Genomic DNA, 55748 nt, shown 5'->3' with positions numbered 1-55748 from the left:
TTGGCCTGTTGATCACGGTGTACGGCCTGGCCGTGTGGTTCAACGACCTCAAGGCGGCGCGCCCGGAATCCCACGGGCCGTGGATCTTTTTCGTCGGGGGCCTGTTGCTGGCCTACATGTTGTTCGGCTGGTTCGGTGCGGTGATCAAGGAAAGCCGCGCCGGTTTGTACAGCCCGCAGATGGACCGCTCGTTCCGCTGGGGCATGACCTGGTTCATCTTTTCCGAAGTGATGTTCTTTATCGCATTCTTTGGTGCGCTTTTTTATGTCCGCCACATGTCAGGTCCGTGGCTGGGCGGCGAAGGGCACAAGGGCATCGCGCACATGCTGTGGCCGAACTTCGAGTTCACCTGGCCGTTGCTCAATAACCCGGACCCCAAGCTGTACCCGGCGCCGGAAGGCACTATCAGCCCGTGGGGCTTGCCGCTGATCAACACGATTCTGCTGGTCAGCTCCAGCGTGACCATCACCATTGCCCACCATGCGTTGCGCAAAGGCCATCGCGGCGCGCTGAAAATCTGGTTGGCGCTGACGGTCTTGCTGGGTTGGGCGTTCCTGGGTTTCCAGGCTGAGGAATATATCCACGCCTACAAAGAGCTGGGCCTCACCTTGGGCTCGGGCGTATACGGCGCGACGTTCTTCATGCTCACCGGCTTCCACGGCGCCCACGTGACCATTGGCACGATCATTTTGTTCGTGATGCTGATGCGCATCCAGCGCGGGCATTTCAATGCCGAGCACCAGTTCGGTTTTGAGGCGGCCAGCTGGTATTGGCACTTTGTGGATGTGGTGTGGATCGGGCTGTTTTTCTTCGTTTACGTGCTGTGAGGCGGGTTACCACGGCGCATGGGATACCAGTTGGCCGCTGAAAAAGCCCCAGGCGATCAGCGCCAGGGTGATCACGGCCAGAACCACACGCACGGTCAGGGCGTTGACGAGGCGATTGGAGTTGCCCTCGTCCTTGACCAGAAAGAACAAGCCACTGAATAGGCTCACCACGGTCGCGATCAGCATCAGGGCAATGGCGGCTTTGAGCATGGTCTGGCTCCACGGGGCTTTTATGGGAAAGGCGAGGCAATGAAAACAAGTATAGCCAGCGCCGCACAACGCTTTCGCCCAGGGCTCGCACCGACACTGGTGGTGTTGCTGCTGTTGCCGTTGATGGTTGGGTTGGGCTTTTGGCAGCTGTCACGCGGCCATGAAAAACAGCTGCTGGTGGACAGCTATGCCGAGCGGCGCCTGGCTGAGCCGGTCAGCAGTGTGCAGCTCGCTGAGATGGCTGATCCGGCCTTTCGCCGCGTGCGGCTACGCGGGCAATTCGATGTCGAGCACAGCGTGTTGCTCGACAACCGCATGCGCAACGGCAAGGCCGGCGTTGAGCTGCTGCAACCCTTTCACGACCAGGCCAGCGGCCAATGGCTGTTACTCAATCGCGGTTGGCTGCCTTGGCCGGACCGCCGCACCCCGCCGGTCTTCACCACGCCTGAACAGCCCTTGAATCTCGACGCCTGGGTCTACGTCGCCCCCGGCGAAACCTTCCAGCTGCATGCCGACCCGGCCACCGCGCAATGGCCGCGCCTGCTCACGGCCCTGCATCCCGCGGCTCTGTGGGCCGAACTGGGCCGCAGCGGCTTTACCTACGAGCTGCGCGCCGAGCCCGGCCTTGGCACGTACGACACCGACTGGGCCGTGGTCGCCATGGGCCCGGAAAAACACTTGGGGTATGCCGTGCAGTGGTTCGCCATGGCGTCGGCGTTGCTCGCGCTTTACCTCTACCTCGGATGGCACACCACAAAAAAGGAGAAGCCCCATGGGAGCGGCCATGAATCCACTCAACGTGTCTGAGCTGCCGAGCCGGCGCAAAGGTCGTTGGCAACTGATCCTGATCCTGATGATGGTGATCGGCCCGATGGCGCTGGCCACCTTTATGTACAAGCTGCAATTCTGGGTGCCGGACAGCCGCAGTTATCACGGCGAGATGATCGGCAATGGCCAGACCCGCGCCGATATCGGCGTGCAGTCCGACGAGGATCGCTGGCAACTGCTGGTGACCGCCCCCACCGCCTGCGCCGCCGATTGCCAGCAGTTGGTGTACCTGGCGCGCCAGCTGCAAATCAGCCTGGGCCGCGATGCTTCTCGCGCCCGTCATGCCCTGGCCAGCGCCCAGCCTGTGAGTGCCGAGTACGAAGCCAAACTCAAGGTCGAGTACCCGCAACTGCAACGCTACCCGCTGGACCTGACGACCTTCACCAAAGACGCCGCCGCGCCGGGTGATGCACAGCTGTGGATCGTCGACCCCCACGGCAACCTGGTGCTGCGCTACGACGCCAAGGTCAAGGGTAAGGACTTGCTCAACGACCTGCGCCTGCTGCTGAAACTGTCGAACATCGGATAAGGGCATCGTCATGGCCAAACCTGGATTTCGCCTCGCGTTGTTTGCCACCTTGCTGGCGCTGATCGTCGTGCTGCTGGGCGCCTACACCCGCCTGACCCACGCCGGCCTGGGCTGCCCCGACTGGCCGGGATGCTACGGCTTTATCAGCGTGCCCCAGAGCGAAGCCCAGTTGGCCCATGCCGAGCTGCATTTTCCCGATACCCCCGTGGAGGCGGACAAGGGTTGGGCAGAGATGACGCACCGCTACTTCGCCGGCACCTTGGGTCTGTTGATCGTGATGCTCGCCGCGCGTTCGTGGAGCCATCGGCGTGATCCGGGCCAGCCGGTGAAACTGCCGCTGTTTGTGTTGGTGGTGGTGTTTGCCCAGGCAGCATTTGGCATGTGGACGGTGACATTGAAGCTGTGGCCTCAGGTTGTAACGGGCCATCTACTCGGCGGCTTTGCCACCTTGAGCCTGCTGTTTCTGCTGACGCTACGCTTGTCCGGCGTGTTGCCCGCGTTGATTGTGCCCAAGCGCCTGCAATATTGGGCGACGGCAGGGTTGGTGTTGGTGATCGGGCAGATTGCGCTGGGGGGCTGGGTGAGTTCCAACTATGCGGCAGTGGCCTGTATCGATTTGCCGACCTGCCATGGCGAGTGGTGGCCGGCGGCGGATTTTGCCAATGGGTTTCACCTCACCCAGCATATCGGTCCGAATTACCTCGGCGGGCAGTTGGACAGCGAGGCGCGCACGGCGATTCATCTGACCCATCGTGTGGGCGCCGTGGTGGTCTCGCTGGTGCTGCTGGGCCTTGCCTGGCAACTCAAGGTGGTGGGCATGACGCGCCTGGCGGGCTTGCTGCTGATCGCCCTGGCGGCACAAATCTGCCTGGGCCTGAGCAATGTCTATTTCCATCTGCCACTGCCGGTGGCCGTGGCCCATAACGCGGGCGGCGCGGCGTTGCTATTGACCTTGGTGCTGGTCAACTACCACGCCCGCACCAGCCTGGTCCGCGTGCGTAACCAACTGCCGTTCGGCTGGCGCTTTATCCCGCGTAAACATGTATCGGGCCTGATCACCCTTAAAGGAGAAATGCCATGGCGACCTTGATCGGCGCCCGCCACGGCCGAGCACTGTGGCGCGACTACCTGGAGCTGACCAAGCCGAAAGTGGTGGTGCTGATGCTCATCACCTCCCTGGTGGGAATGTTCCTGGCGACCCGCGCCGGAGTGCCCTGGACGGTGTTGGTGTTCGGCAACCTGGGGATTGCCCTGTGTGCCGGTGGCGCGGCGGCCGTGAACCATGTGGTGGACCGGCGCATCGATGCGGTGATGGCGCGTACGCACAAGCGGCCATTGGCTGAGGGGCGTGTGTCGCCCCTGGCAGCGTTGGCGTTTGCTGTGTTTCTGGCGGTGGCGGGGCTGGCCCTGCTGCTGGCGTTCACCAACCCCTTGGCGGCATGGCTCACGTTGGCTTCATTGCTGGGTTACGCGGTGATCTACACCGGTTTTCTAAAGCGTGCGACGCCGCAGAATATCGTCATCGGCGGCCTGGCCGGTGCGGCCCCGCCGTTGCTGGGCTGGGTCGCGGTCACCGGGCATGCCAGCGCTGAACCGCTGTTGCTGGTGTTGATCATCTTCGCTTGGACCCCGCCGCACTTTTGGGCGCTGGCGATTCATCGCAAGGAGGAATACGCCAAGGCCGATATCCCCATGCTGCCGGTCACCCACGGCGAGCACTACACCAAGGTGCATATCCTGCTCTACACCTTCGCCCTGCTGGCGGTGAGCCTGATGCCCTATGTCATCCATATGAGCGGCCTGCTCTACCTGGCGTGCGCGCTGGTATTGGGCGCGCGCTTTCTGCAATGGGCCTGGGTGTTGTACCGTGGCGCTCAGCCGCACGCGGCGATCAACACCTTCAAGTACTCTATCTGGTACTTGCTGCTGCTGTTTATTGCCCTGCTCGTAGACCATTACCTATTGTTGAACCTATGACCCGAACCCAAAAAACCGTCTTTATCCTGGTGGCCATCGTCGCGTTGATCATGGGCCTGACCGTCAACAAAGTGCTCAATGGCAAAGGCCAGGGCGACCCGACCGCGCTGATCGACGCCGGTATCATCCTGCTGCCGCAGAGCCGTCAACTGCCGCCGGTGAGCATGACCAACCAGGACGGCCAGCCCGTGCTGGTCAACGAGCTGAAAGGCAAGTGGAGCCTGCTGTTCTTTGGCTACACCTTCTGCCCGGACATCTGCCCGACCACCCTCGCCCAGCTGCGCCAGATCAAGAGCGAGCTGCCCAAGGATGTTGTGGATAAGTTGCAGGTGGTCCTGGTCAGCGTCGACCCGCATCGCGATACGCCGACCCAGCTCAAGCAGTATTTGGGCTACTTCGATCCGCAGTTTGTCGGCCTGACCGGGGCGAATGTGGAGGAGGTGCAGAAGGTGTCGAATGCGGTGAGCATTCCGTTTATTCCGGCGGACACCAGCAAGCCGAACTACACCGTGGACCACAGCGGCAACCTGGCGGTGATCGGGCCGGATGGGACGCAGCGAGGGTTTATTCGGGCGCCGTTGAATAATCAGAAGTTGGTGGCGCAGTTGCCAGGGTTGCTGAACCGCAATTAACAGACAACACAAAACAAATGTGGGAGGGGGCTTGCCCCCGATTGCTGAGTGTCAGTCACTGCATCTAGTGGCTGACCCACTGCTATCGGGGGCAAGCCCCCTCTCACATGTTGATCTCCGGTGTTTGGGAGATCGAGTCAGATCAGAACGCCGGCTTGATCGCGCCTTTGTACTTCTCTTCGATGAACTTCTTCACTTCCGGGGTGTGCAGGGCTGCAACCAGCTTCTTCACCGCATCCGAATCCTTGTTGTCTTCGCGGGTCACCAGGATGTTCACGTAAGGCGAGTCGTTGCCTTCGATCACCAGGGCGTCCTTGGACGGATCCAGCTTGGCTTCCAGCGCGTAGTTGGTGTTGATCAGCGCCAGATCGACCTGGGTCAGCACGCGCGGCAGGGTGGCGGCTTCCAGTTCGCGGAATTTCAGGCCTTTCGGGTTGCCGGTGATGTCCTTGATGGTCGACAGGATGTTCGTCGGGTCCTTCAAGGTGATCACGCCCGCTTTAGCCAGCAGCAGCAGCGCACGGCCGCCGTTGGTGGCGTCGTTCGGGATGACCACGTTGGCACCATTTGGCAGTTCGTCCAGCTTCTTGTGCTTGCTGGAGTAGGCGCCCAGGGGCTCCAGGTGCACCGCGCCGACGCTCACCAGGTGAGTGCCCTTGGCCTTATTGAACTCATCCAGGTACGGCTGGTGCTGGAAGAAGTTGGCGTCCAGGCGCTTTTCCGCCACTTGCACGTTGGGCTGCACGTAGTCGGTGAAGACTTTGACTTGCAGGTCGACGCCTTCTTTGGCCAGTGCAGGTTTCACGAACTCCAGGATTTCCGCATGCGGCACCGGCGACGCGGCGACGGTGATGGTCTCGGCGTGGGCGGAAAACGCAGCAACGGCGGCGAAAGCAACCAGTAGTTTTTTCATCCAACAAGCTCCTTGTTCGGGCATGTGCCGGCGGGGGCCGGCAATGGCCGTTATTTTCGAGAAAAATGCACCACCAGCTTGTCGCCGACGGTTTGCAGAATTTGCACCAGGATCAACAGCATCACCACGGTGACCACCATCACGTCGGTCTGGAAGCGCTGGTAGCCGAAACGGATCGCCAGGTCACCCAGGCCGCCAGCCCCGACGACACCGGCCATGGCCGTGTAGGACACCAGTGTAATCGCCGTCACCGTAATCGCTGCGAAAATGCCGGGACGGGCTTCGGGCAGCAAGGCGTTGGTAATGATCTGGCGCGTGGTGGCGCCCATCGATTGGGTTGCCTCGATGATGCCGCGGTCCACTTCCCGCAGGGCGGTTTCCACCAAGCGCGCGAAGAACGGCGTTGCACCCACGACCAGCGGCGGAATCGCACCGGCCACACCCAGCGAAGTACCGGTGATCAGCACCGTGAACGGGATCATCACGATCAACAGGATGATGAACGGCAGCGAACGCAGGATGTTCACGATCAGCGACAGCAGTGCGTACAGGCCTTTTTGCTCGAACAGTTGGCGCGGGCTGGTGAGGAACAGCAGCACGCCCAGTGGCAAGCCCAGCACCACGGTGAAGAACAGCGAACCGAACAGCATGATCATGGTGTCGCCGGTGGCGAGCCAGATTTCCGACCAGTCGATATTGGCGAAGAAACTCAACAGGACTTCCATTAGCGCAGGACCTCCATGTGGACGTCAGCGGCGGTGAAGCGCGCAAACGCGGCTTCCATGTCGCCACCGGTGACGGCGAGGGTCAATTGCCCGTAGGGGATGTCTTTGATGCGGTCGATACGACCGGCGAGGATGCTGTAGTCCACACCCGTTTCACGGGCGACGGTACCCAGCAGCGGCGCGTAGGTCGCTTCGCCCTGGAACGTCAGGCGCACAATGCGGCCCGGCACATGGGCGAAGTCATCGCGCTGCTCGTTTTCGTCAACCTGCTCGGACTCTTGCACGAAGCGCTTGGTGGTCGGGTGCTTGGGGTGCAGGAACACGTCGACCACCGAGCCTTGCTCGACGATCACGCCGGCATCCATCACCGCCACTTGGTCGCAGACGCGGCGGATCACGTCCATTTCATGGGTGATCAGCACGATGGTCAGTTTCAACTCGCGGTTGATCTCGGCCAGCAGTTGCAGCACCGAGGCGGTGGTCTGCGGGTCGAGGGCGCTGGTGGCTTCGTCGCACAGCAAAATCTTGGGTTTGGTCGCCAGGGCGCGGGCGATGCCGACGCGCTGTTTCTGGCCACCGGACAACTGCGCCGGGTACTTCTTGGCGTGGTCCGACAGGCCGACGCGGGCCAGCAGCTCGGCAACGCGCAGGTCGATTTCGCGGCTGGACAACTCGCCGGCGAGGGTCAGTGGCAGGGCCACGTTGTCGGCAACGGTCTTGGAGGCCAGCAGGTTGAAGTGCTGGAAGATCATCCCGACCTGCTGGCGAAAACGGCGCAGGCCGTTGGCGTCCAAGGCAGTGACTTCTTCGCCGTCGACGCTGATCTGGCCGCCGCTCGGTTCTTCCAGGCGATTGATCAGGCGCAGCAGGGTGCTTTTGCCCGCACCCGAATGGCCGATAAGGCCAAACACCTGGCCGTTCTCGACGGTCAGGCTGGTGGGGTGCAGCGCGGGGATTTCCTTACCGGCGACGCGGTAGGTTTTATGGACGTTATGAAACTCGATCACGTAGCGAACCTTGTGGGGCGCATTGAAAAGGGATCAGCGGTTAGCCGGGCGCGCATTTTAGCCTGTCCATCTAGTGTTTCTTAGCATTTATTTCGTATTCATCCAGCGATTTGGCAATAACGCGATCAAAGGTCATAAAAAAGGAACGGCCCAAAACCCCGTCAGTCACTACTTAAGCAACTCGATTGCCCGGGTGCCGTGCCTGGGTCTGAATAAGGAGTTTTGACTGATGAGCACGAAAAAGCCAAAGAGCGAACTCGCCGGAACCGATACCTTGGACCGTAAGAACACCAACGCCAAATTGCAGGCTTTGGAGGAATTTCGCTCCGATGCCACTGGCCAAGCCCTGCGAACTAACCAGGGTGTAAAAATCTCTGACAACCAGAACAGCTTGAAGGCCGGCGCGCGCGGGCCTTCGCTGCTGGAAGACTTCATCATGCGTGAAAAGATCACGCACTTTGACCACGAGCGTATCCCGGAGCGCATCGTGCATGCCCGTGGTACGGGGGCGCACGGCTATTTCCAGAGTTACGAAAACCATTCGGCACTCACCAAGGCCGGTTTCCTGCGTGATCCAGGGCACAAGACCCCGGTGTTCGTGCGTTTCTCCACCGTGCAGGGCCCGCGCGGCTCCGGCGATACGGTGCGGGACGTACGCGGTTTTGCTGTGAAGTTTTTCACCGACGAAGGTAACTTCGACTTGGTGGGCAACAACATGCCGGTGTTTTTCATACAGGATGCGATCAAATTTCCTGACTTCGTGCATGCGGTAAAACCTGAGCCGCACAACGAAATTCCTACGGGGGGGTCGGCGCACGATACGTTCTGGGATTTCGTCTCGCTGCAGCCGGAGTCGGCGCATATGGTCATCTGGGCCATGTCCGACCGTGCAATTCCGAAAAGCCTGCGCAGCATGCAGGGCTTTGGCGTACATACCTTCCGCTTTATCAATGCCGAAGGCGTCTCCACTTTCGTCAAGTTTCACTGGCGTCCGACGGCGGGGACCTGCTCCCTGGTGTGGGATGAAGCGCAAAAGCTCGCGGGTAAAGATACCGACTACCACCGTCGCGATCTGTGGGAATCCATTGAAACCGGCGATTACCCTGAATGGGAGCTGGGCGTGCAGGTCATTCCTGAAGATAAGGAGCACGCCTTTGACTTCGACATTCTGGACCCCACCAAGCTGATTCCGGAGGAGCTGGTTCCGATCACTCCGCTCGGCAAAATGGTGCTGGATCGCAACCCTGACAACTTCTTCGCCGAAGTCGAGCAGGTAGCGTTCTGCCCCGGACATATTGTGCCGGGCATCGACTTCTCCAATGACCCGCTGTTGCAGGGGCGTCTGTTCTCCTACACCGATACCCAAATCAGTCGCCTCGGTGGCCCGAACTTTCACGAGTTGCCGATCAACCGCCCGGTCGTCCCGTTTCACAATGGTCAGCGCGATGCCATGCACCGCACCGTGATCGATAAAGGCCGCGCCGCCTATGAGCCGAATTCGATTGATGGTGGCTGGCCTAAGGAAGCGCCGGCGGCAGCACAAGACGGTGGGTTCGAGTCGTACTACGAGCGCATCGATGCGCATAAGGTGCGTGAGCGCAGTGAATCGTTCGGCGATCACTTCTCCCAGGCGCGCCTGTTTTTCCGCAGCATGAGCAAACACGAGCAAGAGCACATCATTTCGGCCTACAGCTTTGAGCTGGGCAAGGTGGAGCGTGAGTTTATTCGTGCGCGGCAGGTTAACGAGATTCTGGCCAATATCGATTTGGAGCTGGCCAAGCGCGTGGCTGAAAACCTTGGTTTGCCGGTGCCGAAAAAAGGCACGGTAGAGGAGCGCAAGACCTCGTTGGCACGCTCGCCCGCGTTGAGCCAAGCGAACTTGCTGCCGGCGGATATCAAAACGCGCAAGGTGGCGATCCTGGCGGCGAATGGCGTGGATGGTGTGGCAATTGCTGCGTTGAAGAAGGCGCTGGAGGCTGAGGGCGCGCATGCCAAATTGCTAGGGCCGACGTCGGCCCCGGTAACAGCGGCGGATGGCAAGCGCTTGCCGGTGGATGCATCGATGGAAGGGTTGCCCTCCATTGCGTTTGACGCGGTGTTCATCCCGGGTGGCAAGGATTCGGTGAAGGCGCTGAGCGGCGACGGGGTCGCGTTGCATTACGTCCTGGAAGCGTACAAGCACCTTAAGGCGATTGCCGTCGCCAGTGAGGCGAAGTCGTTGCTGGACCTGCTCAAGCTTGAGGCGGATGCGGGGCTGATCGTGGGGGCGGATGGGAAAGCGTTCAAGGCGTTCTTTGCCGCGATTGGGCAGCATCGGGTGTGGGATCGTGAGCCTAGGGCCAAGGCGATTCCGGCTTAAGCTTTTTGGTTGGCTGTTAGATTGCTATCGGGGGCAAGCCCCCTCCCACACTTTGAATGTGTTCACAGGTCAAAATGTGGGAGGGGGCTTGCCCCCGATGGCTTTATTGAGCCTTGCGCGGAATCAGAACAACCTGCGCCGGAATCTTCTTCAAGATCTGCCGGTGAATCTTCAAGTCATACGCCGAATCAATGCGCTTCACCCGCTTGGTCAGCAGGGTGGAGAGCCACGGGTAATCCTCGGTGCGCGGCACCTGGATGCTCACATCACACTGGTAATTCACCACATCGGTCGCGATGGCATCGAGCTGATGACGCAGTTCCTGGATATCCGTGAGGTTCAGCGCCACGGTGGTGCTTTCTGCCGCCGGGTCGATCACTTTGGCCGCAGGCTTGGCTTCGGCGGCTTTCAAGGCGGCTTCGGCTTTATCCAGCTCGGCTTTGCGGGCGTGGCTGATGGCGCTGTTGACGCCACCGGTCAGCGCGGGGGCCTTGGGCATCAGGGCGCGGGCACGGCTGAGGGCAGTGGCGGCGGCGTTGACATCACCTTTTTGCAGCACGATCTGGCTGCGCTGCAGGTACGCTTCGGCCAACTGGCGCTGGTAAGGCTCCAGGGTCGGGTCGTTGGGCGACTGGGCTTGCAGCGCCGCCAACTCGTCTTCGGCAGTGGCCAACTCGCTGCTGGCCAGGTTTTGCTCCAGCTGTGCGATGGCCGCAGCGCGGGCGTCCGGCGGTTCTGTGGCCGCGGGCGGTGTGCTTTGACAGGCGCCCAGCAGCAGGGAAAATGCGGCAAGGAGCAGATAACGGGAGGTGAACGGCTTCATTCCTGCGACTCTCTATTTGCGCAAAAAGCGAGCAAGTCTACACCCCTCGACGGGGCAGGACAAAACTCAGCAGAAAGAGGGCAGCGGCCGTGACCACAATCGATGGCCCGGCCGGCGTGTCCTTGAACCAGGACAATGCCAGCCCTCCGCACACTGCCAGCATTCCCAACAGACTTGCGCCAATCGCCATTTGCTCCGGTGAGCGAGCATGGCGCTGGGCGGCGGCTGCGGGAATGATCAACAGCGACGTGATCAACAATACGCCGACAATCTTCATCGCGACAGCAATCACCACGGCGATCAGCAACATCAGGGCCATGCGCAGGGTCGGTACGGGCAGGCCTTCGACGGTGGCCAGCTCTTCGTGCACGGTGATCGCCAGCAGGGGTCGCCACAACGCCACCAGCAACACCAGCACCAGGGCGCTGCCGCCGAGGATCCAGGCCAGATCGGTGGTGCTGATCGCCAGCAGATCGCCGAACAGGTAGGCCATCAGGTCGATGCGCACTTCATGCATAAAGCTCAGCACCACCAGGCCCAATGACAGTGTGCTGGGCGCCAGGATGCCCAGCAGCGTGTCCGAGGCCAGCGGCTGGCGCTGCTGCAAGGTCACCAGCAGCACCGCCAGCAGCAGGCAGCCCACGGTCACCGCGATGGTCGGGCTCACATCCAGCAAGAAGCCCATGGCCACGCCCAACAACGCCGCGTGGGACAGCGTATCGCCAAAGTAGGCCATGCGCCGCCATACAACAAACGAGCCCAATGGGCCCGCAACCAACGCCAAAGCCAAGCCTGCCAGCAGGGCGTACAGCAGAAAATCAGCCATGCTTGCAGCCATCTCCATGAACGTGGGTGTGAGGTGCAGCGGGATCATCGACGACAGCGCCATGCAGGTCATGGGCGTGGTCGTGATGGTGGTGGTAGATCGCCAGGCTCTGGGCATTCTTGCCGAACAGTTCGACGAACGCCGGGTCGCCGCTGACCTGTTCCGGGTGGCCGGAGCAGCACACGTGGCGGTTGAGGCATACCACTTGGTCGGTGGTGCTCATCACCAGGTGCAGGTCGTGGGAAACCATCAGCACGCCGCAGCCATGGCGGTCGCGCAGACGGGTGATCAGGCTGTACAGCTCGGCCTGCCCCGCGACGTCGACGCCTTGCACGGGTTCGTCCAGCACCAGCAGTTCCGGTTCGCGCAACAGGGCGCGGGCGAGCAGGACACGCTGCATTTCGCCGCCGGAGATGCTTTGCACAGGGCTGTCGATCACCTGTTCGGCGCCCACTTCCTTGAGCGCAGCCTGGGCGCGGGCGCGGTCCACACCGGGCACCAGGCGCAGGAAGCGCAGCACGGACAATGGCAATGTCGGATCGACGTGTAGTTTTTGTGGCATGTAGCCCACGCGCAGCTTGGGCTTGCGCCATACACTGCCGCTGTCGGGCTTGAGCAGGCCAAGCACGGCACGCACCAGAGTGGTCTTGCCGGCGCCGTTGGGGCCGATCAGAGTGACGATCTGCCCGGGCTCCACGCTCAGCGCGATGTTGTCCAGCACGGCTTGCCCGGCGAACGTGACCCCAACCTGTTCCAGGCGGATTAACGCGTTGCTCATCAAGCCCCCTGGCAACCGGAGCACAGGCCGACCACTTCGACCGTTTGCCCTTCGACGCGGAAACCAACCTCGGCGGAGCTTTTGATGATGGCGTCGCTGATGCTTTTTTGTTCAAGCTCGATGGCGGCGTGGCACTCGCGGCAAATCAGGAATTGGCCTTGGTGTGCGTGTTCCGGGTGGCTGCAGCCGACGAAGGCGTTGAGCGAGGCGATGCGGTGCACCAGGCCGTTTTCCAGCAGGAAGTCCAGCGCGCGGTACACGGTCGGCGGCGCGGCGCGGCGGCCGTCCTGCTCGCTGAGTACGCCGAGAATATCGTAGGCGCCCAGCGGCTTGTGGCTCTGCCACACCAGTTCCAGCACGCGGCGACGCAAGGCGGTCAGGCGCAAACCCTTCTGTGCACACAGGGTATCGGCCTCCGACAGTGCGGTATGCACGCAGTGAGAGTGGTCGTGGGGACGGCTGGCAAGCGGTGTTTTAGGCATGAGCGGCGACAGACATTTGATAGAGACGTTATTATGTTACCCGTTCCTACACCATCGAGTGGTCATCGTGTCCCGACTTTTTCCTGTTTTTGTCGTATTCATCACCAGTTTGTTCGTCGCTGGTGCCGCTCAGGCCGAGGTCAAGGTGCTGACCAGCATCAAGCCGCTGCAGTTGATTGCCGCTGCTGTGCAGGACGGCGTGGCCGTTCCCGAGGTGCTGTTGCCGCCGGGCGCTTCGCCGCATAACTACGCGTTGCGCCCATCCGACGTACGGCGCGTGCAGTCGGCAGACCTGCTGTACTGGATCGGCCCGGACATGGAAAGCTTCCTGCCCCGCGTGCTCAAGGGCCGCAGCTTGCCGACCGTGGCGGTTCAGGATCTTTCGGGGATGAAACTGCGCCGTTTCGCCGAAGATAGCCACTCCCACGCCGATGAAGCCGACGAGCATGATCATGATCACCGTCCAGGCAGCCTGGATGCGCACTTGTGGCTGTCGACAGTGAATGCCCGGGTGATCGCCGCGCGCATGGCGGCCGACCTCAGCGCAGCCGACCCGGCCAATGCCGCGCGTTACCAGAGCAACACCAAGGCGTTCGATGAGCGTTTGGATGCGTTGGATGCCCGTTTGAAAGCGCGCCTGGCATCGATTGGCGACAAGCCTTACTTCGTGTTCCATGAAGCGTTCGATTACTTCGAGGATGCCTACGGCCTCAAGCACACCGGCGTATTCAGCGTTGCCGCCGAAGTACAGCCCGGCGCCCAACATGTGGCCGCCATGCGTACGCGGTTGCAGGAAGTGGGCAAGACCTGTGTGTTCAGTGAGCCGCCGTTGCGTCCGCGTTTGGCCGAAACCCTGGTGGCTGGGTTACCGGTGAAGTTGGCGGAGTTGGATGCGTTGGGTGGGTATACACCGGCTACAGCACAAGGCTATGAGCAGGTGCTGGAGAAGTTGGGCAATGACCTGGCGGGTTGCCTGGAGTCGCTCTAAAGACTGGTGAAAATCAAATGTGGGAGGGGGCTTGCCCCCTCCCACATTTTAATCCCGGTTGTCTGTTAGAGCGCGAACGGCAGTTGGATCGTCACCTGCTGGCGTTGCGACAAGCGGTGCTCAAACTCCGCCGGGTCGTGAATCAACACGTCCTGCCCGGCAAACGATTCAGCCGCGATCAGCCGCGACAACCAAAACCGCACACACGCCACGCGCAGCATGACTGGCCACAATTCGGCTTCCTTCGCGGTAAACGGGCGCAACGCCGCATAGGCACCTAACATCGCGCGAGCGCGCGGCCCCTCGATCACGCCCTCTTCGTCCGAACACCAGTCATTCAGGGCAATCGCCACGTCATACAGCATCGGGCCGGAACAGGCGTTGTAGAAGTCGATCAGGCCTGTGAGGTGCGTGCCTTCGAACATCGCGTTGTCGCGGAACAGGTCGCCGTGGATGTTGGCGCGTGGCAGGGCGAGGATCTGGGCCTTATGGGTTTCGATCTCGTCCAGCGCGTCCTGGAGCAGGCGTTGCGGCACCTCTTCAAGGTGTGAAATCAGCTGAGAACCTTCACTGAGCATCCAATCCAGGCCGCGATCGGTCTTGCGCTCCAGCACCTTGTCGCCTTGCGTCGCGAGGTGCAGATGGCCAAGCAGTTCGCCAACCTGGGCGCAATGCTGAGCGTTGGCCTCCTTGATGTGCTTGCCAGCCAGGCGCGGTTGCAGCAGCGCCGGTTTGCCTTTCAGCTCGCGCAGGGCCACGCCATCGGTGGTGCGCAGGGCGTAGGGCACGGGCAAGTCTGCATCGTGGAGCACGTCGAGCAGTTCGATGAAGAACGGCATCTCCGCCACGGGGCCGCGTTCAACCAGGGTCAGGACAAACTCGCCCTGTTCCAGGCTGATAAAGAAGTTGGTGTTTTCGCTACCGGCGGCAATTCCCTGGAAATCAAGCAGGCGGCCGAGCCCGTAAGGGGCGAGAAAGGTTTCCAGCTCGGGCCGAGCCAGGGGGGTGAACACAGACATGGTTAAAACTGCCAGTACGGGCGCCGCGGTGCGCGGCGCCAATTGAAGTTAAGAAATCATTTCCATTCGAAAATCTTCCATGACGGGATCAGCATATCCGGCTGGTCAGAGCGGATGAAGTTCGCGTCGGTTCCGTCGGCGCGTACCAGGAAATACGGTGGCGCGCCCTTCGGTGTTACCTTGATCGCGTACAGAAACCCGTTTTGGCGGTATTCCTGGATGGTTTTATCGCCTTCCGTGCGAATGGTAACTTCCGGATCGCCCGATGGGGCACTGTCTGCTGCCATGGCAGCCATCGGAGCGAGTGCAATCAAGCCAGTGAACAGCAGGCGATTGAATGTACGCATGATAACCTTGTCCCTTTGTCGTCATTGGTCCGGCTATTCTAGCGCCTGACCCGCCGAAAAGGTTGATCCTGCTCATGAGCCAAGCCCCCCTCGTCCTGGTGGACGGTTCTTCTTATCTGTACCGCGCCTTCCACGCGCTGCCACCGCTGACCACCTCTAAAGGCCTGCCGACCGGTGCGGTCAAGGGCGTGTTGAACATGCTCAAAAGCCTGCGCAAGCAGTACCCGGACAGCCCGTTCGCGGTGGTGTTCGACGCCAAGGGTGGGACCTTTCGCGACGACATGTACGCCGAATACAAGGCCAACCGACCGAGCATGCCCGATGACATGCGCGTGCAAATCGAGCCGCTGCACCAGAGCGTCGTTGCCCTGGGCTTCCCATTGCTGTGTGTCGAAGGCGTCGAGGCCGATGATGTAATCGGCACCTTGGCCCGCAGCAGCGCGGCCGCCAACCGACCGGTGGTGATCTCGACCGGTGACAAGGACATGGCGCAGCTGGTGGACGGGCACATTACCTTGGTCAACACCATGACCGGTAGTTCGATGGACATCGACGGCGTAAAGGAGAAATTTGGCGTCGCTCCGGAGCAGATCATCGACTATCTGGCGTTGATGGGCGATTCGTCCGACAACATTCCGGGCGTTCCGGGCATTGGTCCCAAGACCGCGTCTGGTTTGCTGGTGGGTGTGAATGGTGGGATCAAAGAGCTGTATGAGCAGTTGGACATCGTGCCGACCCTACCGATCCGAGGCGCCAAGACGCTGCCGGCCAAGTTGGAAGAACATCGCGAGATGGCGTTCCTTTCCTACCAATTGGCGACGATCAAGTGCGATGTACCGTTGGAAGTGGGCCTGGATGACCTGCACCTGATCGAGCCGGACCGCGAAAAACTGCTGGAGCTGTACACGCTGCTGGAGTTCAAGAGCTGGATCGATGAGGTTCAGCGCGACGCCAAGCGTGTCGAGCTCAAGGCAGCGCCTGTCGCCGAGGAAGTAGTAGAGAACGCCGCGCCTGTAGAAACGACTTACACCACTGTCCTTGACCAGGCCACGTTCGACCTTTGGTTGAAGAAGCTTGGCGAGGCGAAGTTGTTCGCTTTCGACACCGAAACCACGGGTATCGACGCGCAACAGGCGCAATTGGTCGGCGTGTCTTTCGCCGTGCAACCCCATGAAGCGGCCTACATCCCGCTGACCCATTCCTACATCGGTGCGCCGGAGCAGTTGGACCGCGACACCGTGTTGCTCGCCCTGAAACCGCTGCTGGAAGACCCGACCAAGCTAAAGGTCGGCCAGCACGCCAAGTTCGACATGAATATCCTGGCCAACTGCGCCATCGGTGGTGACCCGGCGCAGGGCATCACCGTGCGCGGCATCGCGTTCGATACCATGCTTGAATCCTACGTGCTGAACTCCACCGCGACGCGGCATGACATGGACAGCTTGGCCAAGAAGTACCTGGATTACGACACCGTCGCCTTCCAGGACATCGCCGGCAAAGGCGCCAAGCAGTTGACCTTCGATCAGATCGCGCTCGAGCAGGCGGGCCCTTACGCTGCCGAAGATGCGGATATCACCTTGCGTCTGCATCAGGAGCTGTTCAAGCAGCTGTCGGCGATCCCGAGCCTGGCCAGTGTGCTGACCGATATCGAGATCCCGTTGGTGCCGGTGCTGGCGCGTATCGAGCGCCAGGGCGCGCTGGTCGACAAGGCGCTGCTGGGTATCCAGAGCATCGAGTTGGGCGACAAGATGGTTGAGCTGGAGCGCCAGGCGTTCGAGATCGCCGGTGAGGCGTTCAACCTGGGCTCGCCCAAGCAGCTCGGTGCGATTCTCTACGAAAAACTCGGTTTGCCGGTGTTGAAGAAGACCGGCAAGGGCCAGGCTTCCACCGCTGAAGAAGTGCTGGCCAAGCTGGCCGAAGATGACTACCCGCTGCCCAAGGTGCTGATGCAGTACCGCAGCATGAGCAAGCTGAAAAGCACCTACACCGACCGTTTGCCGGAGCAGATCAACCCACGGACCGGGCGTATCCATACGTCTTATCACCAGGCCGTCGCGGCGACCGGGCGGTTGTCGTCCAGTGATCCGAACTTGCAGAACATCCCGGTGCGCACCGCCGAAGGGCGGCGCATTCGCCAGGCGTTTGTCGCGCCCAAGGGCTACAAGCTGCTGGCGGCGGACTATTCGCAGATCGAGTTGCGGATCATGGCGCACTTGTCCAAGGACGAGGGCTTGATGAACGCGTTCCGCAACGACCTGGACGTGCACACCGCGACGGCGGCTGAGGTGTTCAAGGTTGAGCTGGCTGAGGTCACCTCCAATCAGCGTCGCAGCGCCAAGGCGATCAACTTCGGCCTGATCTACGGCATGGGTGCGCAAAAGCTGGGCAAGGACATCGGCGTCGACACCAAGACCGCCAAGGCCTACATCGATGTCTACTTCGCCCGCTACCCTGGCGTGCGTGAATACATGGAGCGCACCCGCGCCCAGGCTGCCGATCAGGGGTATGTCGAAACCTTCTTCGGGCGTCGTCTGTACCTGCCGGATATCAACTCCAACAAGCCACAGGAGCGTGCGGCAGCCGAACGTACCGCAATCAACGCACCGATGCAGGGGACGGCGGCGGACATCATCAAGAAGGCGATGGTGTTAGTGGATAACTGGCTGACCGAGTCTAGCCTGGATGCCAAGGTGATCCTGCAAGTGCACGACGAACTGGTGCTTGAGGTGCGTGAGGATCTGGTGGCGCAGGTCAGCGAGAAGATTCGCGAGCACATGAGTGCGGCGGCGAAACTGGATGTGCCTTTGGTGGTGGATGTGGGCGTAGGTGATAACTGGGACGAAGCGCACTGATTGCGCGGGCTCTGCCATCGCCTCGGGTGGTGGCAGAGTGCTTTAGATCAGATGTCGCCGTCAGTTATTTCCAATAGTTTTTTGAACCTGCCGGAACTTAACCCGTGAACTGCTACTCAGAGTTACTGAATGGGTGGTGAAGCCCTTCAATGCTCCTATGTTGTGTTAAGTGTTGGCAGATATCTGGACCCCGCCCTAGCGGTCCAGTACTTGAACCCCGAACTTCCCCTCCCCATAAGAAGTCCGGGGTTTTTTTTGCCCGCAGAAAAGTTATTCCGCGACGTCTGCGCCCTTGTCCGCCAATTCCATCCAGCCCGCCAGCACGGTGTATGCCTCTTCCAGGCCCATGCGTTTTGGCGCCGAGAACAGCTGAATGGTGATCGCGTCACCCCAACCCTTACGAATTTCGGACTGCACTTTGAGCAGGGTGTTCTTGGCTGCGCCGTAGGTGAGTTTGTCGGCCTTGGTCAGCAGGATATGCATCGGCATGCCGCTGGCAACGGCCCAGTCGAGCATCAGCAGGTCGAAGTCGGTCATTGGATGACGGATGTCCATCATCAAAATCAACCCTTTCAAACTCTCGCGACCACCCAGGTAAGCCTCCAGGTGACGCTGCCAGTGCAGCTTCAACGGGATAGGCACTTTCGCGTAACCGTAGCCCGGCAGGTCGACCAGACGCCGATCATCGTCTAGCTTGAAGAAATTGAGGAGTTGCGTGCGGCCCGGGGTTTTCGAGGTGCGTGCCAGGCTGGCGTGGGTCAGGGTGTTCAGGGCGCTGGACTTGCCGGCGTTGGAACGACCGGCAAAGGCGACTTCAAAACCTTCGTCATCGGGGCATTGGTCAACTTTGGCGGCGCTGAGCATGAACGTGGACTGTTGGCACAGGCCGAGGATGGGATTCTTGAGTTGCATGAGATTTCCGATGTGGGCGATGCCGAAAAAGGGTGCGGCAAGCGGTGTCGTTTCCGTTTCAGTAGCGCCAGTATATAATGCCGCAGATTTTGTGTGTGTTTTGTCCCAGCGAAGGATGAGATTCACGGGAGCGAAAGACCTTTATTGCGCATTAGAACGCAAAACGCTCTCAAACCCTGAAATGGTCGACGTATGACCAGATGGTTGCTCGCTTTTGGTGTCCTGATTCCGCTTTACGGCGCTCAGGCTACACAGGATCCGGAAGCGCTGTACAACCGAGTTTGCGTAGCTTGCCATGCCGGCCAGTTGCCCAACGCCCCCAAACGGGGTGATCAGGCAGCCTGGGCGCCAAGATTGGCGCAAGGCATGGACACGCTGGTGCAACACGTGACCCAGGGTTTCAAGGCAATGCCGCCGCGTGGTTTGTGCATGGACTGCAGTACTGAGGATTACCAGGCCGTCATTGAGTTGATGGTGAGTAAACCCGGTAGATAACTCTTAAACCCCTTAGCCGTAGTTGGATTAGCTGATGAACAAACTGATCGTGAGTCTGCTGTTGACCCTGGGCATCACCGGTGTTGCCCATGCTGCAGGCGACGCTACAGCGGGCCAGGCGAAAGCCGCCGTGTGTGGTGCTTGCCATGGACCGGATGGCAATAGCCCGGCGCCGAACTTCCCCAAACTGGCCGGCCAGGGTGAACGTTACCTGACCAAGCAGATGCACGACATCAAGGACGGCAAGCGCACGGTACTGGAAATGACCGGCCTGCTGGCCAACCTCAGCGATCAGGACCTGGCCGACATCGCGGCGTATTTTGCCAGCCAGAAAGGCAGTGTGGGAGCTGCTGATCCTAAAACCGTGGCTCACGGTGAAGAATTGTTCCGCGGCGGCAACCTGGAAAAAGGCATGCCTTCGTGTATCGGTTGCCACTCGCCTAACGGTGCGGGCCTTGCCGAGGCAGGCTTCCCGCACTTGAGCGGCCAGCATGCGCAGTACGTTGCCAAGCAACTGACCGACTTCCGTGAAGGCAATCGCACCAACGACGGCGATGCCAAGATCATGCAAACCATCACCAATAAAATGAGCAACAAGGACATCGAAGCCGTGTCCCAGTACATCCAGGGCCTGCACTGATCCAGGTTCTACGTTAACGCTCGATTAATCCGTCGATGCAAGCATAAAAAGGGTGGCCCAGGCCGCCCTTTTTTGTGGCCGCTGCCGTTACACTAACGAACTCATGCCCGCGTAGACCTGTCACAACAAAGGTCGCGTGAGGCGACTTTATTTGTCCAGGAGTAAAGCATGCGTAATCTGATCCTCAGCGCCGCTCTCGTCACAGCCAGCCTCTTCGGCATGACCGCACAAGCTGCCGACGTGCCGCTTGAAGCCGGTAAAACCTATGTTGAATTGCCCAACCCGGTTCCGGTTTCGGAGCCAGGCAAGATCGAAGTGGTGGAGCTGTTCTGGTATGGCTGCCCGCATTGCTACGCTTTTGAACCGACCATCAACCCATGGGTTGAGAAACTGCCTAAAGACGTGAACTTCAAGCGTATCCCGGCCATGTTCGGCGGCCCTTGGGATGCCCACGGCCAACTGTTCCTGACTCTGGAAGCCATGGGTGTGGAACACAAGGTCCACAACGCCGTATTCGACGCGATCCAGAAACAAGGCAAGCGCCTGACCAAGCCGGACGAAATGGCTGACTTCGTGGCCACCCAAGGTGTCGACAAGGACAAGTTCCTGGCCACCTTCAACTCCTTCGCGATCCAGGGCCAGATCAAACAGGCCAAGGAACTCGCGCAGAAGTACGGCGTACAAGGCGTACCGACCATGATCGTCAACGGTAAATACCGTTTCGACCTGGGCACCACCGGTGGTCCTGAAGCGACCCTCAACGTGGCTGACCAGCTGATCGCCAAAGAGCGTGCCGCGAAGTAAGGGGTCTGCCATGCGCTGGGGTACTGAACGCGTCGTTGGCCTGCACGATCCGCAGGTCAACGAAGACCACTTGGAGTCCAGCGGCCTGCCGGCAGACAGCCGCCTGCGCCTGTTGAGCTTCAATATCCAAGTGGGCATCAGTACCGAGAAGTACCGGCACTACCTCACCCGTGGCTGGCAGCACCTGCTGCCCCACAATGGGCGTGCCGGCAACCTGCAAAAAATCGGCAACCTGTTGAATGATTTCGACCTGGTTGCCCTGCAGGAGGCCGACGGCGGCAGCATACGCTCCGGCTACATCAACCAGGTGGAGCATCTGGCCCAGCTCGGTGCCTTTCCCTACTGGTACCAGCAGCTCAATCGCAACCTCGGGCGCCTGGCGCAGCACAGCAATGGCGTGCTCAGCCGCTTGAAACCCAGCGCTATCGAAGATCATCCGTTGCCGGGCCCCAAGGGGCGGGGCGCGATCCTCGTGCGTTTTGGTGAAGGCCCTGAGGCCTTGGTGGTGGTGATGATGCACCTGGCGCTGGGTGCCCGCACCCGCACCATGCAATTGGCTTACATCCGTGAGCTGATTGGCACTTACAAACACCAGGTGTTGATGGGGGACATGAACACCCACGCCAACGACCTGCTGCAAAATTCCCCGTTGCGCGATCTCGGGCTGCTGGCGCCGCAAGTCGAAGCCACGTTTCCCAGTTGGCGTCCGCAACGCTGTCTTGACCATATCCTGCTCAGTCCAACCCTCACGCTCGAAAGTGTGCAGGTACTGGCGCAGCCCATCTCCGATCACCTGCCGGTCGCGGTAGAGATTCGTCTGCCGGGTTCGCTCACGGCTGATGCATTGCCCGCGTTGAGCCCAGGCCCTCGCGGACCCCTTGCATGAGCGACGACGCCCAGCGCTGGAAAGAAAAATACCTTAAAAGCATCGAGCAACAAGAAAAGCTCGAGCGCCGTTGGGCTGCCCGCCTCGACTTGCTGCGCCGTGGGCTGGTGCGCAGCACCCTGGCGGCCGAAGGCACCGACCGCGCGGTCGACCAATGCATGAAGGAAATGCGCGACGTGGTGCGCACCGATGACATGGACGCCGCCCTCGCCGCCCTGCTGCCACGCCTGGAAAAGGCTGTGCTGGATTCGGAACAGCGCCGCGAAACCCGGGTCGACCAGATCAGTACCGCACTCACGTCGTTGGTCGCTCAGTTGCAAAAACTGCCGCTGCCCCGTGAGGTGGCGCGTCCGCTGAAAACCTTCGCCAAGCAGTTGGATGGGCGCGTCAGCCAGGCCCGCGAGATTCCGTTGTTGCTCAGCGAATTGAGCAACCTGCAAGGGCAGGCCCTGGATAAGCTGGAGCCGGACGCCGAGGCTGCACGCCCTGGCCCGGGGCTTCTACAGCGTCTGTTTGGCAGCAAGGAGGAGGCGAATGAGGCGGTGGCGCAAGAGCCAGCAGTCATTCCTGCGCCCCAGCCCGCAGCCCTGAAAACCGCTGCCGAACCTCAAGCACCCGAGCCGTCCGAAGAACTCACGCAAGCGCTGCGCGCCTTTGCGCCGCCCGTTCCAGAAGCGCAAGCACCAGAGGCTGCGCCAGCGCAAACCGTCAGTGAAACATTTGTCTACGAGGCGCCCGTTGAAGCGCCTATAGCACGTGTTGAACCCACGCTGTCTGAGCCCGAGGCGCAAGAACCTGCGCCCGAAAGTGCCCTCGCTGCGTTTATCGAAGCGCCGGAGCCTCAGGCCGAGGCGCCGTCTGAAACGGCTATCGGCAGCTTGTCGCTGCCGCCGGTGCTGGAAGCCGAGGAGCCTGATCCCGACGAACTGCAATCGGACGGTCCATATTCCCTGCCGGATTCGCCGGAGCCGTCCTACAGCTCTGTCGCCAAGCACATTGAAGACACCCTGCTCGGCCTGCTGGACGAGCTGTCGTTGCCCGAACGCCATCGCCCTCAGGCCGAAGCCATGCGCGAGCGCCTGGCCCATGGGTTGAACTGGTACGAGTTGCTGCCGATCCTGGATGACCTGGCCGTGTTGATGCTGGCGATTACCGACAGCGGTCAGCATGAATTCGAAGCCTATCTCAAGCAGCTCAATGAGCGCCTTGAAGCCTTCCAAGGCCATTTGCAGGTCGCCAGCGAAGGCCATGCCGACAGCCGCTCCGCCGCACGGGAACTGGACACGCAGATTCGCGAACAGGTCGACGGGCTGCAAAGCAGCGTCCAGGAGGCGGCTGACCTGGACAGTCTCAAACACGTGCTGGAGAGCCACCTCGAAGGTCTGCTCGGTACCATGGACGAGCACCAGCAGCAGCGGGACCAGCGTGAGCAAGAAGTGGCTGAGCGCTTGAAAGGCCTCGCCGAGCGGGTCGCGAACATGGAGCAGGAAGCCCAGGGCTACCGTGAGCATTTGGAGGTCCAGCGCCAGAAAGCCTTGATCGATCCACTCACCGGCCTGCCTAACCGTGCCGCGTGGAGCGAGCGCCTCGACCTGGAAGTCAACGCCTGGCACCAGCATGGCAACAGCCTGTCTCTGGCGATGCTGGACCTGGACCACTTCAAGCGTATCAACGACGGCTACGGCCACCTGGCCGGTGACAAAGTGCTGAAAATCATCGCCAATGTGCTGCGCAAGCGGCTACGTCCGACGGACTTTATCGCGCGCTTTGGCGGTGAAGAGTTTGTGCTGCTGATGCCCGATTCTTCCTTGGCCGATGCCCTGGCCGTCGGCAATGGGCTGCGTGCGGCGATTGAAGCCTGCCCGTTTCATTTCAAGGGCGAGCCGGTGACGATCACCGTGTCCATGGGCGTGGCGCAGTTTCAGCCCGGAGAGCGCAGCGATGCTGTTCTCAAGCGTGCCGACGCGGCGTTGTATCGAGCCAAAGCGGCGGGGCGCAATCAGGTGCAGGCGGCGTAAAAGATGTTCCATTTTGTGATTTGACCGTCGGCTCGCAGGCGGTACGTTACACTGTTGCATTACTCGTCTTCAGCGTAGCGTCCCCCTGCCATGAAATCCCTGTACTTTGCCTTTGTGTTTCTTCTGCTCGCCGGCTGCGCCAGCGGCCCTCGCCTGGACACCAGCCATCCCTCGGTGAACCACGACAACCGCGTGCAGTTCGTCATCGTCCACTACACCTCCACCAACCTTGAACGCTCACTGGCCTTGCTCACCCATGGCCAGGTCAGCAGCCACTACCTTATCGGCGACGACGCCTCGGCCACCATCTACAAGTTGGTCGACGAGAGCCAGCGCGCCTGGCACGCGGGTGAAAGCGAATGGATGGGCCGCACCTGGCTCAATTCCAGCTCCATTGGCATCGAGATCGTAAACCCCGGCTACCGCGACACGCCGACCGGTCGTGTGTGGTACCCGTATTCAGAGTCGCAGGTGCAGTCGCTGGTGGTGTTGCTCAAGGACATCAGCAAGCGCAACGGCATCGACCCCAAGAACATCATCGGCCACAGCGATATCGCGCCACTGCGCAAGTTGGATCCGGGCCCATTGTTCCCGTGGAAGCGCCTGGCCGCTGAAGGGCTTGGCGTGTGGCCCGATGCCCAGGCCGTGGCGCGGTTCCAGGTGCAGTACGCCAGTGAGCTGCCGAGCATTACCTGGTTCCAGGAAGAGTTGGCCCGATTGGGCTACCAGACCCCGCAGACCGGTGAGCTGGATGTCGCGACACGTCACGTAATCGCGGCGTTCCAGATGCATTTCCGGCCGTCGCTGTTTGACGGCACGCCGGATGCGGAATGTGCCGCGATCCTGCGGGCCTTGAACCGCACTTGACCGGCGGAGCCTGGCTTGTTGTGGCGAGGGAGCTTGCTCCCGCTCGACTGCGAAGCAGGCGCCAGCTTCCAGGGGGCGCTTCGCACCCCAGCGCAAGCAAGCTTGCTCGCCACAACAAGCGAAGCGCTTAGAGCGGCAACGCCATATAGAACTGCGTCCCCTGCCCCGGCCGTGAATACACACCCATGCGGCCGCCGTGCAGTTGCACGATCTCCTTGCACAGCGCCAGCCCCAGGCCGGCGCCGCCTTTCTTGCGACCGACTTGCACGAAAGGTTCGAAAATCCGCCCCTGTTGGCCATAGGCGATGCCTTCGCCGTTGTCCTCGACGCTGATGATCACCCGCTCGCCATGTCGACGCGCCTGCAGGCGAATCTGCCCGCCGTCGGCGGTGTGGCGCAAGGCGTTGCCCAACAGGTTGTCGAGCACGCGCTCCAATTGCGGCTGGTCGGCGTACAACCTGGGCAAGTCGGACTGCGCTTCTACGAGCAGTTCGATGTGTTGCGCATTGGCGGGCTCTGCAAAACGCGCACGAGCATGTTCAAGCAGGTCGGTGACATCGCAGGGCCCCAGGGTGAGTTTCTGCAGGCCGTTCTGGTAGCGCGAGAAGTTGAGCAGATCGTTGATCAACTGCATCAGCCGCTGCATTTCTTCATTGACCGTATCCAGCAGGTCCGCTTCGCGGGACTCCGCTGGAAATTTCGCGCGTTCGCGGAAGAGCCCGAACGCCATGTGCATGCCGGTTACGGGGGTGCGCAACTCATGGGAGGCGCGCAACACGAACTCACTGCGCACTCGTTCAAACGCGCGTTGTTCCGTTACGTCATGCAGCACCATCACCGCGCCCAGGATATGCCCCTGGGTGTGGCTCACGGGTGTCAGGCTGTAGGTCAGCAGGCGCAGTTCGCCCTCGACTTCCACCTCCAGATCGTCCGGTGCTCGTTCCAGGTTGCCGCCACGCAAGACCAGTTGCAGCTGTTCGTCCAGTTCCGGGCGTACCAACGCCTCACCCAAGCCTTGGCCGAGTCTCTCCTCGTCCCAGCCCAGCTGGCGCTGTGCCACGGGGTTGAGGTGTTCCAGGCGGCCCTGGCGATCAATCATCAGCAGGCCATCGTCGATGCTGTCGAGTACCGCTTGCAGGCGCTGTTGGCCGGCCAGTAACTCGTCGACATTGGTTGCCTGATGCTGGCGCAACGCCTCGGCCATGATGCCAAAGCGACGGGTCAGCTGGTTCATTTCCGCTGCCGAAGAAATCGGCAGCGTCACTTCGAAATCTCCCTGACCGATCTTGTCCGCCGCTTTGGCCAACGCTTCGATAGGCGCACCGAAACGGCGGGCGATACCGTGAGCCGTGACAAACCCGATGATCAATACCGCAAGCCCCACCAGCCCGAGCAGGCCGGCAATCAGCAAGGCGCGCTCACGGGATTGATGCTCGCTGTTGCTGATGTTTTCCAGGGCCTGCTTGTGTTCGGCGATCAGGCCGTTGCGCAGCACGTTGAAGGTTTCGGTGAGCTGCTCCTTGCTCCCCGGCGGCGGCTGCGTTTGTTGGGATTGGTCAAATGCCTCAAGCAGGTTCTGGTATTCGCCCTTGGCCTGGCTGAATCCCGTCCCCCTGCCGTCTTTCTGTTCATGGGCGATGCCTTGGTCCAACAGATCGAAATAGCGTTGTTTCGACGCCTGCAACGCCTGCGGGTCCGGACGCTCCTCGAGCATCATGATCAACTGGTCGCCCAGGCTCTGGCGCAGCTTGAGCCCCAGGTCCAGGGTGACGAAGTTGCTGCGAATCAACGACTCCTGGGTCTTGGCCATTTGCATGACGCTGACCAAACCCAGGATCAAACCCAGCAAGGCGACGGTGATCAGCGCTGAAATGCTCAGGAACAGCCGAGTGCGCAGTTTCATCGCGAGCTTCATAAGGTGTCGCTCACAGGTTGTACTGTTTGCGTTTGCGGTACAGGGTCGACGCGTCGATGCCGAGGGTACGGGCCGCCTGGTCCAGGGTATCGGCGGTGGCCAGAACTGCGCCGATATGGGCCTTTTCCAGCTCATCCAGACTCAACGCCGCGCCGATACGCGGAGCGTTGTTGGTCGGCTGCTCGGCCATGCCGAGGTGCGTGATTTCGACCTTCTCCTGAGGGCAGATAATGCTCGCGCGCTCCACCACGTTGCGCAGTTCGCGAATATTGCCAGGCCAGCGGTAGTTGAGCAGCGCTTCGCGGGCTTCATCGCTGAACCCTCGCGCCGGTCGGGCGTACTCCTTGACGAAGCGCGCCAGGAAGCGGTCGGCCAGGGTCAGGATGTCTTCGCTGCGCTCGCGCAACGGAGGCAGGTGCAGGGTGATGACGTTGAGGCGGTAGAGCAAATCCTCACGGAAGCGACCGTCGCGCACCATGTCTTCCAGGTTCAGGTTGGTCGCCGCGAGAATGCGTACGTCGGCACGGCGGGTAACCGGGTCGCCCACGCGTTCGTATTCCTTGTCCTGAATGAACCGCAGCAACTTGGGTTGCAACGTGAGGGGAAAGTCGCCGATCTCATCGAGAAACAGGGTGCCGCCATCCGCCTGGTTGACGCGACCCAGGGTGCTTTCGCTGGCCCCGGTAAACGCGCCACGGCTATGCCCGAACAGTTCGCTCTCCATCAGCTCTGCTGTCAGCGACGGGCAGTTAATGGTCACGCAGGACTTCTTCGAGCGTTTGCTCCAGCCATGAATCGCACGGGCCAGTTCACCTTTACCGGTGCCGGACTCACCCAGGATGAGGATGTTGGCGTCAGTGCCCGCCACTTGGCGCGCGGTTTCCAGCACCACCTTCATGGCCGGGCTATGGGAGTCCAGGCCGTCCTTGGGTTGGCGGACTTCGCCTTCGAGTGCTTCCAGGCGCGCCGAAAGTTGGCGTACCTCCAACTGCTTGGCCGTGGCGAGGCGCAACTGGTCTGGGCTGCAAGGCTTGACCAGATAGTCGGCAGCGCCGGCCTGAATCGCATCGACTGCGGTATCGACCGCCGAATGCGCGGTGACGATCACCACGCGCATCCACGGTGCCTGGACGCGCATCTGGGCCAGCACATCCAGCCCGTTATCCTCACCCAGGCGCAGGTCCAGGAAGCACAGGTCGAACACTTGGCGTTGCATCAGTGCGTCAGCCTGGGCGGCACTGTTGGCGGTAGCGACGGTGTAGCCTTCATCTTCCAGGCAATAACGGAAGGTGCGGAGGATCGCGGATTCGTCATCCACTAAAAGAATGCGGCCTTGAAGTTCCTTGGCTGATTCCATCTGTCCCGCGCTCCTTAACTATGAATGATGGTGTTTAGTCCCGGAATAATCGGGCAAGTTGCATGGTTTATTCTGATCGATAAAAGGCGACGTCGTGCAGGAATCTGCGTCCCTTCCTACAAAGCCCCCGCTGGTGGCGTTTTCATGCCGTCTTGCCACTTCGGCAGCATCCCCATCCGATTCGATCCCTTGATCCGACCGCTGGCCATCGTGCATTTCGCACGGCCCTCATGGGGGCATCGTGCAGGATGCTGGGCAATGAATCGAATCAAAATATATAAACTACTGATTTTATTAGGTTTTATTTTGTAAAAAAGCTGGCATGCGCTCTGCAATAGCTCTCCCAACGAATAATCAGAATGCGGGAGAACAGCAGCATGACTCGCCAAAGCCTCAGCCAATTGCGTGTATCGCCACTGCGCCTGCAACAAGGCCTGTTTGCGAGCCTGGCCCTGATGGTCACGCTGATTGGCGGCCAGCAATTGCAACATTGGCAGCAGAGTCCGCAGCAAGTCCCGCAATTCGAACGTCCGGTGATGATCCAGACCCATTTCAGTTCGATTGGCAGTGCGTCTGCCGATTCAACCGCCCCGCAACTGCGCGTTGCCGACCAGGATTCCACCTTGGGCGAGCTGCCTGCGCAAGAGCGTTGGGTGTTTTAGGCAAGAAAGCGGTCGCTTGCACTTAGCGCCCGTACGGCACTACCGCTGTTACCTCTATAAAAGCGTAAGGAGAATCACCATGTTGAGTTGGGCAATCACATTTCTGATCATCGCCATTGTGGCTGCAGTCCTGGGCTTCGGTGGTATCGCGGGCACCGCCACGGGGATCGCCAAGATCCTGTTCGTCGTCTTCCTGGTGATGTTCATTGCTTCGTTCTTCTTTGGTCGTCGCGGCCGAGGCTGAATATGACCTCCTTGTCCTTTAAAGCCATGGCTGCCGCCCTGCTCTTGGGCGGCAGCGGCTTGGCGATGGCCGCCAACGACGGCCAATCCCGGGTCAACGAATTGCTCAGCGCGGACCCGCAGTACCGCGAAGCCTGGCAAGACGTGGTGAAGAAAGAAGAGCGCCTGCCCGAATGGGTGATGAACCTGTCGGGTACGGCCGAACAAATGAATGCCGTGGAAGAGGACGGCGACAAGTACTTGGTCGGGCCACTCTGCGAAACTGCGGACACCTGCCTGAACAAGCGCCTGATCGTTGCTTTCAGCCTCGACAAGAAAGATGCCTACGCGATGTTGGTGGAGGTCCCGGCCGGTCTGCCGGCGGATAAATCTCCAACGCGGCACGCCGATTACCGTTTTATCGGTAAGCCGGATGAAGGCATGCAGAAGCTGCTGATGGAGCAGCTTAAGAAAGATCCGAATTGGTACTAGGGTTCGTCCGACGCGACTGTCGTCTACGAACCCAGCGTCCATAGAAAGAAGCCCTCGCTTCTTTCTGTCTGCACCGCTCGCCAAGAGGGGTGCATGACCAGGGGGCCGGGTTGCTCTGATCAAATGGGATCGGCGTGACCTACGGGCACAGGGAGTGCCTGCGCAAGGGCCGGGTCAGGCGAAAAGCTGCGACGCAGGTTCACAAGCTCACGGCTTGCTGAACTTGCGACGGGCTTGTGACTCTCATTGATCGCCCTTCATACCTCCCGTAGCCGCAAATTTCATTTTTGCTCATCCCCAACCATTTCCTGTTGTGTCGGGGTGACCACCTATCGATAAATTTTTGCCTGAGCTATAGGACATTTCTGACAAGAGTCCACTGAAATCTCAGGCATTTCTGCCAGCCTATCGAAGACGTCCTGATTCTCTGAGCGAGCCGGGTTTGGCAGGTTCACGGCATCTTTGCCGGACAATTTGTCGCATTTGAACTGACCGTTTGGACAGTTATTATGAAAAAAACCCATGCCGATTCGGCATAGGGTAGGCGTTTACGGCATTAGACGCCGCCTTCTTGCATCGGAATAGTTGCGCCTTTTTTCGCCTGCCAGTAAGCCATTTCGGCCACGCTGCGGTGACCTTCCATGGAGGCAGATGCACACACTTTTTCGCTCTCGAGCGTTGCAGCTGGCGCATTTGCCATACGTCCACTTGAAGTAAGGGTAATGACATGAAGAAGGCAAAGCTAAGCCTCGCCTGGCAGATCCTCATCGGTTTGGTACTCGGGATCGCAATCGGTGCAGTGCTCAACCATTTCAGTGCTGAAAAAGCCTGGTGGATCAGCAATGTGTTGCAGCCAGCGGGCGATATCTTTATCCGCCTGATCAAGATGATCGTGATCCCGATTGTGATCTCCTCGCTGATCGTCGGCATTGCCGGTGTCGGTGACGCGAAGAAACTCGGGCGTATCGGCGTCAAAACCATCCTTTACTTCGAAGTGGTCACCACCATCGCCATCGTGGTTGGCCTGTTGCTGGCCAACCTGTTCCACCCCGGCGCCGGCATCGACATGAGTACCCTGGGTACCGTCGATATCTCCAAATACACGGCCACCGCCGCCGAAGTGCAGCATGAGCATGCGTTTATCCAGACCATCCTCAACCTGATCCCATCGAACATCTTCGCTGCCGTTGCCCGTGGCGAAATGTTGCCGATCATCTTCTTCTCGGTGCTGTTCGGCCTGGGCCTGTCGAGCCTCAAGCCTGAGTTGCGCGAGCCGCTGGTGAACATGTTCCAGGGCGTGTCCGAGAGCATGTTCAAAGTCACCCACATGATCATGAAATACGCGCCAATCGGCGTGTTCGCACTGATCGCGGTGACCGTGGCGAACTTCGGTTTCGCTTCCTTGCTGCCACTGGCCAAGCTGGTGATCCTGGTTTACGTCGCCATTCTGTTCTTCGCCTTCGTAGTACTGGGCCTGATCGCACGCCTGTTTGGCTTCTCGGTGATCAAGCTGATGCGCATCTTCAAGGATGAGCTGGTCCTGGCTTACTCCACCGCCAGCTCCGAGACCGTGCTGCCGCGCGTGATCGAGAAGATGGAAGCCTACGGTGCGCCAAAAGCGATCTGCAGCTTTGTGGTGCCGACCGGTTACTCGTTCAACCTCGACGGCTCGACCCTGTACCAGAGCATCGCCGCGATCTTTATCGCCCAGCTGTATGGCATCGACCTGTCGGTTGGCCAGCAACTGATGCTGGTGTTGACGCTGATGGTCACCTCCAAAGGCATCGCCGGTGTGCCGGGTGTGTCCTTCGTGGTGCTGCTGGCCACGCTGGGCAGCGTCGGTATTCCGCTGGAAGGCCTGGCATTCATCGCCGGTGTCGACCGCATCATGGACATGGCGCGTACCGCCCTGAACGTGATCGGCAACGCCCTGGCCGTACTGGTTATCGCCCGTTGGGAAGGCATGTACGACGATGCCAAGGGCCAGCGCTACTGGAACTCCCTGCCGCACTGGCGCAGCAAGGAAGCCGCGCCGGCCGCTCAAGCGACCCGCAGCTGATACCTCGCCTGCCTAAACACAAACCCCGGGAAATCCGGGGTTTGTCGTTTCTGTCAGCCCCGCTATCATTCGGCCCATCTTTTGGGGGATTTAACTGATGCTCAATGGCCTGTGGCTTGGCTTCTTTGTCGTGGCAATGGTGTCAGCACTGGCGCAATGGCTGGTGGGCGGTAACGCCGGGATTTTTGCGGCGATGGTCGAAAGCATTTTCGCCATGGCCAAGCTCTCGGTGGAAGTGATGGTGTTGCTGTTCGGCACCCTGACCTTGTGGCTGGGCTTTTTGCGTATCGCCGAAAAAGCCGGGATCGTCGATTGGCTGGCCAAGGCCCTCGGTCCGCTGTTCCGCCGCTTGATGCCGGAAGTGCCGGCCGGCCACCCCGCCATCGGCTTGATCACCCTCAACTTCGCCGCCAACGGCCTGGGCCTGGACAACGCAGCCACGCCTATCGGCTTGAAGGCCATGAAGGCGCTGCAGGAACTCAACCCCATCCCCAACACTGCCAGCAACGCGCAGATCCTGTTCCTGGTGCTCAACGCGTCTTCGCTGACGCTGCTGCCGGTGACCATCTTTATGTACCGCGCCCAGCAAGGCGCCGCCGACCCGACATTGGTGTTCCTGCCGATCCTGCTGGCCACCAGTGCTTCGACGTTGGTGGGCCTGCTGTCGGTGGCAATCATGCAGCGCTTGCGGCTGTGGGATCCGGTGGTGCTGGCCTATCTGGTTCCTGGCGCGTTGGTGCTGGGTGGTTTCATGGCGCTGCTGGCGACCTTGTCCGCCACGGCGCTGGCCGGCTTGTCTTCGATCCTCGGCAACCTGACGTTGTTTGGCCTGATCATGCTGTTCCTGGTGATTGGTGCGCTGCGCAAGGTCAAGGTGTACGAGGCGTTTGTCGAAGGCGCCAAAGAGGGCTTTGACGTCGCCAAGAACCTGTTGCCGTACCTGGTGGCGATGCTGTGTGCCGTCGGCGTGCTGCGTGCCTCGGGTGCGCTGGATTTCGGCCTGGAAGGCATTCGCCATCTGGTGGCCTGGACCGGCATGGATACGCGTTTTGTCGATGCGTTGCCGACCGCGATGGTCAAGCCATTCTCCGGCAGTGCCGCGCGGGCGATGTTGATCGAGACCATGCAGACCCAAGGCGTGGACAGCTTCCCGGCGTTGGTGGCGGCGACGATTCAGGGCAGTACCGAGACCACCTTCTATGTGCTGGCGGTGTACTTTGGGTCGGTGGGGATTCAGCGTGCGCGGCATGCTGTCGGGTGTGCGCTGCTGGCTGAGCTGGCTGGTGTGGTGGCGGCTATTGCGGTGTGCTACTGGTTCTTTGGCTGAGGCTGAGATCGCTATCGGGGGCAAGCCCCCTCCCACAGTGGATTGGGTTCACAGATCTCTATGTGTGAACACAGTCAAAGGTGGGAGGGGGCTTGCCCCCGATGAGGCCCTTAATGTTTCACAACACTGTTGCCCTGCTGCACCACCCAATCCACCACCTGCTTATTCAACTGATCCCCCGCCTGTCCAAACCCGGCCACCACCGCCGGCACCTTGGTATCCCCCACCGGCTGACGCACTTCAAACCGCCGACTGGCAATAATCCGCTGATCACTGCCGCGCACCAACCGCGCATCCAGGCGAACCACTACCTCAACGGCATTCCCGTGATATTCACTCTGAAACGCCTGCAACTGCCCGCCCAGCTCATAGTCGGCCTGCAGATTGGTCTCGTCGGTGCTCAATAAGGTCACGCGCCCATCACGCTGGAAGCCATCCATAAAGCGGTTGCGCAACAGCACCGGCGACGGGTCGCTCCAGCGTGAATTCGCGTAGCTGCTGATCAGATCGCCATTGGGCACCACGGCAATGCGCGGGCTGTCGAGGAATTCGCTGGTCTGCGGCTTGGTCACACGCAGCGACCAGGCCACCGGGGTGCCTTGGCTGGCGGTTTGCGTCGATGCCAGGCGGTACACGTCTGACGGGTCCGGCTTGGGCAGGATCGAGCAGGCGCTGATCAGTGCCAGGGCCATGGGGGCGATCATTTGGTAAGCACGCTTCATGGCGTGAACTCCTTGTTCTTGTCGCTGCCCAGCAGGTAACCGCTGGGGTTGGCTTCCAGGCGGCGGGAGATGGCGCGCAGCGAGCCGAGGGTTTCGCGCAGCTCGCGTACGGCTGGCGCCAGTTCGTTAAGCCCTTGCATGCCGCTGTTGACCGAGTCCTTGTTGTTGGTCAGCAAGGTGTTGATGGTCGCGGTGCTTTGCTCAAGGGACTTCATGGCCTGCTCGGCGCTGCCGAAGGCCTGTTTGCCTTGATCGTTGAGCAGGCCGTTGGCGCTGCGCATCAGTACGGTGGTTTGCTCCAGGGCAGCGCCGGCCTGCTTGCTCACTTGCATCAGTTGCTGCATCACCAGCTTGATATCGCCACGTTGTTCGGCGATGGCGCCGGTGGTTTGTTGCAGGTTATCCAGGGTGTTGCTCAAGCGGTCGACGTTCTCGTGGGAGAACATACGGTTGGCGTTGTGCAGCAGCAGGTTGATGCTGGTCATCAGGTCGTTGCTGTTATTGAGCAGGCGCGCGATGGGCGATGGCGAGGCGATGATTTCCGGCAGGTTGCCGTCCTTGCCCTTGAGTTCCGGGCTTTGTGGTGTGCCACCGCTGAGCTGGATGATCGACGTGCCGGTGATACCGGTCAGGGCGAGCTTGGCCTGGGTGTCTTCCTTGATCGGCGTCTGCCCGGACAAGCGGATACGTGCCAGTACGCGGCGCGGGTCGTTCGGGTCCAGGCGCAAGGCGGTCACATCGCCCACCTTGATCCCGCTGTACTGCACCGAACTGCCTTGGGACAGGCCGCTGACCGCCTCGTTGAACACCACCTCGTAATCCTGGAAGGCACTGTCGACGCTGGATTTGGCCAGCCACAGGCCAAACAGCATCGCGCCGACCACCACGATTACGCTGAACAGACCGATCATCACATGATGGGCTCGGGTTTCCATGTCATACCTCGTTGAGCGATTGAGCGGCATCCAATGCCGCGCGGCCTCGGGGGCCGTGGAAATATTCGTGAATCCAGGCGTCGTCGGTTTCCGAGACGACATCGATGGCATCCGCCACCAGCACTTTCTTCTGCGCCAGCACCGCCACGCGGTCGGTGATGGTGTACAGCGTGTCCAGGTCGTGGGTGACCAGAAACACGCTCAAGCCCAGCGCATCGCGCAGGGTCAGGATCAGTTGGTCGAACTGCGCCGCACCAATCGGATCGAGGCCGGCGGTGGGTTCGTCGAGAAACAGGATGTCCGGGTCCAGGGCCAGGGCGCGGGCCAGGGCAGCTCGCTTGATCATGCCGCCGGACAACGAGGCCGGGTATTTATCGGCGGCCGACAGCGGCAACCCGGCCAGGGCCAGTTTCACCGCAGCCAAGTGCTCGGCATCGCGACGGCTGAGGCCTGCATGCTCGATCAATGGCAGCGCGACGTTCTCGGTGACGGTCAGCGAGGAGAACAAAGCGCCCTTCTGGAACAACACGCCAAAGCGCCGTTCCACCAGCGAGCGTTCATGTTCCGACAGGCTCGGCAGGTTCTTGCCAAACACTCGCACTTCACCTTCGCTGGGCCGACGCAGGCCGACGATGCTGCGCAGCAATACCGACTTACCGCTGCCCGAGCCGCCAACCACCGCCAGGATCTCGCCTTTGTACAAATCCAGGTCGAGGTTCTGGTGCACGCTCTGGCGGCCAAAGCGGTTGCACAGGCCGCGCACTTCAATCACCGCCTCAGTGGGCGCTCGGTGTAGACGACTCACCAGCCCATCTCCATAAAGAACATCGCGGCGACCGCATCCAGCACGATCACCACAAAGATCGATTGCACCACGCTGGAGGTGGTGTGGGCGCCGACGGATTCAGCACTGCCGCTGACCTTGAAGCCTTCCAGGCAACCAATGGCGGCAATCAGGAAGGCGAAGACCGGCGCTTTCACCATGCCCACCAGGAAGTGCTGCACACCGATATCCGATTGCAGCAGCGACAAGAACATGGCCGGTGAAATATCCAACGCCACGGCGCACACCACCCCGCCGCCGACAATGCCCGAGAGCATCGCCAAAAAAGTCAGCATCGGCAGCGCCACCAGTAGCGACAACACGCGTGGTAGCACCAGCAGCTCCATCGGGTCCAGGCCCAGGGTGCGGATGGCGTCGATTTCTTCGTTGGCCTTCATCGAGCCAATTTGTGCGGTAAAGGCACTGGCGGTGCGGCCGGCGATCAGGATGGCGGTGAGCAATACACCGAATTCCCGTAGGAAAGAGAACGCCACCAGGTCGACAGTAAAGATCGTCGCGCCAAAGCTCTTGAGTACCGTGGCGCCAAGAAACGCCACCACGGCGCCCACCAGAAAGGTCAGCAAGGCCACGATCGGCGCCGCGTCGAGGCCGGTCTGCTCGATATGCGCAACCATCGGCGTGATGCGCCAGCGCTTGGGCCGGAAAATGCCGCGGGCGAAGGTTTCCAGGATCAGGCCGATAAAGCCCAGCAGTTGCTTGCTGTCTTGCCAGACTTTATCCACCGCCCGGCCAATACGTGCCAATACCTGAATGCCAGCGGCTTCTTCCGGGGCTTTATCGGGTACGCAAAAATCATTGAGGGAGCGATAGACCGTCTTGAGCAATGCGCGGTCGGCGGCGGACAAGCTGCAATCGGTTTGCTCGGCGGATTGCTCGATACGGGTCGGGCCCAGCAGTTCCACCAGCAGCGATGCACCGGCGGTGTCCAGCGCGCCGAGGCCATTGAGGTCGATGCGCGCGCCGGCGTCGTATTGGCCGTCGAGTTTGTCCGACAGCTTTTTCAGCTTGGCGTAGTGGGCAAGCGTCCAGTCCCCCGTAATCCGGAGTAACGGCGGAGTGGTGGACGTATCGAGTTGGGCTGCGCCGGCCGTTGAACTACTGGTCATAAGCTCCGAGCTTGTTTGGCTATCCACAATTCCTACGTAATAGCACGATACAGCCTACTTTGGGTTGTCCGTTTGTGCTGTGTCAGTCACTTTGAAGCGCAGCACGCCGATCACTTGACCATCTTCGGTCAGCACCCGCACCTGCCAGCGGCCCACGGCATCGGCCGGGAAATTCTGCTTGTGGGTCCAGGCGCGATAACCCTCTTTGCGCCCGCCATGAATGTCCAGGGCAATGCGGTCGACCTCGTTGCCGTTGAATTGCCACACGTGGTAGATCCGTTCATCCAGGCCGCGCGGCGCATTGATTGCGGTGTAGGCGTACAGCCCGCCGCTGCGCAGTTGGGCGGCGCTGACTTCCTTGAGGTCATCCCCTGGCGTGCGGTCTTGCAGCGAGGTACTGATCGCCACTTCGGTCATCCACAACGTAGCCGGTGGCACCCAGCTGCGTAGGAACCAGCCGGCACAGCCAATGGCGGCAGTGACCCCCAGTAACATTGCCCAGCCTTTGACGCTGCGCAGCGGCAGGCTCACCGCCAGGCTCGGGATCGACAACAGCATGGCCACGCCAAGGGCCAGTTTGTAACTCTCGGCGGTGGTCAGGTGCAGGATGATCGGCAACGCGGTCAACAGCGCGGCGAACAGGGTCAGGGTGTGCAGCGCCAGGAACAGCGAGCGCTTGGGTGCCAGCCACTTGTAGTACAGCGGGTCGGTGATCGACACCAGGGCCGCTGCGCCGAGCAGGCCGGTGAATACCGATTGGCCGCTGTTCCACGCGGTGGTGACGAAAAAGAATGGCAGTACAAAGAACAGGCTTTCCTGGTGGATCATCTGCGTCGCATAGCGCAGCAGCGGTTCGGGGATTTCGCGCTTGAACACTTTGGTGAACAGCTGGGTGAAGCTGTTTTCCAGCATCAGCCACAACCAGCTCACCAGCATGATCACCGCGATCCAACTGGCCATGCCTTGCTGGCGGTCCACCAGGATGAAGCTGCACACCCCCGAGATGAAGCCGCCGAGTGCAATCACCCCTGGGTAGCGCTTCATCAGTTCGAGGATGCGGGTGATCAAGCGGGTCAGGTTTTGCATTCGGCGGTTCGCAGTCTTTGTAGGAAAAAATCCCCGACAGAATAACGTCTTAGCCCTGTCTTCGGTGCCTGATTACGTGATCCGTTTGCGATAAACCCGCACGCCGATCAATACAATCGCGATCAGCCCGACGACGCCGACGCCGATCCAACTGAGGGCGTCGTAACTCAGCAAAGGCTTTTCGATACGCCAGTAGCCGGGTTGTTTGAACACCTCACGCAGGGCTTGGTTGGTCTGGTCCAGGCTCACCGCCTTGATGCGTTTGACCGGGTCGCTGAAATGCCCGTTGTTGTAGTCGCCGGCGGCGCTCCAGTAGTAGTCGGCCAGGGCGCTGTTGCCCTGCACTGCCCAGGCCTGTCGGGCGATGGCGGCTTGTTGCAGGCGGGCGAATACCGCAGGGTCGAGGCCGTTCTTGAGCAATTGTGCGCGCAGGTCTTGCAGTACCTGTTCGGCCTCGGGGAGGTTTTCCCGCTCAAGGTCGGCGTTCAGGCTGAGGAAACCAACGCCGCCGAGCACTTCGCGCTCGCTCCACGGGCCGTAGGACAAGGCGTGCTTGAGGCGCAGTTGGCGGTAAAGCGCCCAGTCTAGGTAGTCCTTGAGCAGGTCGTAGGTTTCATCGTGCTGGTCGTCCAGCACCGGTTCGGGGAACAGCCAGTGCAGTTTGGCGCTGTCACCGATCCAGCCGTGGATCAGTTCGCGGTGGCTGGCGGCGGTGTGCTGGATTTCCGGGAGTGCCGGGTGCTCGGTGGGATCGACCGGATCGAGTTCGCCGTAAGTGCGTTCCAGATAGGCAGGCAGCAGTTTGTCGAGGTCGCCGACGATGATCAGGGTCATGTTGTTGGGGGCGTACCAGTTGTTGCGCAGGGCCTGCAATTGATCGCGGGTCAGGTGATCGACCTCGGCGCGTTCGGCGCATTTGAGGCCCAGCTCAACGGCCAGCTGGTTGCTGGCGGTGTGGCCCAGGTCCTGGCGGTCCAGCAGGCGTTGCAGGTGCGAGTAATGGCCGCCGTCTTCGCGCTGTACCACTTGCTTGGCGGCGCTGATATTGGCGTCGGTCAGCTCGGTGCGGGTGATGATGGCCAGCAGCAGGTCCAGCACCTTGCGCTGGTTTTGCGCCGGGGCCTCGATCACGAAGGTGGTGTCGGCATTGCTGGTGTAGGCGTTCCACTCGCCGCCGAGGGCTTGCATGCGGTCTTCGAGGTCGCCTTCACCTCCGCCGTCGATGCCGCTGAACAGCAAGTGTTCCAGCAGGTGTGGCAGTTCCTTTTCCTCACACGGGAAGTCGTCGAGGCCTACGCCCACCACCAACCGGATCGCCACATGCCCGCGTTCGGTGCCCGGCTTGAGCAGCAATTGCAGGCCGTTGGGCAGGGTATAGCCCTCGACTTGCAAGCGGTCAAAGGCAAAGGCATGGGCAGAACCCATGAGCAGGCAGGCGAATAACAGGCGACGCATAACTAGCTTCCTGGCGAGTGAGGTCAGTTTTAACTGACTTCACGGGCCATCATCCGTTCAGGGCGAATGTGTGATGTCGGCAATATCGTCGGCGGAGAGCGCGCCGGTGTCGGACGTTTCCAACACTACATACGCACTGCTGCAAAACAACGAGTTGAGGCGTTTCATGTCGGCAATCAGCTCCAGGTGCAGGGAACTGGTCTCCAGGCTCTGTACGATCTTGCGTTGCAGGCGGCTCACATGGGCGTGGGCCAGGCGGCGTTCCTGGGCGCGGAAGCGACGCTTCTCACGCAGTAATTGGCGCGCGCTTTCCGGGTCGGCGCTGAGGAATACCGACAGGCCCAGGCGCAAGTTGGCGATCAACTGGCTGTGCAAGCCGGAGAGTTCTTCCAGGCCGACTTCGGAGAATTGCCGGCGCTGGGAGGTTTTTTGCTGCTGGACTTTGCGCAGCATGCGTTCGATCAGGTCACCGGCCAGTTTCAGGTTGATCGACAGTTCGATGATCTCGGCCCAGCGGCGGCTGTCTTGTTCACTGAGGTCTTCGCGGGGCATTTGCGCCAGATAGAGCTTGATCGCGCTGTAGAGCGCTTCAACGTCGTCGCTGAGGCTGCGCATTTCCTGGGTGATGGCGGTTTGTTTGCCGCGCAGCACTTCCTGCATTGAGGTCAGCATATTGTCGATCAGGTCGCCCAGGCGCAGGGTTTCGCGGGCGGCGTTGGCCAGGGCCAGGCTTGGGGTGTCGAGCGCGGTCGGGTCGAGGTGGCGCGGCTTGGCCTTGCCGTTGGCTTCCGGTTGTTCCGGCAGCAGCCAGGCGCACAGGCGTGACATCGGGCCAATGCTGGGCAGCAGGATCAGGCAGCGGCTGACGTTGTAGAGCAGGTGGAAGGTGATGACCATGCCTTGGGCGCTGTAGTCCAAGCCGTCCATCCAGCGTACGAGGGGGTCGAGTACCGGAATGATCAGCAACAGGCCGATCAATTTGTACAACAGGCTGCCGAGGGCCACTTGGCGCCCGGCGGCGTTTTGCATATTGGTGCTGAGGAACGCCAGCACACCGCTGCCGATATTGGCGCCGATCACCAGGCCGATGGCCACGTGCAAACCGATCACTCCGGCACCGGCCAGGGTGGCGGTCAACAGCACCGCAGCCAGGCTGGAGTAGGAAATCATGGCGAACAGCGCGCCGACCAAGGCGTCCAGCATGATGTCGCCGGTCAGCGAGGCGAAGATGACTTTGACCCCCTGGGCATGGGTAATCGGCCCGGCGGCTTCGACGATCAATTGCAGCGCAAGAATGATCAAGCCCAGGCCGATCCCGACGCGGCCCATCTGCCCTGCCCGCGTCTGTTTGCGCGACAGAAAGAAAATCACCCCGAGAAAGATCAGCAGCGGCGACAACCAGGACAAATCAAAGGTCAGCACCCGCGCCATCAACGCCGTACCGACGTCGGCACCGAGCATGGTCGCCAGTGCGGGCGTCAGCCCCATCAGGCCTTGGCCGACAAACGAAGTAACCAGCATCGCCGTGGCGTTGCTGCTCTGCACCATGGCTGTCACCAGGATACCGGCGACAAACGCCAGCCAGCGCTTGGACATGTTCTGCCCGATGACTTGGCGCAAGTTGGAACCGTAGACCCGCAGGATGCCGGTTCGGACGATGTGCGTGCCCCAGATAAGCAGGGTCACGGCGGAAAGCAGATTGAGCAAGGTCAGCATGCTCGGCCCCCCGTGTGGGTGCGCTCGAAAAAGAGCGAAGGAAGTTTGCCGCGTGCCGTTCTACTTCTTGTACTTAAGCTGTAGTTGGCGAATGGGCTCTGCGCCAGCATCGCATAGCTAAAGTGGGGATTGAAACAAAAGTGTCATGAAATCAGCTTTCTACGGATGAAAAAAAGGGGCTTATAAAAAGCCCCTTTTGGTCTGGCTCGGGTTTATTGACCCGGAATGTCCTTGCGCAGTTTCACCGGATCCTGCTGTTTCTTCTTTTTCGCGATGGCGGTGCGCATCTTGATGTTCACCGCTTCTACCGCCAGGGAGAACGCCATGGCGAAGTAGACGTAGCCTTTTGGCACGTGCACGTCGAAGGCTTCGGCGATCAACACCGTACCCACGACCAGCAGGAACGACAGCGCGAGCATTTTCAGCGACGGGTGCTTGTCGATGAATTCGCTGATGGTGCCAGCGGCCAGCATCATCACCAGTACGGCCACGACAATCGCCGCGACCATCACCGGCACATGGGAGACCATGCCGACGGCGGTGATCACCGAGTCCAGGGAGAACACGATGTCGATGATGGCGATCTGAATGATGGTGTAGATGAACTTGCCACCGGCGCCTTTCGGCTCATCGTGGGTTTCGTCTTCACCTTCCAGGGCGTGGTACATCTCCTGGGAGCTTTTCCACAGCAGGAACAGGCCGCCGAAGAACAGGATCAAGTCGCGACCGGAGATGCCTTGGCCGAACACCACGAACAGGTCGGCGGTCAGTTGCATCACCCAGGTGATCGACAGCAGCAACAGGATTCGCGTGACCATGGCCAGCGCCAGGCCGAAGATCCGGGTGCGCGCCTGCATATGCTTGGGCATGCGGCTGACCAGGATCGAAATCATGATGATGTTATCGATACCCAGGACGATCTCGAGGGCCGTCAGGGTGAAGAAGGCAATCCAGATTTCCGGATTGGTCAGCCATTCCATGTGTATTCCTTTGAGCAAGTGTTAAACCGGGCAAGCTGCAGCGCCGCCCGGTGAGTCGGTAGGATTATAGAGTGCTGAACAGAGGAAAAATCCCCATCAGCAACGCGGCGAACATTATGCACAGGCACACCAGCACTGCCCACTTGAGGGTGAAGCGCTGGTGATCGCCGAATTCGATACCGGCCAGGGCCACCAACAGGTAGGTGGACGGCACCAGCGGGCTGAGCAAGTGCACCGGCTGGCCAACGATGGAGGCGCGGGCCATTTCCACGGCGGTGATGCCGTAATGGCTGGCGGCTTCGGCCAGCACCGGCAGTACGCCGTAGTAAAACGCATCGTTGGACATGAAGAAGGTGAACGGCATGCTCACCAACGCAGTGATCACCGCCAGGTACGGGCCCAACGCGTCAGGAATGACCGCCAGCAGGCTCTTGGACATGGCATCGACCATGCCGGTGCCCGACAGGATGCCGGTGAAGATACCCGCGGCGAAGATCAGCCCGGTCACTGCCAGTACGCTGCCGGAGTGGGCGGCGATGCGGTCTTTCTGCATCTGCAGGCACGGGTAGTTGACGATCATCGCGATACTGAACGCCACCATGAACAGCACTGGCAACGGCAAAAGGCCGGCGATCAGGGTGCACATCAGGGCGAAGGTCAGCGCGCCGTTGAACCAGATCAGCTTGGGACGGCGGGCGTCAGGGTATTGCGACACGCTGATTTCGCTGTGGTCGATCTCATCGCCTTGCAGGTGCAGTTCACCCAGGCGGGCACGTTCGCGCTTACCGTACATATAGGCGATCACCAGAATCGCCACGACCCCGGCGGCCATGGCCGGGATCATCGGCACAAAGATATCCGACGGGTCCACGTGCAGCGCACTGGCGGCACGGGCAGTTGGGCCACCCCAAGGGGTCATGTTCATCACGCCACCGGCGAGGATGATCAGGCCGGCCATGATCCGTGGGCTCATGCCGATGCGCTGGTACAGCGGCAGCATGGCGGCTACGCAGATCATGTAGGTGGTGGCGCCGTCACCGTCGAGGGAAACCACCAGAGCCAGCACGGCGGTGCCGACCGAGACCTTCAGCGGGTCGCCCTTGACCATCTTGAGGATCTTGCGCACGGCCGGGTCGAACAGGCCGGAGTCGATCATCAGGGCAAAGTAGAGAATGGCGAACATCAGCATCACGCCCGTTGGCGCAAGCTTGGTGATGCCTGCCAGCATCATCGGGCCGATCTCCGGCGCGAAACCGCCGAACAGCGCGAACAGGATAGGCACGATGATCAAGGCGATCAGCGCGGACAGGCGCTTGGTCATGATCAGGAACATGAACGTGATGACCATGGCAAAGCCAAGGAAAGTCAGCATAGGAATACTCCAGGCGTAGCGCGGCTAAGGAATGGCGAACCGGATGGGGCTCAGCGCAGAACGAAAGGCACGAGGCGTACGGGGGGAGTTGGGGCAAACAGGCGGGTACGAGCGGACATCGGGAATCACCATTGTTGTTGTGTACAGCCGGTCTGTTGCCGGCAGTTGGGGGCGATCCTAGACGGGTAAGCTTTCAGCCAGCTTTCGCTGGAAAAACAGGTGATAAAGGGAAGACACACAGTCTTTGGACATATAGAGATCAAATGTGGGAGGGGGCTTGCCCCCGATTGCAGTGGATCAGCCAATAAATCTGGTGGCTGACACACCGCTATCGGGGGCAAGCCCCCTCCCACATTGGATATGTGTTTACTTTAGGGCAGTTCGAGGCCGCCGGCGGCTTTGTGAAGCTTGCGCAAGTGTTCGCCTACTTGCTTGAGGTTAGCCTCGCAGGCGGCAATCTCATCCGCACGGGCCGGGTCCAGCAGCGCCCTCACCTCTTTATCCAAATCGCCAGTCAGCGATTGCAGCTGCTTCTGGCGCTCGGCGCTTTCCGATTCCAGGCGTTTGGCTTCAGACGGTTGCGGCAAGCCGTAGCCGCCGCTGTCCAGCAGTTCTGCCGGGCGGCTGAGGAAGCCGCTGTTGGCGAGGATTTGTTGCAAGGTGTGATTGGCCTTCTCCATGCCGCCGTTTTTCAGCTCGCGGGCGCCGAGATAGCGCTGTTTGACTTCGTCCTGGGCGAGCATCAATTGCTTGCGGTAGCTCGCCTGTTCCAGCAGCAACAGTGCGGCGCTGGTGCGCAGGTCGGCCTGGTCGAACCATGGGCGGCGCTCGGCGGCGCTGAGGGACAGCCAGTCTTCGACCTGGGTCTGCTTGATCGGCAGATGCTTGCGCAGTACGTCGAACATCGCCTGGTAGCGTTCGCGGAAGGAGTCGAAGTGATAGCCCAGGCGCAGGGCGTTGCGTTTGTCGTCGAGTACGCTGGTGTCGGCCAGGCCGCGGGCGCTGAGGACTTCCAGCAACCCGTTGGGGGTGATGTTGTCCAGCCCGGTCAGTTGCGGATTGGCGCTGCCGCTGCGCAACAGTTTCAAACTCTCCACTGCACAGTTATTGGAAATGAAGAAGTAATTGCCGTCGTAGCTCCAATGCATCTCGGCGGCGTGCTCGACGGTGTCGTTGATTTCCTGGCGCGTCAGTTTCAGGGGCACAGAGGCCAGGCCGCGCAGTTCGGTCTTGGTGTATTCGTCGATCACCTGGGCCAGCGGCAGTACGAACAGTCGCGACGGGTACTTGCCCACCAAACCATCCCAGCTCGACAGTTGTACGTCACCGACGAACGCGCGATAGGACAACACCAGGTGCTGGTCCAGGTCCAACCGGCAATCCGGACCACGTGGGCGGCCGGGGGCGCAGATCACCAGGCGCAACATGCTGTGGCCCCAGCGGCTGACCAGGTTCTGGTTGGCTTCGGCCAGCAGGTAGTCGATTTCGTAGACGCGCTCCGGGTCAATCTGGCCCAGCGGGGTCTTGGCAAAGTCGTTGCCGGCGTTCAGGAAGGGGTAGGTCTTCGCGCAAGCGTCCTGCTCGGGCGGTGCCCAGCCGAAGTGTTCCTTGTAATAACGAAACAGCGCGGGGCGTCGGCAGCTGTAGCTGGGATCGAGCAGGAAGTACTCCATGTTGACCGCAACGAATTCCAGCGGGCTGGTGGTTTCGTAGATGTCCGGGCTGCGGGCAACCTGATGGTTATGCTGTTCTCGCTCACCACGGCGGCCGACGTATTGCGGCCAGCCGGCGAGATCCAGCAGGCGCGGGTCGTCGCTCAAGGTGAAGCGGCGGTCATTCTGGCCACGGCATTGGTCGGGCAGGCCGATCAGGCCGGTGATGTTGTTCTGGCGGCTGCAACGGTTGATCAGTTGGCGCTCGTCGTTGGACCACAGGCGCGCACGGTCGTAGATGTGGGTCAGTTCATGCAGCACGGTGGCGAGCATTTCCCGGCGCACGGTGCCGTGGGGACGATGGGTTTTTTGCGTGGCAGCGCTGCCGTCGGTCAGGCTGGCGAGCAGGTTGCTGTTGAGGTCCAGTTCGGACACCAGGGACGCCTGGCCGTAGGCGTTCTCGGGCATCTTGTCGGTCCAGCCGACATCGATACGCCGATCCAACTGCTCGATGAAGCGCGGTGGCAACGAGCGCATTGCTTCATCGAGCAACGCCTGGCTGGCCTGCTGTTGGGCCGCGCTCAAGCCTTCGGTCTTGAGCCGCAGTTGCAGGCTGGCCTGGGCTGCGCCTGCACTGAGCAGCACAGCCCACGCCAAGAGCCAGGCGGCGAGGCGCCTCACAGCGCGAGGATAGCTTCGGCGAGGCTCTGGTCACTGACGTCACGCGTTTCGGGCATGCGTGTACGAATGGTGTCGAAGGCCGCTTCCAGTTGTGCGCCACGGATCTCGCCATTGCTGGCGACGAAACTGGCGGCATCATCGTGGGCTTCGCGCACGACTTTGGAATCGCGGATGGAGGTGGTGGTGTCCGAGGTGAAATCAATGGTACGGCCAGAGGCGCGAACAATGATGTTACTGGTGGCCACCAGGGTATGCGCCTGGGCAACGTCGGCCAACAACAGCAGGCCAAGGGTGGCGGCGATCAGCGGGCTACGCATGGAATGACTCCGAAATACAAAGATAACTATTGGACGAGAATTGCTTGTGCCAGTTCACGGTCGCTGGCGTTAAGTTTTGGCTGGGTGCGGCGCAGATAATCCAGCGCCGATTCCAGCCGCGCCCCGCACCATTGGCCGTCTGTGGCAATGAACGCGGCCGCGTCATCCTGGGCGGCTACGATCACTTTCCTGTCGAACGGCGCAGACGTCACCTTGCTGGTGGCATACGCGGTCGCGACAGTGCTTTGGGTGGTCAGGTCAAAGGCCGAAGCCAAGGGTGACCAGCCAGCGGAAAACAACACGGGGACGATTAACAGACGGTATGAAAAAGCCATGGGACTCGACAACTGAAAACGAGCGCCAAGGCTAGCGTAATGCCCGGGCGAGAGCCAGCGCCCAGGCATCAGCCCCGCGGTCAGATAGCCAGGATTGCTTGGGCCAGTTGCGCGTCAGTCGCAGTGTTCAGTTGTGGAGCTTGTTGACGGATTTGAGCCAGGGCGCTTTCCAGCTTCACGCCGCGGATGGCGCCGTTGGTGGCGACAAAGCTGGCGGCGTCATCACGGGCAGCGCGGACGACCTTGTTGTCACGCAGGGACGAGGTGGCATCGGAAGTGGCGTCAGAGGTGGCTTTGAGTGCGCCAACGATCGAGTCAGTGGTCACGATAAGGCTGGTCGCATGGGCGTTTGCAGCCACAGCCAACAGGGCAGCGGCACTCAGCAGGCGAAGACGGGACATAGGAGACTCCTTTTAATGAACGGCTAGGGCGGGATATTAATCCGCGAGCGGGCAGTTAGGCATTCTATTTAAAGTGTACTGGTTGTTTTTGATTTTTATAAAATTGTACTGTTTTGCCTTTTCGAGGAAAATCCCAGGCAAAACAAAGCCCGCTTCCGGTTACCCGGAGCGGGCTTTGTTGTGACAAATCTGGTTGCTGGCGGTGGACCCGAGAGGTCAGGGCCAGCGAGCGCTAAATTAGCGCCAGAACGGCTTGCTCAGCTCTTCGTAGCGTTGAGCTTCGCTGATACCAGCGTCAGCCAGCAGACGCGAATCCAGACGAGCCAATTGGTGGCGGCTGGAGATGCGGCGCTGCCACAACATCAGGTTGGCGATAACGCGCAAAGGCAGGGAGGCCTGGGTGTTTACAGCTTTTTCTTCGAAGAACAGATCGGAACTGAGTGTACGTTCCATGATGACATCCTTCCGCTTGTGGCGGGATTAGGTAGTGGTTTAACTGATGCCAATGATCCTCTCCCGGCGCAAGACTCTCTAGATACAGTTCACCTGTATTGTGAGGGGCCAGTTAACTGTTTAAGGGTGCTGTACTGTACGGAAATGGGGCAACTGTACCTATGCGCACTGAAACAGTGCGAAATGGGCATTTTCGGGAAGTGGTGTGGGATATTTCGGTAGGAAAAGACCGGTACAGCAGTACAGTTTTTGTCAGAACCAAGCGAGAGGCATCCGGGCTGATGAAACTGTATTTGCATCAGCCCGAATCTGTATCAATCACGCCTTGAGCATATGCCCGGTTTCTTCCAGGTTAATGTGCCAACTCAGTGCCTCGCGCAGGATGTGCGGGGTGTGCCCGCCAATGGCGCAAGCGGCATCGAAGTAGGTGTTCAGCGCGTCGCGATACGCCGGATGCACACAGTTGTCGATGATCACCCGTGCCCGCTCCCGTGGTGCCAGGCCGCGCAGGTCGGCCAGCCCGACTTCGGTCACCAGGATGTCGACGTCATGCTCGGTATGGTCCACATGGCTGACCATCGGCACCACACTGGAAATCGCGCCACCCTTGGCGATGGATTTGGTGACAAAGATCGCCAGGTGCGCGTTGCGCGCGAAGTCCCCGGAGCCGCCAATGCCGTTCATCATCCGCGTGCCGCAGACGTGGGTGGAGTTGACGTTGCCGTAGATGTCGAACTCCAGCGCCGTGTTGATCCCGATAATCCCCAGGCGGCGTACCACCTCAGGGTGGTTGGAGATTTCCTGTGGGCGTAGGACCAGTTTGTCCTTGTACTTCTCCAGATTGCCGAACACGTCGGCGTTGCGCCGCTCCGACAAGGTGATCGAACTGCCCGAGGCGAAGCTCAGCTTGCCGGCGTCGATCAGGTCGAATGTGGAGTCCTGCAACACTTCCGAGTACATGGTCAGTTCTTCGAACGGCGATTCGATCAGGCCGCACATTACCGCGTTGGCGATGTTGCCGATGCCGGCCTGCAGTGGGCCGAGCTTGTTGGTCATGCGCCCGGCGTCCACTTCCTGCTTGAGGAAGTTGATCAGGTGATTGGCGATGCCCTGGGTGTCGCTGTCAGGCGGCGTCACCGTGGAGGCGGAGTCGGCCTGGTTGGTGATCACGATGGCGACGATCTTTTCCGGCGGGATCGGGATTGCGGTGCTGCCAATGCGGTCGTCGACCTTCACCAGTGGGATCGGTGTGCGGGTCGGGCGGTAGGTCGGGATATAGATGTCGTGCAACCCTTCCAGGTTCGCGTTGTGTGCCAGGTTGATCTCGACGATCACCTGCTTGGCAAAAATCGCGAAGCTGGCCGAGTTGCCCACGGACGTGGTCGGCACAATGTGGCCCTGCTCGGTGATCGCCACCGCTTCAATCACGGCGATGTCCGGCAACTTGAGCTGGTTGTTGCGCAGTTGCTCAACGGTTTCCGACAGATGCTGATCAATGAACATGACCTTGCCGGCGTTGATGGCCTTACGCAGGGTGCTGTCGACCTGGAACGGCATGCGTCGGGACAGTACGCCGGCTTCGGTGAGCTGCTTGTCCAGGTCGTTGCCCAGGCTGGCACCGGTCATCAGGGTGATTTGCAGCGGGGAGGTCTTGGCGCGTTCGGCCAGGGCGTGAGGTACGGCTTTGGCTTCACCGGCACGGGTGAAACCGCTCATGCCGACGGTCATGCCGTCTTCGATCAGTGCGGCGGCGTCTGCCGCGCTCATGACCTTGTTCAACAACGAAGGCAAGCGGATGCGATCACGGTACATGGATTCTTATCTCAGGCTACGGAAGCAAGGTGCGCAGTTTAGTGATTTCAAAAAAAAACGGCCCGCTACCATGGTCGAATGCCGGGCAGCGATTTAGAGCCTTTGGTCGGGTTTCATGAAGCAATAAAAAACCCCAGCCTACGTTAGGCCGGGGTTTCGAGTATTGCGCTGTAGCAGGGTTACTCGACGGCTTTGACCATGTCTTCGATGACCTTCTTTGCGTCACCAAAGACCATCATGGTCTTGTCCAGGTAGAACAGTTCGTTGTCCAAACCGGCATAACCGCTGGCCATCGAGCGCTTGTTGACGATAATGGTCTTGGCCTTGAAGGCTTCGAGAATCGGCATGCCGGCAATGGGTGAGTTGGGGTCGTTCTTCGCGGCCGGGTTGACCACGTCGTTGGCGCCCAACACCAGCACCACGTCGGCCTGGCCGAACTCGGAGTTGATGTCTTCCATCTCGAACACCTGGTCGTAAGGCACTTCGGCCTCGGCGAGCAGCACGTTCATGTGGCCAGGCATACGACCGGCTACGGGGTGGATCGCGTACTTCACGGTCACGCCGTGGTGAGTCAGCTTCTCGGTCAACTCCTTGAGCGCGTGTTGTGCCCGTGCTACCGCCAGGCCGTAGCCTGGAACGATGATCACGGTGTCGGCGTTGGTCAGCAGGAAAGTCGCGTCGTCAGCCGAGCCGGATTTGACCGGGCGTGCTTCTTTAGAGCCTGCCGCAGCACTGGCATCTGGCGCATTGCCGAAACCGCCGAGCAGTACATTAAAGAAGGAACGGTTCATCGCCTTGCACATGATGTACGACAGGATCGCGCCGCTGGAGCCCACCAGGGAGCCGGCGATGATCAGCATCGAGTTGTTCAGCGAAAAACCGATCCCCGCCGCTGCCCAGCCGGAGTAGCTGTTGAGCATCGACACGACGACCGGCATATCGGCGCCGCCAATCGGGATGATGATCAGCACACCCAGCACGAACGCCAGGGCCAGCATCAGTGCGAACGCGGTGAGGTTGCCGGTGAACATGAACGCCAGGCCCAGACCCAGTGTCAGCAAACCCAGCACCAGGTTGAGCTTGTGCTGGCCGCCGAACTGTACCGGTGCGCCCTGGAACAGACGGAACTTGTACTTGCCCGACAGTTTGCCGAACGCGATCACCGAACCGGAGAAGGTGATGGCACCGATGGCCGCGCCGAGGAACAGCTCCAGACGGTTACCGGCAGGGATCGAATCGCCCAAGTGTTTGACGATGCCCAGGGACTGCGGCTCGACCACCGCGGCAATGGCGATGAATACCGCTGCCAGGCCGATCATGCTGTGCATGAACGCCACCAGCTCCGGCATCTTGGTCATTTCTACGCGCTTGGCCATGATCGAACCGGCGGTGCCGCCGATCAGCAGGCCGACGATCACGTAACCGATACCAGCCGTTGCGAGCTCGGCACCCAGCTTATAGATGAGGCCCACGGTAGTGAGTACCGCCAGCGCCATGCCGAGCATGCCGAACAGGTTGCCGCGACGCGAAGTGGTCGGATGCGACAGGCCTTTAAGGGCCTGGATAAAGCAGATCGACGCGATCAAGTAGAGCGTCGTTACCAGATTCATGCTCATTACTTCTGCACCTCTTCTTTCGCAGCTTTGGGCGCTTTCTTCTTGAACATCTCCAGCATCCTACGGGTAACCAGGAAGCCGCCGAATACGTTGACTGCTGCCAGGGCCACGGCCAGGGTGCCCATGGTCTTGCCCAGTGGGGTCACGGTGAGGGCGGCGGCCAGCATGGCGCCGACGATCACAATTGCGGAAATCGCGTTGGTCACCGCCATCAATGGCGTGTGCAGTGCGGGCGTCACGTTCCAGACCACGTGGTAACCGACATAAATCGCCAGCACAAAGATGATCAGGTTGTAGATACCGGGGGAGATAAGCTCTTCCATCGTCTGAATCCCTGCTTAGGCGTTTTTGCGGATGACTTGGCCGTCGCGGCACATCAGGCACGCGGCGACGATGTCGTCTTCGAGGTTGATTTCAAACTGCCCTTCCTTGGTGAAGACCAGCTTCAGGAAGTCCAGCAGGTTGCGCGCATACAAGGCCGAGGCGTCGGCGGCGACAGCACCGGCGAGGTTGGTCGGGCCACAAATGATCACGCCGTTTTCCACCACGACTTGGTCGGCGACGGTCAGCGGGCAGTTGCCACCTTGGGCAGCGGCGAGGTCGATGACCACCGAGCCGGGCTTCATCTGCGCGACGGTGTCGGCGCTGAGCAAGGTTGGCGCTTTACGGCCGGGGATCAGGGCGGTGGTGATGACGATGTCGGCCTGCTTGGCGCGCTCGTGCACGGCCAGGGCCTGGCGCTGCATCCAGCTGGTCGGCATTGGGCGGGCATAACCGCCGACGCCGACCGCGCATTCGCGTTCTTCATCGGTCTCGTAAGGCACGTCGACGAACTTGGCGCCGAGGGATTCGATTTGCTCTTTCACAGCCGGGCGTACGTCAGACGCTTCGATGACGGCACCCAGGCGTTTAGCCGTAGCAATCGCCTGCAGGCCAGCAACGCCGGCGCCGAGGATCAGCACGCGGGCGGCTTTAACGGTACCGGCAGCGGTCATCAGCATCGGCATGAAGCGCGGGTAGTGATGAGCGGCGAGCAGTACGGCCTTATAGCCGGCGATGTTGGCCTGGGACGACAGCACGTCGAGGCTTTGAGCCCGCGAGGTACGCGGCGCAGCTTCGAGCGCAAAGGCGGTGATGCCACGCTCGGCGAGCTTGGCAATGGTTTCGTTGCTGAACGGGTTGAGCATGCCCACCAATACGGTGCCACTTTTGATCAGCGCGAGTTCGCTGTCGCTAGGGGCTACCACCTTGAGAATCAGCTCGGCGCCAAACGCGTCGTTGGCACTGCCAATGGTCGCGCCTGCCGTTTCATAGGCACTGTCGACGACGCTGGCTTTAATACCGGCTCCGCTTTGTACAGTGACCTTATGGCCCTGGCCGATCAGCTTCTTGATGGTTTCCGGGGTGGCAGCCACCCGCGTTTCACCGGTCTGGGTTTCGAGAGGAACACCAATGTGCACGTCAAATCTCCTGCATGATCTTTTTGCTTTTGATCTTTTTGTAAAAAGGCCAGTGCACCGCGAGTGGCGCAACTGGGGCGGCCGATCAGCACGATCCCGCTGAAATGACAGCGGGGCGCGGCATTTTGCAGGCGAACTTTACGGCCTTCAAGGGATTATGACGGGTGACGAAAAATTAACTACAAGTCACCCTGTGACTGATTGTCGCAACACTCTGAAATAACCTCTTCAAATACATGGGTTTAAAGGGCTGCAGGCATTTATAGAGGCTTTTGTCATCGTTCATATGAATAGGCGGGTATTGGCATGTAATAGTCGCTGAAGGCCTTGAAAATCAACGCGTAGAGGTTGATTTTCAACTGGCAGGTACAGTCTGTCGAAATGCGACATATACGTATATCTGTAGGCTTATGATTTAGCTGACTACAAAGTCAATAAAGCGATTAAAGCCTTTAAACGTTGGGGATGTAACGTCGTGACTGATCAATCAGCCAGTCTCTGAATGCATGCAGCGAGGCTGATTCGACTTTTCTGTCGGGAATCATCAGGTAATAAGCCTTCGAGCTGGTCAGCGCCTCTGGGCTCGCGATGACCAATTGGCGCTCCTCCAGTTCGCGCTGGATAAGGAACGGCGGAATCAGCGCGACGCCCATGTCATGTGTTGCAGCCTGGGACAGCATTGAGAATAGCTCGTAACGCGGCCCTGTCATGTCGCGGGGGATATTCAGTTGCTGGGTGTTGAACCACTGGCGCCAGGCGTAGGGTCGAGTGGTTTGCTGGAGCAGTGGCAGTTGCGCAATCTGTTGGGGGCTGAGTTGCGTGCGGCTACCGAGTAAGCGGGGGCTGCACACGGGGACAGGGTTTTCTCCCATCAGGCGGTGGGATTCTGTACCCGACCAATCGGCATCGCCGAAGTAGATCGCGGCATCGAACTCGGTATCGGCAAAGAGAAACGGGCGCGTACGGTTGGTGAGGTTGACCGTCACTTCCGGGTGTTGGTGCTGGAAGTCCTTGAGGCGAGGTATCAGCCACTGAGTTCCAAAGGTTGGTACAACCGCCAGCTCAATTACGTTCGCGCCTTGCTGGCCCATGACCGACAAGGTGTCGCGTTCTACCGCGTCCAGTTGAGCGGCCACGCGACGACTGTAGGACAGCCCTGCTTCTGTCAGCTTGACTCCGCGCCGTGAGCGGCGAAACAGTTCGACATTCAAAAACTCTTCAAGGCTGGCTATCTGCCGGCAGATGGCGCCTTGGGTGATGGAAAGCTCCAGCGCGGCCTTGGTAAAGCTTTCATGGCGGGCCGCGGCTTCAAAACTGACAAGGGCGGTGGTGCTGGGGATTTTTCTGCGCATGTACCGTGTCCTCACTTGAGAAGCGTACATACGCCGCTCTTATTTGTTTCGAAGTGAGAAATTAGCACAACCCTATGCGGAAACCTCGTTTGCCCTCCTCGCCCGCCGCGCCTAGTCTCTTCCGACGACTTCTGAATTCTGTGCGAGGACTTATTCATGGCTGGCAAGGCAAGCTTCAACTGGATTGACCCGCTGCTGCTGGATCAACAGCTCACCGAAGAAGAGCGCATGGTGCGTGACAGCGCCGAGCAATTTGCCCAGGACAAGCTGGCGCCGCGTGTACTTGAAGCCTTCCGCCATGAAAAGACCGACCCTGCGATTTTCCGCGAAATGGGCGAAACCGGGCTGCTGGGCGCGATGATTCCCGAGCAGTACGGTGGCAGTGGCTTGAACTACGTCAGCTACGGGCTGATTGCCCGTGAAGTGGAGCGCGTCGACTCCGGCTATCGCTCGATGATGAGTGTGCAGTCGTCACTGGTCATGGTGCCTATTAATGAATTCGGCACTGAAGCGCAGAAGCAAAAGTATCTGCCGAAGCTGGCCTCTGGCGAGTGGATCGGTTGCTTTGGTCTGACCGAGCCTAACCATGGTTCCGACCCAGGCGCGATGATTACTCGTGCGCGCAAAGTTGAAGGTGGCTACAGTCTGACCGGCGCGAAGATGTGGATCACCAATAGCCCGATCGCGGATGTGTTTGTGGTGTGGGGTAAGGATGATGCCGGCGATATTCGCGGGTTTGTCCTGGAGAAAGACTGGAAAGGTCTCAGTGCGCCTGCCATTCACGGCAAGGTCGGCCTGCGCGCTTCTATCACCGGTGAGATCGTGATGGATAACGTCTTCGTGCCGGAAGAGAACATCTTCCCGGACGTGCGTGGCTTGAAGGGCCCGTTCACTTGCCTGAATTCGGCGCGTTACGGCATCTCATGGGGTGCGCTGGGCGCGGCGGAGTTCTGCTGGCACACCGCCCGCCAATACACCCTTGATCGCCAGCAGTTCGGGCGTCCGTTGGCGGCTACCCAGTTGATCCAGAAAAAACTGGCCGATATGCAGACTGAGATCACCCTGGCCCTGCAAGGCTGCCTGCGTCTGGGGCGCATGAAGGATGAAGGCACGGCGGCGGTTGAAATCACTTCGATCATGAAACGCAATTCCTGTGGCAAATCCCTGGATATCGCACGTATGGCGCGGGACATGCTCGGGGGCAACGGTATCTCCGACGAGTTCGGTGTGGCGCGTCACTTGGTCAATCTTGAGGTGGTGAATACGTATGAGGGTACTCACGACGTACATGCGCTGATCTTGGGTCGTGCGCAAACCGGTCTTCAAGCGTTCTATTAATAGGGGCATAGGCATGGGCGCGCTTTCGCATCTGCGGGTACTGGATTTGTCGCGAGTACTGGCGGGGCCTTGGTCCGGGCAGATACTGGCGGACCTTGGGGCTGAGGTGATCAAGGTCGAGCGACCAGGTAGCGGTGACGACACGCGCGCCTGGGGGCCACCCTTTCTAAAGGATGCGTATGGTAATAGCACCAGTGAAGCGGCTTATTACCTGTCGGCCAATCGCAACAAAGAGTCGGTGACAATCGACTTCACGCGACCGGAGGGCCAGAAGCTGGTACGTGATCTGGCGGCCAAGTCCGATATTTTGATTGAGAACTTCAAGGTCGGTGGTTTGGCGGCTTATGGCCTGGACTATGAGTCGCTCAAGGCGATTAATCCGCAGCTGATCTATTGCTCCATCACGGGGTTTGGCCAGACGGGCCCCTACGCGGCACGCGCTGGTTATGACTTTATGATCCAGGGTTTGGGCGGCCTGATGAGCCTGACCGGTCGGCCCGAGGGTGATGAGGGGGCTGGGCCGGTAAAGGTTGGGGTGGCGCTGACCGACATTCTTACCGGGCTCTACTCGACCGTGGCGATCCTGGCGGCGCTGGCGCATCGGGATCATGACGGCGGCGGGCAGCATATTGATATGGCATTGCTGGACGTACAGGTGGCTTGCTTGGCGAACCAGGCGATGAATTACCTGACGACGGGTGTGTCGCCCAAGCGCTTGGGCAATGCTCATCCGAATATCGTGCCTTACCAGGATTTTCCTACGGCTGACGGCGACTTCATCCTCACGGTGGGTAATGACGGGCAGTTCCGTAAGTTTGCCGAGGTGGCTGGTCAGCCGCAGTGGGCGGATGACCCGCGGTTCTCTACTAATAAGGTGCGGGTGGCCAATCGGGCTGAACTGATACCGCTGATTCGTCAGGCTACGGTGTTCAAGACTACGGCTGAATGGGTGTCGCAACTGGAGCAGGTTGGCGTGCCTTGTGGGCCGATCAATGATCTGGCGCAGGTGTTTGCTGATCCGCAGGTTCGGGCGCGTGGGTTGGCGATGGAGTTGCCTCATGTATTGGCGGGGATGGTGCCTCAGGTTGCAAGCCCCATACGGCTATCCAAGACGCCTGTGGAATACCGCAGCGCGCCGCCCCTGTTGGGGGAGCATACGGTTCAGGTGCTGCAGACGGTGTTGGGTCTGGGGGAGGCGAATGTGGCTGCCTTAAGGGCGTCGGGCGTTATTTAAGCGGTCTTTTCTATTGCAGGGGCTCTTTTTGATTGTTTTTTAATCAATAGTGGTTTGTTGATAGAAAATCAAAATTAAAGGTTGACGGCAGATTTCAGGTGTC

At 60.3% G+C, this 55748-nt stretch carries 55 protein-coding genes (1 of these 55 running past the window's edge); 22 read left to right on the top strand and 33 right to left on the bottom strand.

The genetic code is table 11. The features are described from left to right. Positions 1 to 827 carry the 3' portion of a cytochrome c oxidase subunit 3 gene (locus DYL61_RS17255; RefSeq protein ID WP_135309326.1) on the top strand. 61 nt of this gene lie to the left of the window's left edge, so 827 of the gene's 888 nt are visible here — the last part of the coding sequence; the start codon falls outside the window, past its left edge; its stop codon occupies positions 825 to 827. 6 nt (positions 828 to 833) lie between these two features. Here the strand turns inward: DYL61_RS17255 and DYL61_RS17250 are convergent, their stop codons facing one another. Beyond that, positions 834 to 1037 carry a twin transmembrane helix small protein gene (locus DYL61_RS17250; protein WP_135309325.1) on the bottom strand — a complete coding sequence of 68 codons (204 nt, stop codon included), beginning with the start codon at positions 1035 to 1037 and terminating at the stop codon, positions 834 to 836. A gap of 39 nt (positions 1038 to 1076) precedes the next feature. Between DYL61_RS17250 and DYL61_RS17245 the strand changes: the two genes are divergently transcribed. From DYL61_RS17245 to DYL61_RS17225, 5 genes are read left to right on the top strand one after another with little or no spacing between them, the layout of a single operon-like run. Further along, positions 1077 to 1844, top strand: coding sequence for an SURF1 family protein (locus DYL61_RS17245; RefSeq protein ID WP_135309324.1), 768 nt, complete (start codon positions 1077 to 1079; stop codon positions 1842 to 1844). Further along, positions 1810 to 2394 carry a hypothetical protein gene (locus DYL61_RS17240; RefSeq protein ID WP_135309323.1) on the top strand — a complete coding sequence of 195 codons (585 nt, stop codon included), beginning with the start codon at positions 1810 to 1812 and terminating at the stop codon, positions 2392 to 2394. Before DYL61_RS17245 ends, DYL61_RS17240 begins: the two co-directional genes overlap by 35 nt. A gap of 10 nt (positions 2395 to 2404) precedes the next feature. Continuing rightward, on the top strand, positions 2405 to 3484 hold the full coding sequence (locus tag DYL61_RS17235; protein WP_135309322.1) for a COX15/CtaA family protein: 1080 nt from the start codon (positions 2405 to 2407) through the stop codon (positions 3482 to 3484). Next, on the top strand, positions 3472 to 4371 hold the full coding sequence (gene cyoE, locus DYL61_RS17230; RefSeq protein WP_135309321.1) for a heme o synthase: 900 nt from the start codon (positions 3472 to 3474) through the stop codon (positions 4369 to 4371). Before DYL61_RS17235 ends, cyoE begins: the two co-directional genes overlap by 13 nt. Beyond that, positions 4368 to 5003 carry an SCO family protein gene (locus DYL61_RS17225; RefSeq protein WP_135309320.1) on the top strand — a complete coding sequence of 212 codons (636 nt, stop codon included), beginning with the start codon at positions 4368 to 4370 and terminating at the stop codon, positions 5001 to 5003. Before cyoE ends, DYL61_RS17225 begins: the two co-directional genes overlap by 4 nt. 142 nt (positions 5004 to 5145) lie before the next feature. Here the strand turns inward: DYL61_RS17225 and DYL61_RS17220 are convergent, their stop codons facing one another. The 3 genes from DYL61_RS17220 to DYL61_RS17210 are packed head-to-tail and all read right to left on the bottom strand — an operon-like array spanning position 5146 to position 7648. After that, positions 5146 to 5916: a MetQ/NlpA family ABC transporter substrate-binding protein gene (locus tag DYL61_RS17220; protein WP_135309319.1), complete on the bottom strand. Its 771-nt coding sequence runs from the start codon at positions 5914 to 5916 to the stop codon at positions 5146 to 5148. Positions 5917 to 5966: 50 nt separating this feature from the next. Then, entirely contained in the window at positions 5967 to 6641 is a 675-nt protein-coding gene (locus tag DYL61_RS17215; RefSeq protein ID WP_105699039.1) for a methionine ABC transporter permease, read from the bottom strand. Then, positions 6641 to 7648, bottom strand: a complete 1008-nt coding sequence (locus DYL61_RS17210; protein ID WP_135309318.1) for a methionine ABC transporter ATP-binding protein — start codon at positions 7646 to 7648, stop codon at positions 6641 to 6643. The genes DYL61_RS17215 and DYL61_RS17210 overlap by 1 nt, the downstream gene beginning before the upstream one ends. Positions 7649 to 7877: 229 nt before the next feature. Between DYL61_RS17210 and katE the strand changes: the two genes are divergently transcribed. Then, complete coding sequence (katE, locus tag DYL61_RS17205; RefSeq protein ID WP_135309317.1) at positions 7878 to 10007, top strand: catalase HPII; 2130 nt, start codon at positions 7878 to 7880, stop codon at positions 10005 to 10007. A gap of 103 nt (positions 10008 to 10110) precedes the next feature. Here the strand turns inward: katE and DYL61_RS17200 are convergent, their stop codons facing one another. From DYL61_RS17200 to DYL61_RS17185, 4 genes are read right to left on the bottom strand one after another with little or no spacing between them, the layout of a single operon-like run. After that, positions 10111 to 10830: a PA5502 family lipoprotein gene (locus tag DYL61_RS17200; RefSeq protein WP_135309316.1), complete on the bottom strand. Its 720-nt coding sequence runs from the start codon at positions 10828 to 10830 to the stop codon at positions 10111 to 10113. Positions 10831 to 10867: 37 nt separating this feature from the next. Then, on the bottom strand, positions 10868 to 11656 hold the full coding sequence (gene znuB, locus DYL61_RS17195) for a zinc ABC transporter permease subunit ZnuB (RefSeq protein ID WP_135309340.1): 789 nt from the start codon (positions 11654 to 11656) through the stop codon (positions 10868 to 10870). Beyond that, a complete protein-coding gene (znuC, locus tag DYL61_RS17190; protein WP_105699044.1) occupies positions 11649 to 12434 on the bottom strand; it encodes a zinc ABC transporter ATP-binding protein ZnuC in 786 nt (261 codons plus the stop codon). Before znuC ends, znuB begins: the two co-directional genes overlap by 8 nt. Further along, the gene (locus DYL61_RS17185; protein WP_135309315.1) at positions 12434 to 12916 is read right to left on the bottom strand and encodes a Fur family transcriptional regulator; all 483 of its coding nucleotides are present in this window, start codon (positions 12914 to 12916) and stop codon (positions 12434 to 12436) included. The genes znuC and DYL61_RS17185 overlap by 1 nt, the downstream gene beginning before the upstream one ends. Positions 12917 to 12974: 58 nt before the next feature. Here DYL61_RS17185 and DYL61_RS17180 point away from each other — a divergent pair, with 58 nt between their 5' ends. Further along, complete coding sequence (locus DYL61_RS17180; RefSeq protein ID WP_135309314.1) at positions 12975 to 13904, top strand: zinc ABC transporter substrate-binding protein; 930 nt, start codon at positions 12975 to 12977, stop codon at positions 13902 to 13904. Between the two features lie 65 nt (positions 13905 to 13969). Here the strand turns inward: DYL61_RS17180 and DYL61_RS17175 are convergent, their stop codons facing one another. Both DYL61_RS17175 and DYL61_RS17170 read right to left on the bottom strand, forming a co-directional pair. After that, complete coding sequence (locus DYL61_RS17175; RefSeq protein WP_135309313.1) at positions 13970 to 14923, bottom strand: homoserine kinase; 954 nt, start codon at positions 14921 to 14923, stop codon at positions 13970 to 13972. Positions 14924 to 14979: 56 nt separating this feature from the next. Further along, on the bottom strand, positions 14980 to 15270 hold the full coding sequence (locus DYL61_RS17170; RefSeq protein ID WP_105699047.1) for a DUF2782 domain-containing protein: 291 nt from the start codon (positions 15268 to 15270) through the stop codon (positions 14980 to 14982). A 74-nt stretch (positions 15271 to 15344) separates the two neighbouring features. Between DYL61_RS17170 and polA the strand changes: the two genes are divergently transcribed. Further along, on the top strand, positions 15345 to 18122 hold the full coding sequence (polA, locus tag DYL61_RS17165) for a DNA polymerase I (RefSeq protein ID WP_135309312.1): 2778 nt from the start codon (positions 15345 to 15347) through the stop codon (positions 18120 to 18122). 270 nt (positions 18123 to 18392) lie between these two features. On the opposite strand, the gene yihA is transcribed toward polA, so the two are convergent. Continuing rightward, positions 18393 to 19034 carry a ribosome biogenesis GTP-binding protein YihA/YsxC gene (gene yihA, locus DYL61_RS17160; RefSeq protein ID WP_135309311.1) on the bottom strand — a complete coding sequence of 214 codons (642 nt, stop codon included), beginning with the start codon at positions 19032 to 19034 and terminating at the stop codon, positions 18393 to 18395. A 192-nt stretch (positions 19035 to 19226) separates the two neighbouring features. Between yihA and DYL61_RS17155 the strand changes: the two genes are divergently transcribed. The 6 genes from DYL61_RS17155 (at position 19227) to DYL61_RS17130 (ending at position 24744) form a co-directional block, all read left to right on the top strand. Next, positions 19227 to 19529: a c-type cytochrome gene (locus DYL61_RS17155; protein WP_135309310.1), complete on the top strand. Its 303-nt coding sequence runs from the start codon at positions 19227 to 19229 to the stop codon at positions 19527 to 19529. 34 nt (positions 19530 to 19563) lie between these two features. Next, entirely contained in the window at positions 19564 to 20169 is a 606-nt protein-coding gene (locus DYL61_RS17150) for a c-type cytochrome (RefSeq protein ID WP_135309309.1), read from the top strand. Positions 20170 to 20337: 168 nt separating this feature from the next. Further along, positions 20338 to 20973 (top strand): thiol:disulfide interchange protein DsbA, encoded by a 636-nt coding sequence (dsbA, locus tag DYL61_RS17145; RefSeq protein ID WP_105699052.1) that lies wholly within the window; start codon positions 20338 to 20340, stop codon positions 20971 to 20973. Between the two features lie 10 nt (positions 20974 to 20983). Beyond that, entirely contained in the window at positions 20984 to 21859 is an 876-nt protein-coding gene (locus DYL61_RS17140; RefSeq protein WP_135309308.1) for an endonuclease/exonuclease/phosphatase family protein, read from the top strand. Beyond that, positions 21856 to 23877 (top strand): diguanylate cyclase, encoded by a 2022-nt coding sequence (locus DYL61_RS17135; RefSeq protein WP_135309307.1) that lies wholly within the window; start codon positions 21856 to 21858, stop codon positions 23875 to 23877. The genes DYL61_RS17140 and DYL61_RS17135 overlap by 4 nt, the downstream gene beginning before the upstream one ends. A gap of 90 nt (positions 23878 to 23967) precedes the next feature. Beyond that, positions 23968 to 24744: an N-acetylmuramoyl-L-alanine amidase gene (locus tag DYL61_RS17130; protein ID WP_135309306.1), complete on the top strand. Its 777-nt coding sequence runs from the start codon at positions 23968 to 23970 to the stop codon at positions 24742 to 24744. A gap of 127 nt (positions 24745 to 24871) precedes the next feature. Here the strand turns inward: DYL61_RS17130 and DYL61_RS17125 are convergent, their stop codons facing one another. Both DYL61_RS17125 and algB read right to left on the bottom strand, forming a co-directional pair. Next, on the bottom strand, positions 24872 to 26659 hold the full coding sequence (locus DYL61_RS17125; protein WP_135309305.1) for a KinB sensor domain-containing domain: 1788 nt from the start codon (positions 26657 to 26659) through the stop codon (positions 24872 to 24874). Between the two features lie 10 nt (positions 26660 to 26669). Next, positions 26670 to 28016, bottom strand: coding sequence for a sigma-54-dependent response regulator transcription factor AlgB (gene algB / locus DYL61_RS17120; RefSeq protein ID WP_135309304.1), 1347 nt, complete (start codon positions 28014 to 28016; stop codon positions 26670 to 26672). A gap of 377 nt (positions 28017 to 28393) precedes the next feature. Here algB and DYL61_RS17115 point away from each other — a divergent pair, with 377 nt between their 5' ends. The 3 genes from DYL61_RS17115 to DYL61_RS17105 all read left to right on the top strand — a co-directional run bounded on the left by DYL61_RS17115 (position 28394) and on the right by DYL61_RS17105 (position 29392). Beyond that, positions 28394 to 28678, top strand: a complete 285-nt coding sequence (locus DYL61_RS17115; protein WP_135309303.1) for a hypothetical protein — start codon at positions 28394 to 28396, stop codon at positions 28676 to 28678. Positions 28679 to 28757: 79 nt separating this feature from the next. After that, on the top strand, positions 28758 to 28922 hold the full coding sequence (locus tag DYL61_RS17110) for a DUF1328 domain-containing protein (protein ID WP_003170804.1): 165 nt from the start codon (positions 28758 to 28760) through the stop codon (positions 28920 to 28922). 2 nt (positions 28923 to 28924) lie between these two features. Continuing rightward, on the top strand, positions 28925 to 29392 hold the full coding sequence (locus tag DYL61_RS17105) for an inhibitor of vertebrate lysozyme family protein (protein ID WP_135309302.1): 468 nt from the start codon (positions 28925 to 28927) through the stop codon (positions 29390 to 29392). Between the two features lie 556 nt (positions 29393 to 29948). Here the strand turns inward: DYL61_RS17105 and DYL61_RS31315 are convergent. Then, on the bottom strand, positions 29949 to 30092 hold the full coding sequence (locus DYL61_RS31315; RefSeq protein ID WP_167497976.1) for a hypothetical protein: 144 nt from the start codon (positions 30090 to 30092) through the stop codon (positions 29949 to 29951). 27 nt (positions 30093 to 30119) lie between these two features. Here DYL61_RS31315 and gltP point away from each other — a divergent pair, with 27 nt between their 5' ends. Both gltP and DYL61_RS17095 read left to right on the top strand, forming a co-directional pair. Next, entirely contained in the window at positions 30120 to 31451 is a 1332-nt protein-coding gene (gltP, locus tag DYL61_RS17100) for a glutamate/aspartate:proton symporter GltP (protein WP_105699060.1), read from the top strand. Positions 31452 to 31548: 97 nt separating this feature from the next. Next, positions 31549 to 32778: a nucleoside recognition domain-containing protein gene (locus DYL61_RS17095; protein ID WP_135309301.1), complete on the top strand. Its 1230-nt coding sequence runs from the start codon at positions 31549 to 31551 to the stop codon at positions 32776 to 32778. 110 nt (positions 32779 to 32888) lie between these two features. On the opposite strand, the gene DYL61_RS17090 is transcribed toward DYL61_RS17095, so the two are convergent. From DYL61_RS17090 to DYL61_RS16995, 19 genes are all read right to left on the bottom strand, one after another. Continuing rightward, on the bottom strand, positions 32889 to 33500 hold the full coding sequence (locus DYL61_RS17090; RefSeq protein WP_135309300.1) for an ABC-type transport auxiliary lipoprotein family protein: 612 nt from the start codon (positions 33498 to 33500) through the stop codon (positions 32889 to 32891). After that, entirely contained in the window at positions 33497 to 34435 is a 939-nt protein-coding gene (locus tag DYL61_RS17085; protein ID WP_105699063.1) for an MlaD family protein, read from the bottom strand. Before DYL61_RS17085 ends, DYL61_RS17090 begins: the two co-directional genes overlap by 4 nt. A 1-nt stretch (position 34436) precedes the next feature. Beyond that, positions 34437 to 35240 (bottom strand): ABC transporter ATP-binding protein, encoded by an 804-nt coding sequence (locus DYL61_RS17080; protein ID WP_135309299.1) that lies wholly within the window; start codon positions 35238 to 35240, stop codon positions 34437 to 34439. Next, positions 35237 to 36385, bottom strand: a complete 1149-nt coding sequence (locus DYL61_RS17075) for an ABC transporter permease (protein ID WP_135309298.1) — start codon at positions 36383 to 36385, stop codon at positions 35237 to 35239. Before DYL61_RS17075 ends, DYL61_RS17080 begins: the two co-directional genes overlap by 4 nt. A gap of 54 nt (positions 36386 to 36439) precedes the next feature. Then, positions 36440 to 37471 carry a DUF5924 family protein gene (locus tag DYL61_RS17070; protein ID WP_135309297.1) on the bottom strand — a complete coding sequence of 344 codons (1032 nt, stop codon included), beginning with the start codon at positions 37469 to 37471 and terminating at the stop codon, positions 36440 to 36442. 72 nt (positions 37472 to 37543) lie between these two features. Beyond that, positions 37544 to 38926: a M16 family metallopeptidase gene (locus tag DYL61_RS17065; RefSeq protein ID WP_135309296.1), complete on the bottom strand. Its 1383-nt coding sequence runs from the start codon at positions 38924 to 38926 to the stop codon at positions 37544 to 37546. Between the two features lie 57 nt (positions 38927 to 38983). Beyond that, positions 38984 to 40642, bottom strand: a complete 1659-nt coding sequence (locus DYL61_RS17060) for a Na/Pi cotransporter family protein (RefSeq protein ID WP_135309295.1) — start codon at positions 40640 to 40642, stop codon at positions 38984 to 38986. A 212-nt stretch (positions 40643 to 40854) separates the two neighbouring features. Next, positions 40855 to 41622: a TerC family protein gene (locus DYL61_RS17055; RefSeq protein ID WP_105699069.1), complete on the bottom strand. Its 768-nt coding sequence runs from the start codon at positions 41620 to 41622 to the stop codon at positions 40855 to 40857. Between the two features lie 64 nt (positions 41623 to 41686). Then, on the bottom strand, positions 41687 to 42994 hold the full coding sequence (locus DYL61_RS17050) for a CitMHS family transporter (RefSeq protein WP_135309294.1): 1308 nt from the start codon (positions 42992 to 42994) through the stop codon (positions 41687 to 41689). A 371-nt stretch (positions 42995 to 43365) separates the two neighbouring features. Then, positions 43366 to 45327, bottom strand: coding sequence for a DUF7844 domain-containing protein (locus DYL61_RS17040; protein WP_135309293.1), 1962 nt, complete (start codon positions 45325 to 45327; stop codon positions 43366 to 43368). Then, positions 45324 to 45644, bottom strand: a complete 321-nt coding sequence (locus DYL61_RS17035; protein ID WP_105699072.1) for a DUF2388 domain-containing protein — start codon at positions 45642 to 45644, stop codon at positions 45324 to 45326. The genes DYL61_RS17040 and DYL61_RS17035 overlap by 4 nt, the downstream gene beginning before the upstream one ends. Positions 45645 to 45670: 26 nt before the next feature. Further along, positions 45671 to 45979 (bottom strand): DUF2388 domain-containing protein, encoded by a 309-nt coding sequence (locus tag DYL61_RS17030; RefSeq protein WP_135309292.1) that lies wholly within the window; start codon positions 45977 to 45979, stop codon positions 45671 to 45673. An 80-nt stretch (positions 45980 to 46059) separates the two neighbouring features. Next, the gene (locus tag DYL61_RS17025) at positions 46060 to 46380 is read right to left on the bottom strand and encodes a DUF2388 domain-containing protein (protein ID WP_105699074.1); all 321 of its coding nucleotides are present in this window, start codon (positions 46378 to 46380) and stop codon (positions 46060 to 46062) included. A gap of 237 nt (positions 46381 to 46617) precedes the next feature. Beyond that, positions 46618 to 46833: a DUF1127 domain-containing protein gene (locus DYL61_RS17020; protein ID WP_010168694.1), complete on the bottom strand. Its 216-nt coding sequence runs from the start codon at positions 46831 to 46833 to the stop codon at positions 46618 to 46620. A gap of 318 nt (positions 46834 to 47151) precedes the next feature. Then, on the bottom strand, positions 47152 to 48645 hold the full coding sequence (locus tag DYL61_RS17015) for an acetyl-CoA hydrolase/transferase family protein (RefSeq protein ID WP_135309291.1): 1494 nt from the start codon (positions 48643 to 48645) through the stop codon (positions 47152 to 47154). 179 nt (positions 48646 to 48824) lie between these two features. Further along, entirely contained in the window at positions 48825 to 50261 is a 1437-nt protein-coding gene (locus DYL61_RS17010) for an NAD(P)(+) transhydrogenase (Re/Si-specific) subunit beta (protein ID WP_135309290.1), read from the bottom strand. Beyond that, on the bottom strand, positions 50261 to 50584 hold the full coding sequence (locus DYL61_RS17005; protein WP_017736000.1) for an NAD(P) transhydrogenase subunit alpha part 2: 324 nt from the start codon (positions 50582 to 50584) through the stop codon (positions 50261 to 50263). Before DYL61_RS17005 ends, DYL61_RS17010 begins: the two co-directional genes overlap by 1 nt. 15 nt (positions 50585 to 50599) lie before the next feature. After that, positions 50600 to 51721, bottom strand: a complete 1122-nt coding sequence (locus DYL61_RS17000; RefSeq protein ID WP_135309289.1) for a Re/Si-specific NAD(P)(+) transhydrogenase subunit alpha — start codon at positions 51719 to 51721, stop codon at positions 50600 to 50602. 452 nt (positions 51722 to 52173) lie between these two features. Then, positions 52174 to 53073, bottom strand: coding sequence for a LysR family transcriptional regulator (locus tag DYL61_RS16995; protein ID WP_135309288.1), 900 nt, complete (start codon positions 53071 to 53073; stop codon positions 52174 to 52176). Between the two features lie 156 nt (positions 53074 to 53229). Between DYL61_RS16995 and DYL61_RS16990 the strand changes: the two genes are divergently transcribed. Further along, on the top strand, positions 53230 to 54411 hold the full coding sequence (locus DYL61_RS16990; protein WP_135309287.1) for an acyl-CoA dehydrogenase: 1182 nt from the start codon (positions 53230 to 53232) through the stop codon (positions 54409 to 54411). A gap of 13 nt (positions 54412 to 54424) precedes the next feature. Then, entirely contained in the window at positions 54425 to 55645 is a 1221-nt protein-coding gene (locus DYL61_RS16985; RefSeq protein WP_135309286.1) for a CaiB/BaiF CoA transferase family protein, read from the top strand. Positions 55646 to 55748: the final 103 nt, after the last annotated feature.

Origin of the sequence: Pseudomonas nabeulensis (assembly GCF_004682045.1) — a bacterium.
In the GTDB taxonomy this organism is placed as follows: Bacteria; Pseudomonadota; Gammaproteobacteria; order Pseudomonadales; family Pseudomonadaceae; genus Aquipseudomonas; species Aquipseudomonas nabeulensis.
Note: the sequence above shows the minus strand (reverse complement) of the source record. Positions and strands in the feature narration are given on the sequence as shown.

What these genes read in the sequence shown, in the direction of transcription:
- DYL61_RS17225 (WP_135309320.1), top strand. Translation starts at nt 4,368, where the DNA reads ATGACCCGAACCCAAAAAACCGTCTTTATCCTGGTGGCCATCGTCGCG.
- DYL61_RS17175 (WP_135309313.1), bottom strand. Translation starts at nt 14,923, where the DNA reads ATGTCTGTGTTCACCCCCCTGGCTCGGCCCGAGCTGGAAACCTTTCTC.
- DYL61_RS17085 (WP_105699063.1), bottom strand. Translation starts at nt 34,435, where the DNA reads ATGGAAACCCGAGCCCATCATGTGATGATCGGTCTGTTCAGCGTAATC.
- DYL61_RS17055 (WP_105699069.1), bottom strand. Translation starts at nt 41,622, where the DNA reads ATGGAATGGCTGACCAATCCGGAAATCTGGATTGCCTTCTTCACCCTG.
- DYL61_RS17220 (WP_135309319.1), bottom strand. Translation starts at nt 5,916, where the DNA reads ATGAAAAAACTACTGGTTGCTTTCGCCGCCGTTGCTGCGTTTTCCGCC.
- DYL61_RS17065 (WP_135309296.1), bottom strand. Translation starts at nt 38,926, where the DNA reads ATGCGTCGCCTGTTATTCGCCTGCCTGCTCATGGGTTCTGCCCATGCC.
- DYL61_RS17155 (WP_135309310.1), top strand. Translation starts at nt 19,227, where the DNA reads ATGACCAGATGGTTGCTCGCTTTTGGTGTCCTGATTCCGCTTTACGGC.
- DYL61_RS17050 (WP_135309294.1), bottom strand. Translation starts at nt 42,994, where the DNA reads ATGCTGACTTTCCTTGGCTTTGCCATGGTCATCACGTTCATGTTCCTG.
- DYL61_RS17020 (WP_010168694.1), bottom strand. Translation starts at nt 46,833, where the DNA reads ATGGAACGTACACTCAGTTCCGATCTGTTCTTCGAAGAAAAAGCTGTA.
- DYL61_RS17090 (WP_135309300.1), bottom strand. Translation starts at nt 33,500, where the DNA reads ATGAAGCGTGCTTACCAAATGATCGCCCCCATGGCCCTGGCACTGATC.
- DYL61_RS17250 (WP_135309325.1), bottom strand. Translation starts at nt 1,037, where the DNA reads ATGCTCAAAGCCGCCATTGCCCTGATGCTGATCGCGACCGTGGTGAGC.
- DYL61_RS17075 (WP_135309298.1), bottom strand. Translation starts at nt 36,385, where the DNA reads ATGACCAGTAGTTCAACGGCCGGCGCAGCCCAACTCGATACGTCCACC.
- gltP (WP_105699060.1), top strand. Translation starts at nt 30,120, where the DNA reads ATGAAGAAGGCAAAGCTAAGCCTCGCCTGGCAGATCCTCATCGGTTTG.
- DYL61_RS17185 (WP_135309315.1), bottom strand. Translation starts at nt 12,916, where the DNA reads ATGCCTAAAACACCGCTTGCCAGCCGTCCCCACGACCACTCTCACTGC.
- DYL61_RS17070 (WP_135309297.1), bottom strand. Translation starts at nt 37,471, where the DNA reads ATGCAAAACCTGACCCGCTTGATCACCCGCATCCTCGAACTGATGAAG.
- DYL61_RS17030 (WP_135309292.1), bottom strand. Translation starts at nt 45,979, where the DNA reads ATGGCTTTTTCATACCGTCTGTTAATCGTCCCCGTGTTGTTTTCCGCT.
- polA (WP_135309312.1), top strand. Translation starts at nt 15,345, where the DNA reads ATGAGCCAAGCCCCCCTCGTCCTGGTGGACGGTTCTTCTTATCTGTAC.
- DYL61_RS17005 (WP_017736000.1), bottom strand. Translation starts at nt 50,584, where the DNA reads ATGGAAGAGCTTATCTCCCCCGGTATCTACAACCTGATCATCTTTGTG.
- DYL61_RS17150 (WP_135309309.1), top strand. Translation starts at nt 19,564, where the DNA reads ATGAACAAACTGATCGTGAGTCTGCTGTTGACCCTGGGCATCACCGGT.
- DYL61_RS17115 (WP_135309303.1), top strand. Translation starts at nt 28,394, where the DNA reads ATGACTCGCCAAAGCCTCAGCCAATTGCGTGTATCGCCACTGCGCCTG.
- DYL61_RS17105 (WP_135309302.1), top strand. Translation starts at nt 28,925, where the DNA reads ATGACCTCCTTGTCCTTTAAAGCCATGGCTGCCGCCCTGCTCTTGGGC.
- DYL61_RS17215 (WP_105699039.1), bottom strand. Translation starts at nt 6,641, where the DNA reads ATGGAAGTCCTGTTGAGTTTCTTCGCCAATATCGACTGGTCGGAAATC.
- DYL61_RS17110 (WP_003170804.1), top strand. Translation starts at nt 28,758, where the DNA reads ATGTTGAGTTGGGCAATCACATTTCTGATCATCGCCATTGTGGCTGCA.
- DYL61_RS17125 (WP_135309305.1), bottom strand. Translation starts at nt 26,659, where the DNA reads ATGAAGCTCGCGATGAAACTGCGCACTCGGCTGTTCCTGAGCATTTCA.
- DYL61_RS17010 (WP_135309290.1), bottom strand. Translation starts at nt 50,261, where the DNA reads ATGAGCATGAATCTGGTAACGACGCTCTACTTGATCGCGTCGATCTGC.
- DYL61_RS16985 (WP_135309286.1), top strand. Translation starts at nt 54,425, where the DNA reads ATGGGCGCGCTTTCGCATCTGCGGGTACTGGATTTGTCGCGAGTACTG.
- DYL61_RS17035 (WP_105699072.1), bottom strand. Translation starts at nt 45,644, where the DNA reads ATGCGTAGCCCGCTGATCGCCGCCACCCTTGGCCTGCTGTTGTTGGCC.
- DYL61_RS17240 (WP_135309323.1), top strand. Translation starts at nt 1,810, where the DNA reads ATGGGAGCGGCCATGAATCCACTCAACGTGTCTGAGCTGCCGAGCCGG.
- znuC (WP_105699044.1), bottom strand. Translation starts at nt 12,434, where the DNA reads ATGAGCAACGCGTTAATCCGCCTGGAACAGGTTGGGGTCACGTTCGCC.
- DYL61_RS16995 (WP_135309288.1), bottom strand. Translation starts at nt 53,073, where the DNA reads ATGCGCAGAAAAATCCCCAGCACCACCGCCCTTGTCAGTTTTGAAGCC.
- DYL61_RS17245 (WP_135309324.1), top strand. Translation starts at nt 1,077, where the DNA reads ATGAAAACAAGTATAGCCAGCGCCGCACAACGCTTTCGCCCAGGGCTC.
- DYL61_RS17015 (WP_135309291.1), bottom strand. Translation starts at nt 48,645, where the DNA reads ATGTACCGTGATCGCATCCGCTTGCCTTCGTTGTTGAACAAGGTCATG.
- DYL61_RS17140 (WP_135309308.1), top strand. Translation starts at nt 20,984, where the DNA reads ATGCGCTGGGGTACTGAACGCGTCGTTGGCCTGCACGATCCGCAGGTC.
- katE (WP_135309317.1), top strand. Translation starts at nt 7,878, where the DNA reads ATGAGCACGAAAAAGCCAAAGAGCGAACTCGCCGGAACCGATACCTTG.
- DYL61_RS17200 (WP_135309316.1), bottom strand. Translation starts at nt 10,830, where the DNA reads ATGAAGCCGTTCACCTCCCGTTATCTGCTCCTTGCCGCATTTTCCCTG.
- znuB (WP_135309340.1), bottom strand. Translation starts at nt 11,656, where the DNA reads ATGGCTGATTTTCTGCTGTACGCCCTGCTGGCAGGCTTGGCTTTGGCG.
- DYL61_RS17130 (WP_135309306.1), top strand. Translation starts at nt 23,968, where the DNA reads ATGAAATCCCTGTACTTTGCCTTTGTGTTTCTTCTGCTCGCCGGCTGC.
- dsbA (WP_105699052.1), top strand. Translation starts at nt 20,338, where the DNA reads ATGCGTAATCTGATCCTCAGCGCCGCTCTCGTCACAGCCAGCCTCTTC.
- DYL61_RS17060 (WP_135309295.1), bottom strand. Translation starts at nt 40,642, where the DNA reads ATGCTGACCTTGCTCAATCTGCTTTCCGCCGTGACCCTGCTTATCTGG.
- DYL61_RS17025 (WP_105699074.1), bottom strand. Translation starts at nt 46,380, where the DNA reads ATGTCCCGTCTTCGCCTGCTGAGTGCCGCTGCCCTGTTGGCTGTGGCT.
- DYL61_RS16990 (WP_135309287.1), top strand. Translation starts at nt 53,230, where the DNA reads ATGGCTGGCAAGGCAAGCTTCAACTGGATTGACCCGCTGCTGCTGGAT.
- algB (WP_135309304.1), bottom strand. Translation starts at nt 28,016, where the DNA reads ATGGAATCAGCCAAGGAACTTCAAGGCCGCATTCTTTTAGTGGATGAC.
- DYL61_RS17095 (WP_135309301.1), top strand. Translation starts at nt 31,549, where the DNA reads ATGCTCAATGGCCTGTGGCTTGGCTTCTTTGTCGTGGCAATGGTGTCA.
- cyoE (WP_135309321.1), top strand. Translation starts at nt 3,472, where the DNA reads ATGGCGACCTTGATCGGCGCCCGCCACGGCCGAGCACTGTGGCGCGAC.
- yihA (WP_135309311.1), bottom strand. Translation starts at nt 19,034, where the DNA reads ATGCAACTCAAGAATCCCATCCTCGGCCTGTGCCAACAGTCCACGTTC.
- DYL61_RS17135 (WP_135309307.1), top strand. Translation starts at nt 21,856, where the DNA reads ATGAGCGACGACGCCCAGCGCTGGAAAGAAAAATACCTTAAAAGCATC.
- DYL61_RS17170 (WP_105699047.1), bottom strand. Translation starts at nt 15,270, where the DNA reads ATGCGTACATTCAATCGCCTGCTGTTCACTGGCTTGATTGCACTCGCT.
- DYL61_RS31315 (WP_167497976.1), bottom strand. Translation starts at nt 30,092, where the DNA reads ATGGCAAATGCGCCAGCTGCAACGCTCGAGAGCGAAAAAGTGTGTGCA.
- DYL61_RS17235 (WP_135309322.1), top strand. Translation starts at nt 2,405, where the DNA reads ATGGCCAAACCTGGATTTCGCCTCGCGTTGTTTGCCACCTTGCTGGCG.